This is a genomic window from Streptomyces sp. NPDC001678 (genome assembly GCF_042892945.1).
Lineage (GTDB): Bacteria > Actinomycetota > Actinomycetes > Streptomycetales > Streptomycetaceae > Streptomyces.
The window spans coordinates 166,998-223,650 of record NZ_JBIAUP010000006.1 but is presented as its reverse complement, the minus strand read 5'-3'; the positions used below and the strand labels follow the sequence as shown (position 1 = coordinate 223,650).

The 56,653-nt window shown below is 72.7% G+C and carries 49 protein-coding genes (2 of these 49 only partly in view); 13 read left to right on the top strand and 36 right to left on the bottom strand.

The window, feature by feature from the left end:
* The 3 genes in view from ACFYZR_RS15290 to ACFYZR_RS15280 are tightly spaced (at most 33 nt apart) and all read right to left on the bottom strand, a layout consistent with a single transcriptional unit that may run on beyond the window.
* Nucleotides 1–62, bottom strand: partial view of an aldehyde dehydrogenase family protein gene (locus ACFYZR_RS15290; protein WP_391910203.1) — the beginning only. The gene continues 1,402 nt to the left of window position 1, outside the view; the window shows 62 of its 1,464 coding nt (coding positions 1–62); it begins with the start codon at nt 60–62; the stop codon falls past the left edge of the window.
* Complete coding sequence (locus ACFYZR_RS15285; protein WP_391910201.1) at nt 59–1,246, bottom strand: acyl-CoA dehydrogenase family protein; 1,188 nt, start codon at nt 1,244–1,246, stop codon at nt 59–61. The genes ACFYZR_RS15290 and ACFYZR_RS15285 overlap by 4 nt, the downstream gene beginning before the upstream one ends.
* A 33-nt stretch (nt 1,247–1,279) precedes the next feature.
* On the bottom strand, nt 1,280–2,191 hold the full coding sequence (locus ACFYZR_RS15280) for an SDR family NAD(P)-dependent oxidoreductase (protein ID WP_391910199.1): 912 nt from the start codon (nt 2,189–2,191) through the stop codon (nt 1,280–1,282).
* Between the two features lie 122 nt (nt 2,192–2,313).
* Here ACFYZR_RS15280 and ACFYZR_RS15275 point away from each other — a divergent pair, with 122 nt between their 5' ends.
* Nucleotides 2,314–3,240 (top strand): cyclase family protein, encoded by a 927-nt coding sequence (locus ACFYZR_RS15275; protein ID WP_391910197.1) that lies wholly within the window; start codon nt 2,314–2,316, stop codon nt 3,238–3,240.
* Nucleotides 3,241–3,552: 312 nt separating this feature from the next.
* Here the strand turns inward: ACFYZR_RS15275 and ACFYZR_RS15270 are convergent, their stop codons facing one another.
* The 4 genes from ACFYZR_RS15270 to ACFYZR_RS15255 all read right to left on the bottom strand — a co-directional run bounded on the left by ACFYZR_RS15270 (nt 3,553) and on the right by ACFYZR_RS15255 (nt 8,018).
* On the bottom strand, nt 3,553–4,122 hold the full coding sequence (locus ACFYZR_RS15270; protein WP_391910195.1) for an ATP-binding protein: 570 nt from the start codon (nt 4,120–4,122) through the stop codon (nt 3,553–3,555).
* A 421-nt stretch (nt 4,123–4,543) separates the two neighbouring features.
* Entirely contained in the window at nt 4,544–5,563 is a 1,020-nt protein-coding gene (locus ACFYZR_RS15265) for an acyl-CoA dehydrogenase family protein (RefSeq protein ID WP_391910193.1), read from the bottom strand.
* A gap of 9 nt (nt 5,564–5,572) precedes the next feature.
* Nucleotides 5,573–6,742, bottom strand: coding sequence for an acyl-CoA dehydrogenase family protein (locus ACFYZR_RS15260; protein WP_391910191.1), 1,170 nt, complete (start codon nt 6,740–6,742; stop codon nt 5,573–5,575).
* Between the two features lie 4 nt (nt 6,743–6,746).
* Entirely contained in the window at nt 6,747–8,018 is a 1,272-nt protein-coding gene (locus ACFYZR_RS15255; RefSeq protein ID WP_391910189.1) for an amidohydrolase family protein, read from the bottom strand.
* Nucleotides 8,019–8,160: 142 nt separating this feature from the next.
* Between ACFYZR_RS15255 and ACFYZR_RS15250 the strand changes: the two genes are divergently transcribed.
* Nucleotides 8,161–9,756, top strand: coding sequence for a class I adenylate-forming enzyme family protein (locus ACFYZR_RS15250; protein WP_391910187.1), 1,596 nt, complete (start codon nt 8,161–8,163; stop codon nt 9,754–9,756).
* A 41-nt stretch (nt 9,757–9,797) separates the two neighbouring features.
* On the opposite strand, the gene ACFYZR_RS15245 is transcribed toward ACFYZR_RS15250, so the two are convergent.
* From ACFYZR_RS15245 to ACFYZR_RS15235, 3 genes are all read right to left on the bottom strand, one after another.
* Nucleotides 9,798–12,455 carry a protein kinase gene (locus tag ACFYZR_RS15245; RefSeq protein WP_391910185.1) on the bottom strand — a complete coding sequence of 886 codons (2,658 nt, stop codon included), beginning with the start codon at nt 12,453–12,455 and terminating at the stop codon, nt 9,798–9,800.
* A gap of 290 nt (nt 12,456–12,745) precedes the next feature.
* Nucleotides 12,746–14,338, bottom strand: coding sequence for a serine/threonine-protein kinase (locus ACFYZR_RS15240; RefSeq protein ID WP_391910183.1), 1,593 nt, complete (start codon nt 14,336–14,338; stop codon nt 12,746–12,748).
* A 389-nt stretch (nt 14,339–14,727) separates the two neighbouring features.
* Nucleotides 14,728–16,434 (bottom strand): glycerol-3-phosphate dehydrogenase/oxidase, encoded by a 1,707-nt coding sequence (locus tag ACFYZR_RS15235; protein WP_391910181.1) that lies wholly within the window; start codon nt 16,432–16,434, stop codon nt 14,728–14,730.
* A gap of 350 nt (nt 16,435–16,784) precedes the next feature.
* On the opposite strand from ACFYZR_RS15235, the gene ACFYZR_RS15230 reads away from it, so the two are divergent.
* Nucleotides 16,785–18,053, top strand: coding sequence for a nucleotide sugar dehydrogenase (locus ACFYZR_RS15230; protein WP_391910696.1), 1,269 nt, complete (start codon nt 16,785–16,787; stop codon nt 18,051–18,053).
* Between the two features lie 135 nt (nt 18,054–18,188).
* Here the strand turns inward: ACFYZR_RS15230 and ACFYZR_RS15225 are convergent, their stop codons facing one another.
* The 5 genes from ACFYZR_RS15225 to ACFYZR_RS15205 form a co-directional block, all read right to left on the bottom strand.
* Nucleotides 18,189–19,283, bottom strand: coding sequence for a rod shape-determining protein (locus ACFYZR_RS15225; RefSeq protein WP_391910179.1), 1,095 nt, complete (start codon nt 19,281–19,283; stop codon nt 18,189–18,191).
* 113 nt (nt 19,284–19,396) lie between these two features.
* The gene (locus ACFYZR_RS15220) at nt 19,397–20,524 is read right to left on the bottom strand and encodes a GuaB3 family IMP dehydrogenase-related protein (RefSeq protein WP_126914644.1); all 1,128 of its coding nucleotides are present in this window, start codon (nt 20,522–20,524) and stop codon (nt 19,397–19,399) included.
* 222 nt (nt 20,525–20,746) lie between these two features.
* Nucleotides 20,747–22,249, bottom strand: coding sequence for an IMP dehydrogenase (gene guaB, locus ACFYZR_RS15215; RefSeq protein WP_391910176.1), 1,503 nt, complete (start codon nt 22,247–22,249; stop codon nt 20,747–20,749).
* 178 nt (nt 22,250–22,427) lie between these two features.
* On the bottom strand, nt 22,428–23,003 hold the full coding sequence (locus ACFYZR_RS15210; protein WP_206279852.1) for a sigma-70 family RNA polymerase sigma factor: 576 nt from the start codon (nt 23,001–23,003) through the stop codon (nt 22,428–22,430).
* A gap of 390 nt (nt 23,004–23,393) precedes the next feature.
* Nucleotides 23,394–24,005: a response regulator transcription factor gene (locus tag ACFYZR_RS15205; RefSeq protein ID WP_003948568.1), complete on the bottom strand. Its 612-nt coding sequence runs from the start codon at nt 24,003–24,005 to the stop codon at nt 23,394–23,396.
* Nucleotides 24,006–24,411: 406 nt separating this feature from the next.
* On the opposite strand from ACFYZR_RS15205, the gene ACFYZR_RS15200 reads away from it, so the two are divergent.
* On the top strand, nt 24,412–24,738 hold the full coding sequence (locus ACFYZR_RS15200; protein ID WP_126914647.1) for a WhiB family transcriptional regulator: 327 nt from the start codon (nt 24,412–24,414) through the stop codon (nt 24,736–24,738).
* A gap of 204 nt (nt 24,739–24,942) precedes the next feature.
* Here the strand turns inward: ACFYZR_RS15200 and ACFYZR_RS15195 are convergent, their stop codons facing one another.
* Nucleotides 24,943–25,854 (bottom strand): LysR family transcriptional regulator, encoded by a 912-nt coding sequence (locus ACFYZR_RS15195; protein WP_391910173.1) that lies wholly within the window; start codon nt 25,852–25,854, stop codon nt 24,943–24,945.
* A gap of 105 nt (nt 25,855–25,959) precedes the next feature.
* On the opposite strand from ACFYZR_RS15195, the gene ACFYZR_RS15190 reads away from it, so the two are divergent.
* Nucleotides 25,960–26,724: an MOSC domain-containing protein gene (locus ACFYZR_RS15190; RefSeq protein WP_391910694.1), complete on the top strand. Its 765-nt coding sequence runs from the start codon at nt 25,960–25,962 to the stop codon at nt 26,722–26,724.
* Nucleotides 26,721–27,494: an SDR family NAD(P)-dependent oxidoreductase gene (locus tag ACFYZR_RS15185; RefSeq protein ID WP_391910171.1), complete on the top strand. Its 774-nt coding sequence runs from the start codon at nt 26,721–26,723 to the stop codon at nt 27,492–27,494. Before ACFYZR_RS15190 ends, ACFYZR_RS15185 begins: the two co-directional genes overlap by 4 nt.
* Nucleotides 27,495–27,603: 109 nt before the next feature.
* Here ACFYZR_RS15185 and groL read toward each other — a convergent pair whose 3' ends face one another.
* The 3 genes from groL to ACFYZR_RS15170 form a co-directional block, all read right to left on the bottom strand.
* Complete coding sequence (groL, locus tag ACFYZR_RS15180; protein ID WP_391910169.1) at nt 27,604–29,226, bottom strand: chaperonin GroEL; 1,623 nt, start codon at nt 29,224–29,226, stop codon at nt 27,604–27,606.
* Between the two features lie 128 nt (nt 29,227–29,354).
* A complete protein-coding gene (groES, locus tag ACFYZR_RS15175) occupies nt 29,355–29,663 on the bottom strand; it encodes a co-chaperone GroES (RefSeq protein ID WP_004955293.1) in 309 nt (102 codons plus the stop codon).
* Nucleotides 29,664–29,904: 241 nt separating this feature from the next.
* Nucleotides 29,905–30,768 carry a polysaccharide deacetylase family protein gene (locus tag ACFYZR_RS15170; RefSeq protein ID WP_391910167.1) on the bottom strand — a complete coding sequence of 288 codons (864 nt, stop codon included), beginning with the start codon at nt 30,766–30,768 and terminating at the stop codon, nt 29,905–29,907.
* 87 nt (nt 30,769–30,855) lie between these two features.
* On the opposite strand from ACFYZR_RS15170, the gene ACFYZR_RS15165 reads away from it, so the two are divergent.
* Complete coding sequence (locus tag ACFYZR_RS15165; protein WP_391910165.1) at nt 30,856–32,058, top strand: methyltransferase domain-containing protein; 1,203 nt, start codon at nt 30,856–30,858, stop codon at nt 32,056–32,058.
* A 17-nt stretch (nt 32,059–32,075) separates the two neighbouring features.
* Here the strand turns inward: ACFYZR_RS15165 and tsaD are convergent, their stop codons facing one another.
* Genes tsaD through tsaB form a run of 3 tightly spaced genes read right to left on the bottom strand, consistent with a single transcriptional unit; the run spans nt 32,076 to nt 34,430 of the window.
* On the bottom strand, nt 32,076–33,227 hold the full coding sequence (gene tsaD, locus ACFYZR_RS15160) for a tRNA (adenosine(37)-N6)-threonylcarbamoyltransferase complex transferase subunit TsaD (protein WP_391910163.1): 1,152 nt from the start codon (nt 33,225–33,227) through the stop codon (nt 32,076–32,078).
* Nucleotides 33,211–33,705: a ribosomal protein S18-alanine N-acetyltransferase gene (gene rimI / locus ACFYZR_RS15155; RefSeq protein WP_391910692.1), complete on the bottom strand. Its 495-nt coding sequence runs from the start codon at nt 33,703–33,705 to the stop codon at nt 33,211–33,213. The genes tsaD and rimI overlap by 17 nt, the downstream gene beginning before the upstream one ends.
* Nucleotides 33,706–33,761: 56 nt before the next feature.
* A complete protein-coding gene (gene tsaB / locus ACFYZR_RS15150) occupies nt 33,762–34,430 on the bottom strand; it encodes a tRNA (adenosine(37)-N6)-threonylcarbamoyltransferase complex dimerization subunit type 1 TsaB (RefSeq protein WP_391910161.1) in 669 nt (222 codons plus the stop codon).
* 230 nt (nt 34,431–34,660) lie between these two features.
* Here tsaB and ACFYZR_RS15145 point away from each other — a divergent pair, with 230 nt between their 5' ends.
* Nucleotides 34,661–35,251 (top strand): hypothetical protein, encoded by a 591-nt coding sequence (locus ACFYZR_RS15145; RefSeq protein ID WP_391910159.1) that lies wholly within the window; start codon nt 34,661–34,663, stop codon nt 35,249–35,251.
* 29 nt (nt 35,252–35,280) lie between these two features.
* Here the strand turns inward: ACFYZR_RS15145 and ACFYZR_RS15140 are convergent, their stop codons facing one another.
* The 4 genes from ACFYZR_RS15140 to alr form a co-directional block, all read right to left on the bottom strand.
* Complete coding sequence (locus ACFYZR_RS15140) at nt 35,281–35,475, bottom strand: hypothetical protein (RefSeq protein ID WP_391910157.1); 195 nt, start codon at nt 35,473–35,475, stop codon at nt 35,281–35,283.
* A 154-nt stretch (nt 35,476–35,629) separates the two neighbouring features.
* Nucleotides 35,630–36,163: a tRNA (adenosine(37)-N6)-threonylcarbamoyltransferase complex ATPase subunit type 1 TsaE gene (tsaE, locus tag ACFYZR_RS15135; protein WP_391910155.1), complete on the bottom strand. Its 534-nt coding sequence runs from the start codon at nt 36,161–36,163 to the stop codon at nt 35,630–35,632.
* 125 nt (nt 36,164–36,288) lie between these two features.
* Nucleotides 36,289–37,518, bottom strand: coding sequence for an alpha/beta fold hydrolase (locus ACFYZR_RS15130; protein ID WP_391910153.1), 1,230 nt, complete (start codon nt 37,516–37,518; stop codon nt 36,289–36,291).
* 1 nt (nt 37,519) lies between these two features.
* Nucleotides 37,520–38,692 (bottom strand): alanine racemase, encoded by a 1,173-nt coding sequence (gene alr / locus ACFYZR_RS15125; RefSeq protein ID WP_391910151.1) that lies wholly within the window; start codon nt 38,690–38,692, stop codon nt 37,520–37,522.
* A 265-nt stretch (nt 38,693–38,957) separates the two neighbouring features.
* On the opposite strand from alr, the gene ACFYZR_RS15120 reads away from it, so the two are divergent.
* Complete coding sequence (locus ACFYZR_RS15120; RefSeq protein ID WP_391910149.1) at nt 38,958–40,403, top strand: NAD(P)H-hydrate dehydratase; 1,446 nt, start codon at nt 38,958–38,960, stop codon at nt 40,401–40,403.
* Here ACFYZR_RS15120 and ACFYZR_RS15115 read toward each other — a convergent pair.
* Both ACFYZR_RS15115 and ACFYZR_RS15110 read right to left on the bottom strand, forming a co-directional pair.
* Nucleotides 40,342–42,963: an NACHT domain-containing protein gene (locus ACFYZR_RS15115; RefSeq protein WP_391910147.1), complete on the bottom strand. Its 2,622-nt coding sequence runs from the start codon at nt 42,961–42,963 to the stop codon at nt 40,342–40,344. The two genes, ACFYZR_RS15120 and ACFYZR_RS15115, sit on opposite strands and share 62 nt — an antisense overlap.
* 90 nt (nt 42,964–43,053) lie before the next feature.
* Nucleotides 43,054–43,995, bottom strand: coding sequence for a MerR family transcriptional regulator (locus ACFYZR_RS15110; protein WP_391910145.1), 942 nt, complete (start codon nt 43,993–43,995; stop codon nt 43,054–43,056).
* Nucleotides 43,996–44,140: 145 nt separating this feature from the next.
* Here ACFYZR_RS15110 and ACFYZR_RS15105 point away from each other — a divergent pair, with 145 nt between their 5' ends.
* A complete protein-coding gene (locus ACFYZR_RS15105) occupies nt 44,141–44,764 on the top strand; it encodes a histidine phosphatase family protein (RefSeq protein ID WP_391910690.1) in 624 nt (207 codons plus the stop codon).
* A gap of 196 nt (nt 44,765–44,960) precedes the next feature.
* Here ACFYZR_RS15105 and ACFYZR_RS15100 read toward each other — a convergent pair whose 3' ends face one another.
* From ACFYZR_RS15100 to ACFYZR_RS15090, 3 genes are read right to left on the bottom strand one after another with little or no spacing between them, the layout of a single operon-like run.
* Nucleotides 44,961–45,329, bottom strand: a complete 369-nt coding sequence (locus ACFYZR_RS15100; protein WP_391910143.1) for a holo-ACP synthase — start codon at nt 45,327–45,329, stop codon at nt 44,961–44,963.
* Nucleotides 45,326–47,173, bottom strand: a complete 1,848-nt coding sequence (gene glmS / locus ACFYZR_RS15095) for a glutamine--fructose-6-phosphate transaminase (isomerizing) (RefSeq protein WP_391910141.1) — start codon at nt 47,171–47,173, stop codon at nt 45,326–45,328. The genes ACFYZR_RS15100 and glmS overlap by 4 nt, the downstream gene beginning before the upstream one ends.
* Before the next feature lie 38 nt (nt 47,174–47,211).
* Nucleotides 47,212–47,511: a hypothetical protein gene (locus ACFYZR_RS15090; RefSeq protein WP_391910139.1), complete on the bottom strand. Its 300-nt coding sequence runs from the start codon at nt 47,509–47,511 to the stop codon at nt 47,212–47,214.
* 172 nt (nt 47,512–47,683) lie between these two features.
* Here ACFYZR_RS15090 and coaA point away from each other — a divergent pair, with 172 nt between their 5' ends.
* Nucleotides 47,684–48,664: a type I pantothenate kinase gene (coaA, locus tag ACFYZR_RS15085; RefSeq protein WP_391910137.1), complete on the top strand. Its 981-nt coding sequence runs from the start codon at nt 47,684–47,686 to the stop codon at nt 48,662–48,664.
* Between the two features lie 58 nt (nt 48,665–48,722).
* On the opposite strand, the gene glmM is transcribed toward coaA, so the two are convergent.
* The 4 genes from glmM to ACFYZR_RS15065 form a co-directional block, all read right to left on the bottom strand.
* On the bottom strand, nt 48,723–50,081 hold the full coding sequence (gene glmM / locus ACFYZR_RS15080) for a phosphoglucosamine mutase (protein ID WP_391910135.1): 1,359 nt from the start codon (nt 50,079–50,081) through the stop codon (nt 48,723–48,725).
* 253 nt (nt 50,082–50,334) lie between these two features.
* On the bottom strand, nt 50,335–50,838 hold the full coding sequence (gene rpsI, locus ACFYZR_RS15075) for a 30S ribosomal protein S9 (RefSeq protein WP_126914669.1): 504 nt from the start codon (nt 50,836–50,838) through the stop codon (nt 50,335–50,337).
* 39 nt (nt 50,839–50,877) lie between these two features.
* Nucleotides 50,878–51,324, bottom strand: coding sequence for a 50S ribosomal protein L13 (gene rplM / locus ACFYZR_RS15070; protein ID WP_229347535.1), 447 nt, complete (start codon nt 51,322–51,324; stop codon nt 50,878–50,880).
* A gap of 249 nt (nt 51,325–51,573) precedes the next feature.
* Entirely contained in the window at nt 51,574–53,193 is a 1,620-nt protein-coding gene (locus ACFYZR_RS15065; protein WP_391910132.1) for an ABC-F family ATP-binding cassette domain-containing protein, read from the bottom strand.
* A gap of 55 nt (nt 53,194–53,248) precedes the next feature.
* On the opposite strand from ACFYZR_RS15065, the gene ACFYZR_RS15060 reads away from it, so the two are divergent.
* Entirely contained in the window at nt 53,249–54,433 is a 1,185-nt protein-coding gene (locus ACFYZR_RS15060; RefSeq protein WP_391910130.1) for a hypothetical protein, read from the top strand.
* A 33-nt stretch (nt 54,434–54,466) separates the two neighbouring features.
* Here the strand turns inward: ACFYZR_RS15060 and ACFYZR_RS15055 are convergent, their stop codons facing one another.
* A complete protein-coding gene (locus ACFYZR_RS15055) occupies nt 54,467–55,306 on the bottom strand; it encodes a hypothetical protein (protein ID WP_391910128.1) in 840 nt (279 codons plus the stop codon).
* Nucleotides 55,307–55,487: 181 nt separating this feature from the next.
* On the opposite strand from ACFYZR_RS15055, the gene ACFYZR_RS15050 reads away from it, so the two are divergent.
* On the top strand, nt 55,488–56,653 hold the 5' portion of the coding sequence (locus ACFYZR_RS15050) for a glycosyltransferase family 4 protein (protein WP_391910126.1). 919 nt of this gene lie beyond the right edge of the window; 1,166 of the gene's 2,085 nt are visible here — the first part of the coding sequence; its start codon is at nt 55,488–55,490; the stop codon falls past the right edge of the window.

Here is a 56,653-nt window from a genome sequence, read left to right as displayed (position 1 = left end):
GGATAGTGCCCTTTTTCCGGCGCGCGCCAGGCGCCGGCGATCCAGTGCCCGTACGCCGTCATGTCCGTGCCTCCTTGGGCAGACCGAGTACGCGCTCCGCGATGATGTTGCGCTGGATCTCGTCCGAGCCGCCGTAGATGGTGTCGGCTCGGCTGAAGAGGAACAGGCGTTGCAGGGTGTCCAGCCGGTACGGGCTGCCGGCGCTCCAGGGGTCCGGCCCCAGGGTGGCGGGAGCGCCACGCACCCGCATCGCCAGTTCACCGAGCCGCTGGTGCCAGCCGCCCCACAGCAGCTTGGCGACGCTGGGCGCCCCGGGGGTGTCCGCGGCCCCCAGGGTCCGCAGGGCGTTCCAGCGCATGACCTGGAGTTCGGCCCATTGCCGTACGAGCCGGTCCCGTACCGCCGGCTCCTCTGCGGCGCCGGACTCCACGGCCAGGCGGACCACCCGCGTCAGTTCGGCCGCGAATCCGATCTGCTGGACGAGGGTGGAGACCCCGCGTTCCCTGGCGAGGAGTCCCAGGGCGACCCGCCAGCCGTCGCCCTCGCCGCCGACGAGGTGTTCGGCGCGGGCCTCGGCGCCGTCGAAGAACACTTCGTTGAAGTCGGCGGTCCCGGTCAGCTGGCGGATCGGCCGGACCTCGACGCGGCCGGGCTGGTCCATCGGCACGAGAAGGAAGGAGAGTCCATGATGGCGCCGTGAGCCCTCGGTGGTGCGGGCGAGGACGAAGCACCAGTCGGCCTCGTGGGCGAGGGAGGTCCAGATCTTCTGCCCGTCGATCCGGTAGACGCGGCCGCCGTCGGCGCGTGTGGCGGTGGTCCGGACACCGGCGAGGTCCGAGCCCGCGCCGGGTTCGCTGTAGCCCTGGCACCAGATCTCCTCGCCCCGGGCGATGGCGGGGAGGAAGCGGGCGCACTGGGCGTCGTCGCCGTGGGCGAGGAGGGTGGGTGCCAGGAGGTTCTCGCCGAGGTGGCCGAGGCGGGCGGGCGCCCCGGCGCGGGCGTACTCCTCGGCCCAGACGACTTGTCCGGTGAGGGAGGCCGTGCGGTTGCCGTGGGTGCCGCGGTGGGGGCTCCAGCCGAGGCCGATCCAGCCGTCGGTGCCGAGTTCTCGCTCCCACGCGCGGCCGGGCGCGGGGCGTCCGTCAGCGTCCCGGTGGCGGGCCGTGTGTCCCGGCAGATGCTCGGCCAACCAGGTCCGGGCCTCCTGGCGGAAGGCCTCGTCCTCCGGCCCGAATGCGAAGTCCATGGCGCTGCGCCTCTCCCTTCGCGGTCCGTCGTGTCACGCGTTGGGGCGCCGGCCGGAGGCGGCCGCGTCGGCCATCGCCCGGAGCCGGTCCAGCAGGGGCATCGGATCGGTGCCGACAGTCTCCGGGAGGATCTCGGCGATCCGTTCGGGGGTCCAGCGGCCCTCGGCGTAGGCGGCGCGCAGTTCGCGCGGCTGGGCCCAGACGGCGATCTTGGGTCCGGCGACGGTGTAGACCTGCCCGGTGACGCCCTGCTCGCGGGCGCGGTCGCCCAGCAGGTAGACGACCAGGGGGGCCACGTCCTCGGGCTCGCCGATCTCCTTGAGTTCCATGGGGACGCCGGCGGACATCCGGGTGCGGGCCACGGGGGCGACGCAGTTGGCGGTGACGCCGTACTTGTACAGCCCCAGGGCGGCGCTGCGGACGAGGGAGATGATCCCGCCCTTGGCCGAGGCGTAGTTGGCCTGGGACACGCTTCCCTGGTGGTTGCCGCTGGTGAATCCGATGAGGGTGCCGGCGCGCTGGTGGCGCATCACGGCGGAGGCGGCGCGGAAGACGGTGAAGGTGCCCTTCAGATGGGTGGCGATGACCGGGTCCCATTCCTCCTCGGTCATATTGAAGATCATGCGCTCGCGGAGTATGCCCGCTCCGCAGACGACGCCGTCGAGGCGACCGTACCGGGCGATCGCCGTGTCCACGATCCGCCGGCCGCCGGCCATTGCGGAGACGTCGTCCGCGACGGCCGTGGCCTCGCCTCCGAGGGCCTCGATCTCCTTGGCGACGGCGGTGGCGATCTCGCTGGAGGGCTCTTCGCCCGCCACGGACACCCCGTAGTCGTTGACGACGACCCGGGCACCCTCGGCGGCGCACGCCAGGGCGACCGCTCTGCCGATCCCCCGTCCGGCGCCGGTGACGGCGACCACTTTGCCTGCCAAGAAGTCCCCCACGGCCTGGCCCCCTCCCGGAGTTTCTGACGGTCCGTTAGATTTTTGGGCAGCACGGGCGTGAGCACAAGCCCCGCGGCCGAAGCCGCGGCGGAGCCGCACAGCCACCCTCCGGGAGGACTTCCATGCCATTGCCGTCCGAGTTCTACGAATTGACCAAGCGCGTTAACAACTGGGGTCGTTGGGGTGAGGGGGACGAGATAGGCACGCTCAACCTCATCACCGACGCGGTGGTGCGCGAGGCCGCCGCGACCGTGGCCACCGGAAGGCGGGTTCCGCTCGCGCTGCCCCTGCACCAGGACGGCGTGCAGACGGGGGTGATCCCCGGCAGGGTCAACCCGCTGCACACCATGGTGGCGATCAACGTGGAGCTGTTCGGACCGGGCACCGTCGCCACCAGCGACGACGTCGTGACCATGGGGCTGCAGGCCGGTACCCACTGGGACGGGCTCTCGCACGTCTCCCACGGCGGGAAGCTCTACAACGGCCGCCCGGCGGACTCGATCACCGCCCAGGGCCGCTCGGCCTTCAACGGCGTGGAGAAGGCCGGGCACATCGTCTCGCGCGGCGTACTGCTCGACGTCGCCCGCGCCAGGGGCGTGGACCGGCTCGAAGGCGACCACGCCGTCACGCCGGAGGATCTGGAGGCGGCGGAGGAACTGGCCCGGGTCACGGTCCGGCCGGGCGACATCGTGCTCGTCAGGACGGGGCAAATCAAACACTTCCTGGCCGGCGACAAACACGCGTACACCCACCCCTCCCCCGGCCTGTCGATCCGCACGCCCGAGTGGTTCCACGCCCGCGATGTGGCCGCCGTCGCCAATGACACCCTCACGTTCGAGATCTTCCCGCCGGAGATCGCGGACCTCTGGATGCCCGTACACGCGCTCGATCTGGTGGAGATGGGCATGCCGCAGGGCCAGAACTGGAATCTGGAGGAACTCTCCGTCGTGTGCGCGGAAGAGCGGCGCTACGCCTTTTTCCTGGCGGCCATGCCGGAGCCGTTCGTCGGCGGGACGGGAACGCCAGTGGCGCCTGTGGCGATCTTCTGACGTACATCCCAGGGTGCGGAGGGGGTCAACGCAATTCCGGCCGCCCCCTGTCCGGCCGGCTCCGGGCGGGGCCCGGCAGGCTCCCGGGGCAACGGGTGGGCGGCGGCGCACAGATGCGCACCCCGAGCACGGCACCGTGCGCCGCCAACCAGCTCCGGCGCCTCAGCCCTGTCGTCGCGCCGGATCGCGACCCGCACTCGCCAAGGCAGCCCAGGACAGCCGGACCTCTCGACGTCCCCTCGCAACGAATCGCTGCATCCAAGGGTGATCACGTGACCACTTCACGTCAACACCTGGTCTGGACTTTGTCGACTACGCCCGATTTGTCGCGGCGTGTTGTGGCTCGAAAGCACTACTCCAGCACTGCCCACCGCGGTCGACCTCGCACCAGACGCGCTTGCCGGCGCCCTCGCGCTGCCAGCCCCAGCGGTCGGCGAGTCCGTCCACCAACTCCAGACCCCTGCCGCCCGTGTCGCCACCCTCGGCCCACCGCCGCGTCGGCGGCCGGGCGCTGATGTCGGCCACCTCGACGCGGACCGTGCCGGACTGGACCGGGCCGGGCCAGACCGTGCCGGGCCGACCTCCCGTCGCCGGACCGACAGGGCCCACGGCACCAGGGCTCGCCGCGTCGGGGCTCACGGCGCCAGGACTCGCGGCACCGGGGCTCGCGGTGCCGGGGAGGAGCATCCGCAGGACGGCCGGACAGCCGGTGTGCACCACGGCGTTGGTGACCAGCTCCGAGATCAGCAGGATCAGCGTCTCGGCCAGCGGCTCGTCGAGCCCTATCCCGCACCCGGCGAGCCGCGACCGCGCCCACCTACGGGCCCGTCCCACTTCCGAGGGGTCGGCCCCCACCTCGATCTGCACCTGAAGCACCTGCACCGCTCACACCATCCGAACCGGCGGACACAACGCCTCACTGCCCGATGAGATCACTGAGCGTGACCCCCTTCGGCGACAGCATGGTTGACGTACAGTCACCCCGACAAGCGCTTCGGGCATATTCCGGCGCAAAGGAGCATGCGTACTGCATACTGTGCGACGCGCGCTTGAGGGGCTCGGACACCGGGGCGTTCCCGCCTTCGGGCCGACAAGGACGAAGGGCGTTTCCCCACCCGGCACCGCTTCTTCGGCGGGACCGGATTTATTGCGCCCCTGAACCACTCGCATCTCACGGAGAGTACCCGAAACCCGGCACGACTCCATACGGTGACGAGTTGCGCGAAGAACACAACTCGATATCGACGCAGCGTGATCATTCCAGCGGGAGGGGCGGCTTTTCGGCCGGGCCGATTACCCGGCGTCATTCGAATGGTTCGCGATTCCCGTCGGGCAATTCTCCGGACGGGGCGAGCAGGGCCCGGGTCAGCGCCTCCTCGGCCTCGTCGGCCGACTGCCACTGCGTACGCCGCAGCCAGGCCCGTTTCAGGTGGGGATGAACATCCGCCTCCCAGGTGAAACCCATGCCGCCATGCACTTGCAAACAATCGCGGGCATTGCGGATCGCGGCCTCGTCCGCCAGCAGTTTGGCTCCGGCGATATCACTTTCGGTAGCCGTGAGTGACGCCGCATATACGCTTACGCGTGCGAGTTCCGTACGGGCGAGCATTTGCGCGCACAGGTGCTGCACGGCTTGGAACGCGCCGATCGGGCGGCCGAACTGTCTGCGGGACTTCGCATGGGAGACGGCCATGTCCAGGGTGCGGCCGGCGCTGCCGACTTGCTGAGCGGCGGTCAGCAACGCCGCCTCCCGGCGGAGGCGGACGGCGCCTCCTTCGGCGCCCACGAGCGGCAGTGCCCCCATGCCCTTGGGCAGCCGCTCCACATGATGCAGCGGCGTCGTGGGGTCCACCGACCGCACCGGACGGCCCTGTAGCACCCGCGGGCCACGAGCGCCCGCCACCTCCAGCACCCGGGGGCGGTCGCCGTCCATGACGAGCACGGCGTCGGCGACGGAGAGGTGTTCGACCATGCCGGGTCCCTCCAGGGCCGTCACCACGGTCTCGCCATCGGCCGCGCCGGGGATCAGTCCGGCCGCCATGTGAGTGGCGACGAGCGGGCCGGGAAGCAGATGACGGCCCGCTTCCTCGAAGAGGAACACCGCCTCCGCCAGGCCGAGACCGGCTCCGCCGTCCTTTTCCGAGAGCCTCAGGGAGAAGAATCCGCACTTCCCCAACTCCCGCCACAGAGAGCGGTCGAGAGCGTTTTCCGGCACTTCGGTATCGACGGACTCCCGGAGTTTCTCCCGGGGGAATCGCGCCGCCAGGAGCGTCCGCATGCCCGCGATCAGCGCGCGCTGGTCGTGACTCGGCCGGAAGTCCATGCCCTTGGCTCACCGCCCCTTGGGAAGGCCGAGGACGCGCTCGGCGATGATGTTCTGCTGGATCTGGGAGGTGCCGGCGGCGATGGTGTAGGCGAGGGACGTGAGGCGCCCGGTGGTCCATTCGTGATCGGCGTCCAGTGAGAGCGGGCCCAGGACGTCGGCGGCCGCGTCGTAGAGCTCCTGCCGCGCCTGGGAATAGCGCAGTTTGAAGACCGAGGCCCCGGCACCGGGCACTCCGTCGCCGCCCGCGCGGAGTGCCGCTTCCGCCTCGCTCGTATTCCACTGGACGAGCCGCCACAGCGCGCCGAATTCGGCGTTGAGGCGGCCCAGCCGGCGCCGTAGGACGGGATCGTCCCAGCGCCCGTTCTCCCTTGCCGCGTGGGCCAGTTGTACGAGGGTGCGGCGGCAGGCGACGACTTCCCCCGCGAAGGCGGTGCCCCGCTCGTAGGAGAGCGTGACCATGGTGACGCGCCAGCCGTCGTTCTCGGCGCCGACGCGATGGGAGAGCGGCATGCGCGCCCCGTCGAGGAACACCTCGGCGAACTCCGCCGACCCGGCGAGGGTCCGCAGCGGGCGGACCGTCACCCCGGGGGCGTCCATGCGCAGGGCGAGCCAGGTCAGGCCCCGGCGCCCGGAGTCCGGGGGGCCGGTGCGGACGAGCAGTTCGCACCAGTCGGCGACCTCGGCGTGCGAGGTCCAGATCTTGCTGCCGGTGACGACATAGGCGTCGCCGTCACGGACCGCGCGGGTGCGCAGGGAGGCCAGGTCGGAGCCCGCGTCCAGTTCCGAGAAGCCCTGGCACCACACCTCCTCGCCGCGCAGGATGGGCGGGAGCCACCGGGCGCGCTGGGCGGCGGTCCCCTCGGTCGCGATGGTGGGGCCGGCGTGCAGGAGGCCGACGAAGTTGGCACCGACATAGGGAGCGCCCGCCCGTTCGGTCTCCTCCAGGAAGATCAGGTGCTTGCCGGGGAATGCGCCCCCGCCACCGGCGTCGGCGGGCCAGTGCAGACCGGCGTACCCGGCGTCGTACAGCACCCGTTGCCAGGCGCAGTCGTAGGCGCGGCGGGCGGGCCAGTCGTCCGGTGACGGCTTGGGGGGCAGCTCGGGCAGCGTCGCGTCCAGCCAGGCGCGGAGCCCCCGGCGGAACTCCTCCTCTTCCGCGGTGTGGGCGAGGTCCACCGGCTCAGCTCCCCGGCTTTTCGAGGTTCGCCGGCTTCTCGAAGTCCCCTGGCTTGTCGAAGTTCCCAGGCCTGTCGAAGCTCCCCGGCTTGTCGAGGTCCAGGCCGAGCATGCGGATGGCGTTGCCGCGCATCAGCTTGTGGACGGTCTCCTCGTCGAGGCCCTCCACATGGTCGAGCGCCACGTCCTTGGTGTGCGGCCACGTCGAGTCCACGTGGGGGTAGTCCGTCTCGAAGGTGGCGTTGTCGCGGCCGACCGCGTCGAGCGAGTCGATGCCGTGCTTGTCGCGGAAGAAGCAGCAGTAGACCTGCCGGTAGTAGTACGTCGACGGAGGCTCGGGGATCAGGTCGCGCACGCCGCCCCAGGCGCGGTGTTCGCGCCAGACGTCGTCGGCGCGTTCCAGGGCGTAGGGGACCCAGCCCATCTGCCCCTCGCTGTAGGCGAGTTTGAGGCGGGGGAAGCGGACGAGGACGCCGCTGAAGAGGAAGTCCGACATCGAGGCCATGGCGTTGTTGAAGGACAGCGTGGCCTGGACGGCCGGCGGCGCGTCCGGGGAGGCGGCGGGCATCTGGGACGACGAGCCGATGTGCATGCACACCACCGTCCCCGTCTCCTCGCAGGCGGCGAAGAAGGGGTCCCAGTAGCCGGAATGGATCGACGGCAGCCCGAGGTACGTCGGGAGCTCGCTGAAGGTCACGGCCCGTACGCCGCGCGCCGCGTTGCGCCGGATCTCGGCCACGGCCAGTTCCACGTCCCACAGCGGGATCAGGCACAGCGGGATCAGCCGGCCGCCGCTGTCGCCGCACCACTCCTCGACCATCCAGTCGTTGTAGGCCCGCACACAGGCCAGCGCGACCTCTTTGTCCCGGGCCTCCGCGAACGTCTGCCCGCAGAAGCGCGGGAAGGTCGGGAAGCACAGGGACGCCTCGACGTGGCCCAGATCCATGTCCGCCAGTCGCGCCTTCGGGTCCCAGCAGCCCCGGCGCATCTGCTCCCGTGTGATGCCCTCCAGGGTCATCTCGTCCCGCGAGAATCCGACAGCCGCGATGACGCGCTTGTACGGGAAGCGGAGGTCCTCGTAGACCCACCAGTCGGCCGGGGACCCGTCCGGGTCCATGGCGACGCGGTAGGCACCCCCGACGTACTCCAGCTCCCCGATCCCCGCGGTCAGGGGGCGCGGACCGCGGTCGCGGTACTTCGCCGGCAGCCAGGTCTCGAAGAGATGGGCCGGTTCGATCACGTGGTCGTCGACGCTGACGATGCGCGGCAGCTCCATGGGTGCCCCTTCACCGTATCCGAGCCATATCTGACACTCCGTCAGTTATCAGGAGGCTAGCCCTCGCCCTCTGGACCGACAAGGAGCGACGGCCTACGCTCCGGCGCAGATATGACGTACCGTCAGCTCGGAGGGTGCTCTCATGCGGAACGGTACCGACGCCCGGGAACTGGCGGACTCCCGCACACTCTGGGAGCTCCTGGAGCGCCGCGCGGAGCTCACCCCGGACGCCCTCGCGCTCGTCCAGGCGGACGAGCCCGCCCGGGAGGCCCGGGACGGAGCACCCGGCGGCGACCGGCGGGTGACCTTCGGCGGGCTGCGCTCCCGCGCCGAGCGCGTGGCCGCCTGGCTCCACACCTTCGGCGTGGGGCCGGGGAGCCGGGTCACCTGGCAGCTGCCCACCCGCGTCGAGACCGTCGTCCTGACCTTCGCGCTGGCCCGGCTGGGCGCCGTCCAGAGCCCCCTCGTCCCCGCCTGCCGCGACCACGAGGCCGGGCACGCGCTCAGGTCCACCGGAGCCGAGTACTTCGCCGTCCCCGGGCTGTGGCGGGGCTTCGACCACACACCGATGGCCCACCGCCTCGCCCTGACGCTGCCCACGCCACCCCTGGTGTTCCTGGCCCACGGCGCCCTTCCCGAGGCCGACCCGGCGATCCTCCCGCCCCCTCCGGCCGACGGCACGGCCGTCCGCTGGATCTTCTGGACGTCCGGCACCACGGCGGGACCCAAGGGCGTCCTGCACACGGACCGCGCCCTCATCGCCGCCGGCGGCTGCCTCGCCGACGCGCTCCGCCTCACCCCCGACGACGTGGGCTCCATGGCCTTCCCCTACGCGCACGTGGCCGGGCCCGACTACACCGTCGCGATGCTCCTGCGCGGCTTCCCGGCACTGCTCGTGGAGCACTTCTCCCTGCCCGGTTCGCTCCCCGCCTACCGGCGCCACGGTGTCACCGTGGCGGGCGGCTCGACCGCGTTCTACGCGATGTTCCTCGCCGAGCAGCGCAAGAACCCCGCCCGCAGACTGCTCCCCACGCTCCGGCTCATGGCCGGCGGCGGGGCGCCCCGGCCGCCCGCGCTCCACCACGACGTGGTCCGTGAACTGGGCTGCCGGCTCGCCCACGGGTACGGGATGACCGAGGCGCCGATGATCACCATGGGGTGCCCGGACGACCCCGAGGAGAAGCTGGCCACCACGGAGGGACGGCCGCCCGCCGGCATGGAGGTCCGGGTCGTCGGCCGGGACGGCAGCCCCGTACCCACCGGTACGGACGGGGAGATACGGCTGCGCGGCGAGGCGGTCTGCCAGGGCTATCTCGATCCGGTCCAGACGGCCGAGGCGTTCGACGAGGACGGCTTCCTGCGCACCGGCGACCTCGGCCGGCTCACCGAGGACGGCCATCTCGTGCTCACCGGCCGGGTGAAGGACATCATCATCCGCAAGGGCGAGAACATCTCGGCACAGGAGGTCGAGCGGTTCCTCCACGACCACCCCGGCGTCGAGGACGCAGCCGTCATCGGCCTGCCCGACGCACTGCGCGGGGAACGCGTCTGCGCCGTGGTCCAGCAGCCGGCGGGAGCCCGGCCGCTGACCCTCGAAGCCGTCACGGCCCATCTGCGCGCCGCCGGGCTGGCCGTGCACAAACTGCCGGAACAGCTGGAGCTCGTCGACGTGCTGCCCCGCGACGACACCCTGCGCAAGGTCGTCAAACAGACCCTGCGCGAGCGTTTCGCCGACTGAGCGACACCAACTGCACGCCCGTTCCCGTCACGCGGTCGCGGTCAGCCGCCCGTCCGGTAGGTGGCCATGGCCTGATCGAAGAAGGTGTCCACCGACCGCTGTTCGTCCATCGGGCCGCGCACCTGGAGCAGGTGGTAGCGGTCGCCCAGGATCATCGCGGCGTTGCGTACGTAGACCTGGCGGCCGCCGCCGTCGTTCCAGTGGAACGTGCCCTCCGCCGTCGCCGTACCGCCGACGTCGACGCGCCGCAGACCGGAGGAACCCGACCAGGACGAAGCGCGGTACGGGGCCAGCTCGGGCTCCTTGTCCTGCTGGTAGGCCATGGGGTCGCCGCCGAACTCGGCCACCGTGTCCCGGCCCGGCACCACGATCAGCTCGTAGTCCCCGCCGGCGTAGACGACCTGGCCGCGCTCGTTCTCGCCGCGCCGCCGCCAGTCCTCGGCGACGGCCACGGCGAAGCCCTTGGGGTCCTTGCGCAGGGCGAACCCCTTGGCGGCGTCGGCACCCGCACCGGGCCCCGTGCCGTCCTCGGCCCGGCCGTCGCGGGCGCCGTCGGTGGAGGCCCGGCCCGTCGTCCCGGAGGGGGCGGATCCGCCCGGGGCCGCGCTCAGGGCACCGGCCGCACCCGTACGGTCCACCGGGGCGCGCCCCGTGCCCTCCTCCGCGCGCGGCATGAACAGCACCGCGTACAGCACGGCCCCGATGAGGACGAGCAGGATCAGGCCCAGCAGCAGCCTTCCCAGCCGCTGCGGGGAGGCGGCCGTCGTGGGAGAAGCGGGAACGCGCTCCTCCCGCAGATGGCCCGTGGTGTGGAAACCGCTCCGCTCCTGGGGACGGGGCTCCGCGTGCCGTTCCCCGGCCGTCCGCTTGTGCCGCCCGTGGACGCTCGCAGGGGTCTGCCCGGCCGCCGCGCCCTGGGCGGAAGCGCGGCCGCGCCGTCTGCGGACCAGCTCGCCACGTCGGCGGACGACCGGAAGCCGGCGCGGATCGCCGGGGGCGGGGGCCCCGATCGACGGCACGGTGACGGTCCGGCTGCCGAGCTCGGGCTCCGGCGCCGAACGGATCAGCGAACGGAGCCAGCCGCGGAGCTCCTCGAACTCGGGCCGCTCGGCGGGGTCCTTGCGCATCAGCGACTCGACGACCGGGCGCAGCGCGCCGCATTCCTCGGCGTACGCGGGCGGTTCCGCGCAGACGACCTGGACGAGCTCGGCCGTGCTCTCCTCGGGGTAGGGCGCGTGGCCCTGGACGACGCGGAAGAGCAGGGCGCCCAGGGCCCACAGGTCGGCGGCGGGGCCGACGGGGGGCGCGAGCTGCCAGTTCTCCTGCACGGGCCAGGCCTGTTCGGGCGCCCAGCGCTCGGTGACGGCGCCCACCACGACCATCCGCGCCTGCCGGGCGCGCTCGGCGGCGAGCGCGTCGGCCGGTCCCTTGGGGTGGCCCCAGCCGTTCGAGGACCGGCCCCCCGGGGGCGACGACGGCGCGCCTGCGGGCCCGCCTTGGCCGGGTACGGCGGCCTCGTTCCGGGCCGGTACAGCGGCGTTGCCCTGGCCCGGCACGGCGGACTGCTTGCCCTGCCCTGGTGCGGCCGGTTGCCCTGGTGCGGCCGGTTGCCCGGCCCGCCCCGGACCGCCGGGCCCGCCCTGGGCCGGTCCACCGGGCGCGCCCCGCCCCGATCCCGCGGCGCCGGGCGCGCCTCCCGGGCCCGGCCCGCCGCGTACCAGGCCGTTCGCGTTCCAGGGGCGGGCGGTCCCGGGGGCGGGAGCGGTGCCGCTGGACGCGCTGCCGCCGCCCCAGGTGGAGGCGCCGGCGGCCGGGCGGGCGGTGCCCTCGACCGCCGCGCGCGCGGCGGCGCGGGCCGCCGCGTGGTAGGCGGCGATCGCCCCAGATCGGGCCGCGCGGGCGTTCCGGGCCTCGTCCCGTTCGTCGGCCCCCGCACCCTGGGCCGTCGTACCGCCCGCCGCCGCGCCGCCGCCCTGCCGGGGCACACCTCCGGTGCGCGCGGCAGTGCCGCCGCCCGCTCCGCTCCCCGGCTGTCCGTACGGCGAGGGGCGCGAGCGGTCCCCCCGGCCCGCCGTCTCCGGGACCGGGTCGTAGCCGCACAGCGCCTCCTCGGCCGCGCCGGCGGCCAGGCCGGTGAGGATGGCGCGGCCGTCGTCGCAGATGAGGACGGTCCGCGAGGTGATGTTGCGGTGGGTCCAGCCCTGGGCGTGGAGGGCGCGCAGGGCGGTGAGGACGTCGGCGGCGACCTCGGCCGCGCGGTGCGGGGAGAGCGTGCGCTCGGCGAGCAGGGCGGCCAGCGGGCGGGCGGAGACGAACTCGCTGACGATCCAGAGGCTGCCCGCCTCGGCGAAGACGTGGAAGACCTGGTCGAGCCGGGGGTGGTCCGGGATCTGCGCGGCGGCGGTGGCGGCCGCCAGCGCGCGGCGCACCGCCGGGTCGCCGGGCGCCGGGGCCGTACGTCGCGCACCCGCGCACCCGGTCCCCGCGCCGGCCGGTCCCCGGGCGGCGCCGGGGCCGTGGGGGCCGTCGCCCCCCAGGACCTCGGCGTCGACGACCTCCGGCAGCGGGATCTGCCGGACCAGGACCTCCTGGCCGCTGTAGGTGTCGAACGCTCGTGTCTCCACGAGCTCGAACGCCTCGGACGGGGGCAACGGCAGACGGTAACGGTCGGCGAGCACCCGGCCCGCGTAGTCGTCCACGACGCCTCCCCACTCGTACGATCCGCGCCTCGTGCGATCCGCCGCCGCGCGGTCCGCCCCGGCGCGCCGACCGGCCGTCAAAGCCAGTCGTTCAGCGGTGCCTTGCGGCGTATCGCGACTGCGTACGGTCCACGACGACTCACGATACGTGCCGAACCCGCCCCTTAGGGCGCGTACGGTTCAGTACGTCCCCACCAGTCCGGCCCGGTATGCGCAGGTGTCCCTCCCGTCCCGGAAGGCCACATGGAGGCCACGTGGAGGCCCCATGGCGTCGCGCGAGCCGACGCGCGTCAGTTCGCGCGCGAGAAGCCGTCCGGACCGTCCAGGACGTCCCGGCCGGCGTACACCGGTGCGGTCGAGACGATCGCGGCCTTCTTGTGCTTCGTGGACGAACCGCCCTTGCCGTTGTCGTCGTTGCCACCGTTCACGGCGATGGCGATCACCGTGCCGATGACGGCGAGGACGAGCACGACCGCCGCGACGAGCAGCACACGGCGCGGTACGACGTCCATGAGCGAGGCCCGGCCGTAGGTCGTGCCGCGCACGTCGCGGGCGCCCCTGGCACCGGCCGCGACACTGCCGACCCGAAGCCTGACCGGCTGCCCGGCGCCCTCGGGCTCCGCGGTGACCGACGTGCCCGTGTCCGCGTCCCGCAGCGGCCGGAAGGCGCCCCGCGCCCGCTGGCCCGCCGCGCCGGCGGACGGCGAGCCGGACCGCGCGGCACCGGAGCCGGACACGCCTCCACCCCGGGAGGACGAGGCCGACGACGGCACCGACGAGGAACGCGAACCCGACACGCCGGAGGCCGAACCCGACGAGCCCGACGAAGAAGGCGAGGAAGACGCGGAAGTCGAGGCGCCCGAAGAGCCCGGGGACGCCGGCGCGGACGACCGCGCGCCGTCGTAGCCGTACCCGCCGCGGTCCTTCTTCGGCCGGGCCGGGCCCGCCGCGCGGACCGGCTTCTCCGGTATGGACGGCACGGCGATGGCCTGGGTGGCCTCGAGGTCGGGCTGGGGCTCGGGCGGCTTGGGCAGCCGCTCGTCCGGGGCGTTGACGGCGGCCGTCAGCAACGCCCGCGCCCCCGCCTCGTCCAGACGCTTCTGCGGGTCCTTGGCCAGCAGCCCGTACATGACCTCCGCCAGCGGGCCTGCGTTGCGCGGCGGGCCGAGGGGCTCGGTCATGACGGCCGTGAGGGTGGCGATGGCCGACCCCTTGTCGTACGGCGGGGCGCCCTCGACGGCCGCGTACAGCAGACCGCCCAGCGACCACAGGTCGGCGGGCGGGCCGGGCTTCTGGCCGCGGGCGCGCTCGGGGGATATGTACGAGGGGGCGCCGACGAGCATGCCCGTCGAGGTGACCGAGGGGTCGCCCTCGACCTGCGCGATGCCGAAGTCGGTGAGGACGACCCGGCCGTCGTCCGCGATGAGGACGTTGGAGGGCTTCACGTCGCGGTGGAGGATGCCCTCGCGGTGCGCGGCGCGCAGCACGTCGAGGATGGCGAGCCCGACCTCGGCGGCCCGGCGCCACTTCAGCGGGCCGTCCTCGCGGATGACGTCGGCGAGCGAGCGGCCCTCGATGAGCTCCATGACGATCCACGGACGGTCGTCCTCGTGCACGACGTCGTAGACGGTGACCGCGCCGGCGCTGCGGATCCGGGCGATGGCCTTGGCCTCGCGCAGCGTGCGCGTGATCAGGCGGCGCTTCTCGTCCTCGTCGATGTTGGCCGGAAAGCGCAGCTCCTTGACCGCGACCACGCGGCCCAGGGTCTCGTCCGTCGCCCGCCAGACCGTGCCCATGCCACCGCGCCCGAGGACGTCCCCGAGGCGGTATCGCCCGGCAAGGAGGCGCCCTGCCGTGCCCTGCGTCTGCTCCGCCTCCGACATGCGTCCCCTCTGGCAATCAGCTCTGCGACCAACCGACCCTGGCAGAGGGACCATTGTCTCTCATCCGCGGACCAGCGGAAGGCCAGGGTCCGAGAGCCCTGGTGAGGAGCGTGTGCCGACGCGCACCGTCAACCCCCGTCGCACGGCGGACGGAGCCTTCCGTACCGCGCCGGGACGGTGTCGAGGACAACGGGATGCGGTGGCGTCGTCGCCCGCTCCCCTGAACAGGACCTGTCACTCCCACAGGACTCGGTTCGGCGACGGGCGGTTCCCGAAGCTGCCGGGCTGTCACACACCGCTCATGAGCGCATCCCGTACCGGTGACCGGCGGTGGCGCATATCGGAGGACATCGACGGACATCATGAGCGCGACAACCCCGGACGGGCCGTCAGACCGGCTGGATGTCCGGCGCGCCCAGCCGGGCCGCGTCCGCCGTCAGGTCGTCGGGCTGCCGCTGCGACTCGCGCTCGGCCTCCACGCGCTTCTCGTAGTGCTCGACCTCCTTGGCGACCTGGGCCGCGTCCCAGCCCAGTACGGGCGCGATCAGCTCGGCGGCCTCGCGGGCGCAGCGCGTGCCGCGGTCGAAGGTCTCGATCGAGATCCGCGTCCGCCGGGTGAGGACGTCGTCGAGGTGGCGCGCCCCCTCGTGGGAGGCGGCGTAGACGACCTCCGCCCGCAGATAGTCCTCGGCGCCGGTCAGCGGTTCGCCCATCGTCGGGTCGGCGATGACGTAGGACAGCACCTCGTCCACCAGCGAGCCATAGCGACCGAGCAGGTGTTCGACCCGGGCGACGTGGAGCCCCGTGCGCCGGGCGAGCTGGGCGCGCCCGTTCCACAGGGCCTTGTACCCCTCGGCGCCGACGAGCGGCACGTCCTCGGTGACGCAGTCGGCCACCCGCTGGGCGAGCCCGTGCACCGCCTCGTCGACGGCGTCCTTCGCCATCACCCGGTACGTGGTGTACTTGCCGCCCGCCACGACGACCAGCCCCGGCACCGGGTGGGCCACCGTGTGCTCGCGCGAGAGCTTGCTGGTCGCGTCCGACTCGCCGGCGAGCAGGGGGCGCAGCCCGGCGTAGACGCCCTGGACGTCGTCGCGGCCGAGCGGCACGGCGAGCACCGAGTTCACGTGCTCCAGCAGATAGTCGATGTCGGCGCTGGAGGCGGCCGGGTGGGCCTTGTCCAGGTCCCAGTCGGTGTCCGTCGTCCCGATGATCCAGTGCCGGCCCCACGGGATGACGAAGAGCACGCTCTTCTCGGTGCGCAGGATGAGCCCGGTGGTGGAGTGGATCCGGTCCTTGGGGACGACCAGGTGGATGCCCTTGGACGCCCTCACGTGGAACTGGCCGCGCTCGGCGATGAGCTGCTGGGTGTCGTCCGTCCACACCCCGGTGGCGTTGACGACCTGCCGGGCGCGGATCTCGAACTCGCCGCCCTGCTCCAGGTCCCGCACCCGGGCGCCGACCACGCGCTCGCCCTCGCGCAGGAAGCCCACGACCCGCGCCCGGTTGGCGACGTCGGCGCCGTAGGCGGCGGCGGTGCGCACGAGGGTGGTCACGTAGCGCGCGTCGTCCATCTGGGCGTCGTAGTACTGGAGGGCGCCGACCAGCGCGTCCTTGCGCAGGCAGGGCGCGACCCGCAGCGCCTTCCGGCGGGTGAGGTGGCGGTGGGCGGGCAGTCCCCTGCCGTGGCCCGAGGAGAGGGACATGGTGTCGTAGAGCGCCACGCCCGCTCCGGCGTAGACCCGCTCCCAGCCTCTGTGCTGGAGCGGATAGAGGAAGGGCACCGGCCTGACCAGGTGCGGAGCCAGCCGCTGGAGCAGCAGCCCGCGCTCCTTGAGGGCCTCGCGCACCAGGGCGAAGTCGAGCATCTCCAGATAGCGCAGCCCGCCGTGGATGAGCTTGCTGGACCTGCTGGACGTGCCGGCCGCCCAGTCCCGCGCCTCGACGAGGCCGGTCACCAGGCCGCGGGTCGCCGCGTCCAGGGCGGTGCCCGCGCCGACGACGCCCGCGCCGACCACGAGGATGTCCAGTTCCCGCTCCGCCATTCGGGCGAGAGCCTCGCCGCGCTCGGCCGGGCCGAGTGTCGCTGTCCTCACCACTGCCTCCCGCCTGGCCGCTCCCGCCGTCGCCGCCGCCAACGCTGCCGGTGACCGCGCGGACGGAGCCGAGACCGTATGTCGTGACGCGTCCTCCTTCGATGCTGCCCCAGATCGGGCGCTCCGGCCGGGCCACGGACGGACGCACCGCACCCCGGCCCCGGACACTCACCGCGACGCGGCCCCACCGGGAAAGACCGAGAAATGCCGGATAGCAGTCATATACCGGATAACAGTCATATATCCGCCTAAGCTGATGTACCGGACCGTTTTCGCCGGGCACCCACCGGCCACCGGCCATCGCCTCCGGACGCCGCCTCCGGGAAGGACCGCATCCCGCCATGCCCGCCATGCCCGCAGATCTCGCCGTCATCGGCCTCGGTCACCTCGGGCTCCCCCTCGCCCAGGCCGCCACCGCCGCCGCCATCCCCACCGTCGGCTACGACACCGACGCCCGCACCGTCGCCGAGCTCCGCGCCGGACGGCTGCCCCCGGAGGGCGCCGACGGCATCACCGCGGGCCTGATCCGCCGCATGGTCTCCGCCGGTTTCCGCGCCACCACCGAGGACGCCGAGCTCGGCAGGGTCCGTACGGCCGTGATCTGCGCCCCCACCCGGCTGGGCGAGGACCGGGCACTCGACCTGAGCGCCGTCGTCGCGGCGGCCCGCGCCCTGGCGGCCCGACTCCGGCCGCACACCACCGTGATCCTGGAATCCGCCGTCTACCCCGGCACCACCGAGGACCTGCTGCGCCCCCTCCTGGAGTCCGGCTCCGGGCTGCGCGCCGGCCAGGACTTCCACCTCGCCTACTCCCCCAGCCGCCTCGACCCCGGCAACCGCCGGTACGGCCTGGCCAACACCCCCAAGGTCATCGGCGGCCTCACCCCCGCCTGCACCGAGGCCGCCGCCGCCTTCTACGGACGGATCTGCGAGAAGGTCGTCCGCGCGCGCGGCCCCCGCGAGGCCGAGGCCGTCAAGGTCCTGGAGACCAACTACCGGCACGTCAACATCGCGCTCGCCAACGAGATGGCCGTCTTCTGCCACGACATCGGCGTCGACCTCTGGGACGTGCTGCGCTGCGCGGAGACCAAGCCCTTCGGCTTCCAGTCCTTCCGCCCCGGCCCCGGGGTCGGCGGCCACGGCGTCCCCATCGACCCCAACTACCTCTCCTACAAGGGCCGCAGCCTCGGCTACCCCCTGCGCATGGTGGAGCTGGCGCAGGAGGTCAACGGACGGATGCCGCGCTACGTCATCCAGCGCTGCGCCACCCTCCTCAACGAGCACGGCAAATCCGCGCGCGGCGCCCGGGTGCTGCTGCTGGGCGTCAGCTACAAGGCCGACGTCGCCGACCAGGAGGGCTCACCGGCGCGCGAGATCGCGTCCCGGCTGATGGAGATGGGCGCCCTGCTCAGCTATCACGACCCCTACGCCGCCCAGTGGCGGGTCATGGGCCAGCCCGTACCGCGCGCCGACTGCCTCTACGAGGCGGCGGCGGCAGCCGATCTGACGGTGCTTCTCCAGCACCACCGCACGTACGACCTCCAGGGGCTCGCGGTCAAGGCCCAGCTGCTGCTGGACACCCGGGGCGCGAGCCCCACCGGAGCGGCGCACCGGCTGTGACGTACGCGTTCCCGCGGCGGTCCTTCGACTGCGGGCCGTCGGTGGCCGGTCGCGCCCACGCGGCGACAGCCGCATATCGACGCTGTCCCGCGCCCCTTCGGGGCGCGGTACCGCACCGGACTCCCATGAGTCCGCTCAGAGCCGGCCCGACAGCAGGCGCGGCTGGGCGTCCAGCACCGTGCGCATCGAGGCGAAGTTCTCCACGCAGCGGCCGGTGCCGACGGCGACGCAGTCGAGCGGCTCGTCCGCGACGAGCACGGGGATGTCGAGCTCCCGGCTCAGCCGGACGTCCAGGCCGCGCAGCAGCGCGCCACCGCCGGTGAGCACGATGCCCCGGTCCATGATGTCGCCGGAGAGCTCCGGCGGGGTCTCGTCGAGCGTCTGGCGCACCGCCATCACGATGGCGTCCACCGGCTCGGTGAGCGCGTGGCGGATCTCGTCGGCCGTCAGCTCCAGCGTCTTGGGCAGACCGCTGACCTGGTCCCGGCCGCGCACCGTCAGCCGGTCGCCGGGGCGCAGGCCCTGGGTCTCCTCCGGGTCGCCGCCGCCCGCGTCCGCGTAGCCGGTCGGCGAGGCCGAGCCGATGGTCAGCTTGATCTCCTCGGCGGTGCGCTCACCGATGGCGAGGGCGTACTCCTTCTTGACGTAGGAGATGATCGCCGTATCCATGGCGTCGCCCGCCGTGCGCACCGAGCGCGCGGTGACGATCCCGCCCAGCGAGATCACCGCGACCTCGGTGGTGCCGCCGCCGATGTCGACGACCATGCAGCCGGTCGGCTCGCTGACCGGCAGCCCCGCGCCGATCGCGGCCGCCATGGGCTCCTCGACCAGGTGCACCTGCCGGGCACCGGCCTGCGACGCGGCCTCGATGACCGCCCGCCGCTCGACGCCCGTGATGCCCGAGGGCACACAGACCACGACGCGCGGGCGGGAGAAGCGGCGGTTGCCCATGACCTTCTTGATGAAGTGCCGCATCATCCGCTCGGCTATCTCGAAGTCCGCGATGACGCCGTCCCGCATCGGCCGGATGGCGACGATGTTCGAGGGGGTACGACCGATGGTCTCCTTGGCCTCGGAGCCGACCGACAGCACACTGCCGTCCTCGGCGTTGACCGCGACGACCGAGGGCTCGTTGAGCACCACTCCCTTCCCTCGCACATACACCAGCGTGTTCGCGGTGCCGAGGTCGATACCCATGTCCCTGCCGCTGAACGACTTGCTTTGCGCCATAAGTCGCCAGTATTCCCTAAGATCGAATGCTTATACGGCACTAACGGCGGCGGCAGGCCATGCGAAAGGCCCGGCCTGCCGAAACAGACCGGGCCTTCGGAAAAGACGAAGCGTCAGCGCTTGTCGTGCTGCGACGGCGCGACCGTCACCTCGACGCGCTGGAACTCCTTGAGCTCGCTGTAGCCCGTGGTGGCCATCGCCCGGCGCAGCGCGCCGAAGAAGTTCATCGAGCCGTCCGGGGTGTGCGAGGGGCCGAGGAGGATCTCCTCGGTGGAGCCCACGGTGCCCAGGTTCATCCGCTTGCCGCGCGGCACGTCCTCGTGGACGGCCTCCATGCCCCAGTGGAAGCCACGGCCGGGGGCGTCGGTGGCGCGCGCCAGCGGGGAGCCCATCATCACGGCGTCGGCACCGCAGGCGATGGCCTTCGGCAGATCGCCGGACCAGCCCACGCCGCCGTCGGCGATGACGTGGACGTAGCGGCCGCCGGACTCGTCCATGTAGTCCCGGCGGGCGGCGGCCACGTCGGCCACGGCGGTCGCCATCGGGACCTGGATGCCCAGGACGTTACGGGTGGTGTGCGCGGCGCCGCCGCCGAAGCCGACGAGGACACCGGCCGCGCCCGTGCGCATCAGGTGGAGGGCGGCGGTGTAGGTGGCGCAGCCGCCCACGATCACCGGGACGTCGAGCTCGTAGATGAACTGCTTGAGGTTCAGCGGCTCGGCGGCGCCGGAGACGTGCTCGGCGGAGACGGTCGTACCGCGGATCACGAAGATGTCCACGCCGGCGTCGACGACGGCCTTGGAGAACTGCGCGGTGCGCTGCGGGGAGAGCGCGGCGGCGGTCACGACACCGGAGTCGCGGACCTCCTTGATGCGCTGCCCGATCAGCTCCTCCTTGATCGGAGCGGCGTAGATCTCCTGGAGGCGCTTGGTCGCGGCGGTCTCGTCCAGCTCGGCGATCTCGGCCAGCAGCGACTCGGGGTCCTCGTAGCGGGTCCACAGGCCCTCGAGGTTGAGCACGCCCAGGCCGCCCAGCTCGCCGATGCGGATGGCGGTCTCGGGCGAGACGACCGAGTCCATGGGGGCGGCCAGGAACGGCAGCTCGAAGCGGTAGGCGTCGATCTGCCAGGCGATCGAGACCTCCTTCGGGTCGCGGGTACGGCGACTCGGGACGACGGCGATGTCGTCGAACGCGTACGCCCGGCGGCCGCGCTTGCCGCGCCCGATCTCGATCTCAGTCACGTGTGTGGCCTTTCACTTTCCTTGGCGCTCCGTCTGCCGCATACCAGTATCCCCGACGCGGCGGAGCCCGCGGCCTGACGACCGCGGGCTCCCGAAGCGATGTATGAAGCTCCGCTGTACGAAGCTCCGACTACTACCGGCGGGAGTAGTTCGGCGCTTCCACCGTCATCTGACGGCACTGTCCGGGGGGCGACCCCCGGACCCCCGGCCGGGGGTCCGGCGTCAGCGACGCGAGTAGTTCGGCGCTTCCACCGTCATCTGGATGTCGTGCGGGTGGCTCTCCTTGAGGCCCGCGGACGTGATCCGCACGAAGCGGCCCTTGTCCTTGAGCTCCTGGATGTCGGCCGAGCCGACGTAGCCCATCGAGGCCCGCAGGCCGCCGACGAGCTGGTGGGCGACCGAGGACAGCGGGCCGCGGTAGGGCACCTGGCCCTCGATGCCCTCGGGCACCAGCTTGTCCTCGGAGAGGACGTTGTCCTGGAAGTAGCGGTCCTTGGAGAAGGACCGCGCCTGGCCGCGGGACTGCATGGCGCCCAGCGAGCCCATGCCGCGGTAGGACTTGAACTGCTTGCCGTTGATGAAGACCATCTCGCCCGGCGACTCCTCGCAGCCCGCGAGCAGCGAGCCGAGCATCACCGTGTCGGCGCCGGCGGCGATGGCCTTGGCGATGTCGCCCGAGTACTGGAGGCCGCCGTCGCCGATCAGCGGGACGTCCGCCGCGTGGCACGCCTGGGCGGCCTCGTAGATCGCGGTGACCTGCGGGACGCCGATGCCGGCGACGACGCGGGTGGTGCAGATCGAGCCCGGGCCGACACCGACCTTGACGCCGTCCACGCCCGCGTCGATCAGGGCCTGGGCGCCGTCACGGGTGGCGACGTTGCCGCCGACGACATCGACGTTGATGTTGGACTTGATCTTGGCGATCATGTCGAGGATGCCCCGGCTGTGACCGTGGGCGCTGTCGACGACCAGGAAGTCCGCGCCGGCCTCGACGAGCGCCTGGGCGCGCTCGAAGGCCTCGGCGCCGACGCCCACCGCGGCGCCGACGACCAGTCGGCCCTCGGCGTCCTTGGCGGCGTTCGGGTACTTCTCGGCCTTGACGAAGTCCTTGACCGTGATGAGGCCCTTGAGCACACCGGCGTCGTCCACCAGCGGCAGCTTCTCGATCTTGTGGCGGCGCAGCAGCTCGATGGCGTCCTCGCCGGAGATGCCGACCTTGCCGGTGACCAGCGGCATCGGGGTCATGACCTCGCGCACCGCGCGGCCGCGGTCCATCTCGAAGGCCATGTCACGGTTGGTGACGATGCCCAGCAGCTTGCCCGCCGGGTCGGTGACCGGCACACCGCTGATGCGGAACCGGGCGCACAGCGCGTCGGCCTCGGCCAGCGTGGCGTCCGGGCGGACGGTGATCGGGTCGGAGACCATGCCGGACTCCGAGCGCTTGACGAGGTCGACCTGGTTGGCCTGGTCCTCGATCGAGAGATTGCGGTGGAGCACGCCCGCGCCGCCCTGGCGGGCCATGGCGATGGCCATGCGCGCCTCGGTCACCTTGTCCATGGCGGCGGACAGCAGCGGGATGTTCACCCGTACGTTGCGCGAGACCCGGGAGGCGGTGCTCACGCCGTTCGGCAGGACCTCGGAGGCGCCCGGCAGCAGCAGGACGTCGTCATATGTCAGACCGAGCATCGCGAATTTCCCGGGCATTCCGTCGACGTTGTCAGTCATGACACCTTCCCAAATGGTCTTGCCCCAGCGAGGACTACCATGCTAACGGCCGTGGCGGGTGTCCCATTCCACGAGCTCTGAGGCTCACGTCACTTGGATGTTCCTATAAAAGGACCGCCGGTCGGCGCGTCCGTGCGGTGTGCGCGTCCCGGTGGGCCGGGACGCGCACACCCCGCGCTCACTGTTCCGCGAGCGCCCTGAGCCTGCTGAGCGCGCGGTGCTGGGCGACCCGGACGGCGCCGGGTGACATTCCCAGCATCTGTCCGGTCTCCTCGGCCGTCAGCCCGACGGCGACGCGCAGCAGCACGAGCTCGCGCTGGTTCTCCGGAAGGTTGGCGAGCAGCTTCTTCGCCCACTCGGCATCGCTGCTGAGCAGCGCCCGCTCCTCGGGCCCGAGCGAGTCGTCGGGCTGTTCCGGCATCTCGTCGGAGGGCACGGCCGTGCTGCCCGGGTGGCGCATGGCGGCGCGCTGGAGATCGGCGACCTTGTGCGCGGCGATGGCCACGACGAAGGCCTCGAAGGGGCGCCCCGTGTCGCGGTAGCGCGGCAGGGCGCACAGAACGGCGAGACAGACCTCCTGGGCGAGGTCGTCCACGAAATGGCGGGCGTCGCCCGGCAGCCGCGACAGGCGCGTACGGCAGTAGCGCAGGGCGAGGGGGTGCACCAGGGCGAGCAGATCGTGGGTGGCCTGCCGGTCGCCCTCCACCGCGCGGGCGACGAGCGCGCCAATGGCGGTGGTGTCGTCGTCGCGCATCGGTCCATGGTGCCCCGGCGCCGGATTCTCCGTGGCACCGCCCTCGTGGTTGTGCATCGAACCGTTACGCGTCGGTGTCCTCGCACTCACGTCTAGCGCCTCCCCCTTTCGGGTATGCCCGCCCCAGCACTCACGACTCCACCGATAGCTTGCACCCGTGCCAGAGGGCACGTGGCAGGGCTTGTCCGTCATGAGGTCTCTTCTGGCCGAGCGAGAAACCTCGGCCTCCGCCGGGGAGGAGTCACACCTCAAGGATGCGGCATCCCTCGAGCTTTCGGCGTCGGGCCGGCGACGCGACGAGGTCGCGGTGCGCACCACGGGGGTCGCGGTGGGCACCACCCGCCCGGGTGGCGCGCACCGCGACCTCGAGACGCTGCGCGCCACACCGCCTCAGCGGACCAGGCCCCAGCGGAAGCCGAGGGCCACCGCGTGCGCCCGGTCCGAGGCGCCGAGCTTCTTGAACAGCCGCCGCGCGTGGGTCTTCACCGTGTCCTCGGAGAGGAAGAGCTCCCGGCCGATCTCCGCGTTGGAGCGGCCGTGGCTCATCCCCTCCAGCACCTGGATCTCCCGCGCGGTGAGCGTGGGCGCGGCGCCCATCTCCGCCGAGCGCAGCCGCCGGGGGGCGAGCCGCCAGGTCGGGTCGGCGAGCGCCTGGGTCACGGTGGCGCGCAGCTCGGCGCGCGAGGCGTCCTTGTGGAGATAGCCGCGCGCCCCGGCGGCGACCGCGAGCGCGACCCCGTCGAGGTCCTCGGCGACCGTGAGCATGATGATGCGGGCGCCGGGGTCGGCGGAGAGCAGCCGGCGCACGGTCTCCACACCACCGAGTCCGGGCATGCGTACGTCCATCAGAATGAGGTCCGAACGATCGGCGCCCCAGCGGCGGAGGACTTCCTCGCCGTTGGCCGCCGTCGTCACGCGCTCGACGCCGGGCACGGTCGCCACCGCGCGACGGAGCGCTTCTCGGGCAAGCGGGGAGTCGTCGCAGACGAGGACGGATGTCATGGCCGCCCTCCGCAGCTGATGCGCGTCACCTTGAGCCTCCAGAGGCTGGTACTGGTCGTCACCTTGTGCGGTCGACGGCACCCGGGCCCTGCCACCCGCCCGACTGCTTCACGCGTCAACCGCCTCCGCACTCTCAACGACGGTCACCCGAAAGAGTTACGGGCTTGGTCGGCCGTGTTCGGCACTCTACGTGAGGGCGCGGACACGGAGCAGGGCGCACGGGGGGCGCCCGGCTCACCAGCCAAGCTATGCACCATTTGCCCAGTCGGACCCGTATTTCTTCCCATTTGCTGGTAACTGTGGCTAGATTCGCAATGAGTCATATTTTCATCTGCTCACACGACAGTCACGACGGATGTACGGACACGGGCACTGCATCGGACAGATCGTTTCGAGGGGATAAGCAATGGCAGATTTCTCCCGCCTTCCCGGTCCCAACGCCGACCTGTGGGACTGGCAGCTCCTGGCGGCGTGCCGAGGGGTCGACAGCTCGTTGTTCTTCCACCCCGAGGGCGAGCGCGGCGCGGCGCGCAGCGCCCGTGAGACCTCCGCGAAGGAGGTGTGCATGCGCTGCCCTGTACGCGCCGAGTGCGCGGCGCACGCGCTGGCGGTGCGGGAGCCTTATGGCGTCTGGGGCGGCCTGACCGAGGACGAGCGCGAGGAGCTCATGGGGCGCGCGAGGCACCGGCCCATCTCGGCGAGCGGCGCGGGCGCCGGCGCGATGACCGCGTGAGCGCCTGCGGCTGCGCTTCCACTGACGACCGCGCCCCCGTACGCCCCTGCACGCCCGGCCGTCGCCGCATTGGTGGGCGCTCCCGCGCCGACCGACAGCGTGTTCCGGCCGGTCCCACGCCCGCGCCCACGGACGGGACCGCGCCCGTACACCCGTCGCCCCGCTTCGGGCCGTGCCCTCGCGGCAGGCGCCCGGTGCCGGCGCTCAGCGGGTCGCGGCCGCCGCGAGGCGGTTCAGCATGGCCCCGACCGCCGGCACCCTGGCCAGGTCCGGGAGGGTGAGGGCGACGATCTCCCGTTGCACGACCGGCTCCACCGGCACCGTCCGCGCCCCCTTGGGCCGTACCGACTCCAGCGCCAGCTCGGGCATGACCGCGACCCCGAGCCCCGCCCCGACCAGGCCGAAGACCGCCGGGTAGTCGTCCGTCGCGAAGTCGATGCGCGGGGTGAAGCCCGCGCTCTCGCACACCTCCACCAGATGCCGCCGGCAGCGCGGGCAGCCCGCGATCCACGGCTCGTCCTCCAGCTCGGCGATCCCGATCCGCTCCGCCCCGGCCAGCCGGTGCCCCTCGGGCACCACACCGATGAGGCGGTCGGTCAGCAGCGGCCGGACGACCAGGTCGTCCCACTCCGCGCCGGCCGCCGGGTCCGCGCCGCGCACCTCGGGGTAGCGGAAGGCGAGCGCGATCTCGCAGTCGCCCTCGCGCAGCATCTCCACCGAGCGCGGCGGCTCCGCCTCGACGAGGGAGATCTGGGTGCCCGGGTGGGCGGCGCGCATCTCCGCGAGCGCGCTCGGCACGAGCGTGGAGCTGCCACTGGGGAAGGACACCAGCCGCACCCGGCCGGCGCGCAGCCCGGCGATGGCGGCGATCTCCTCCTCGGCGGCGGTCAGCCCGGCCAGGATTCCCGTGGCGTGGCGCACCAGGGCCTCGCCCGCCTCGGTCAGCCGCATCTCCCGGCCCGTACGGACCAGCAGCGGCGTGCGCGCGGACTGCTCCAGGGCCTTCATCTGCTGACTGACGGCGGGCTGGGTGCAGCCGAGCTCCCGGGCCGCGGCCGAGAACGAACCGGTGGCGGCCACCGCGCGCAGCACCCTCAGATGACGTGCCTCGATCATAGAACCGAGCATAAGGCCACCTTGGGGTTGGCGTGAAATATTCACTCGCCGCTTTGAGCGTGTGCCTCTTAGGCTTGATCCATGGATCGCGCCACGGCTTCCCCCATGCGTCTGCTCTCCCTCAACGTCGGCCGGGCCCGGACCTCGGGCGATCGCCCGGGCCACGAGGGCGCCTTCGCCGACGGGCTGGCGAGCGGCATCGACAAGCGCCCCGTCCCCGGCCCGGTCGCCGTGGCCGCCCCCGGCCCGAAGGGCACCGCGGGCAGCGGCCTCGCGGGCGACGCGGTGGTCTCCCTGCGCCACCACGGCGGGAACGACCAGGCGGTCTACGCCTTCGCCCGGGAGGACCTCGACGACTGGGAGCGGGCGCTGGGCCGCCCGCTGCCCCACGGCGCCTTCGGGGAGAACCTCACCACCCTCGGGGTCGACGTCAACGGCGCGCGCATCGGAGAGCGTTGGCGCATAGGTACGGATCTGCTGCTGGAGGTCACCTCTCCGCGCATCCCCTGCCGGGTCTTCGCCGACTGGCTGGGCGAGTCGGGCTGGATCCGCCGCTTCACCCAGGAAGCCGCGCCCGGGGCGTATCTGCGTGTCATCCAACCCGGTGAGATCCGCGCGGGCGACCCCATCACCGTCGTCCACCGCCCCGCGCACGAGGTGACCGTCTCCTACGCCTTCCGCGCGCTGACGACCGATCAGCCGCTGCGGGCCGGTCTCCTCGCGGCGGGCGACGCGCTCCACCCCGAGCTGCTGGAGAAAGCCCTGGCGTACAGAGAGCGTCAGAATCGCGCCACCGGGCGTCCGAAGACGCGGCCGGAGGCAGGAGAGGGCAGCCGGGAGGGTGTGCCGAGCACTAACGTTCCCGTATGACGACTGCACTGATCACGGGAGCCACCGCGGGCATCGGCGCGGCCTTCGCCCGGCGGCTGGCGGCCGACGGACACAATCTGGTCATCGTGGCCCGCGACGAGAAGCGGCTGAGCGAACAGGCGACGGAGCTCCATGACCGCCACCGCGTGGAGGTGGAGGTGCTCCGCGCCGACCTGTCGCGGGAGGAGGACATCGCGGCGGTCGAGGCCCGGCTCTCTGATCGCAAGAACCCGGTCGACCTGCTGGTCAACAACGCGGGCTTCGGCAACAAGGGCCGTTACCTCGAGGTCGCGATGGCCGACGAGCTGACGATGCTCAAGGTGCACTGCGAGGCGGTGCTGCGGCTGACCTCGGCCGCGGCGGCCGGCATGCGGGAGCGCAGACGCGGCGGTGTGGTCAACGTGGCCTCGGTCGCCGCGTTCGTCCCCCGGGGGACATACGGGGCGAGCAAGGCGTGGGTGGTGCAGTTCACCCAGGGCGCCGCGCGGGATCTGGCGGGCAGCGGGGTGCGGATGATGGCGCTCTGCCCCGGCTTCGTCCGGACGGAGTTCCACCAGCGGGCCGGCATGGGCACGGACAACGTGCCCGGCTGGATGTGGCTGGACGCCGACAAGCTGGTCGACGCGGCGCTGAAGGACCTCGCCCGCGGCAAGGCGCTGTCCATCCCCGACCCGCGCTACAAGGCGCTGACCGGTCTGCTGAAGCTGGCCCCCCGCCGCGCGGTCTCGCGTGCCGGCGCGACGACGGGCCGCCGCTACGGGCCCAACTGACGGCGCCGTACCCGACGACGCCGTACCCGACGGAAACGGACCGGGGCCCGGCCTCCCCACGAGGGAAGCCGGGCCCCGGCCGTATCACCCGAACGGGCGAAGGGTTGTGTCAGTGGGCGTGGCCGTGACCGTGACCGGCCTCGGCGGGCTCCTCTTCCTTCTTCTCGACGACCAGGGTCTCGGTCGTGAGCAGCAGGGAGGCGATGGACGCGGCGTTCTCCAGGGCGGAGCGGGTGACCTTGACCGGGTCGATGACGCCGGCCTTCACCAGGTCGCCGTACTCGCCGGTCGCGGCGTTGAAGCCCTGGCCCGCCTCGAGCTCCGCCACCTTGGAGGTGATGACGTAGCCCTCGAGGCCGGCGTTCTCGGCGATCCAGCGCAGCGGCTCGACGGCGGCGCGGCGGACGACGGAGACACCGGTGGCCTCGTCGCCGTCCTTGCCCAGGTTGCCCTCGAGGACCTTGACGGCGTGGACCAGAGCGGAGCCACCACCGGAGACGATGCCCTCCTCGACCGCGGCGCGGGTCGCGGAGATGGCGTCCTCCAGACGGTGCTTGCGCTCCTTGAGCTCGACCTCGGTGGCCGCGCCCACACGGATGACGCAGACGCCACCGGCGAGCTTGGCGAGGCGCTCCTGGAGCTTCTCGCGGTCCCAGTCCGAGTCGGTGGACTCGATCTCGGCCTTGATCTGGGCGACGCGGCCCTGGACGTCACCGGCGTTGCCGCCACCGTCGACGATGGTGGTGTCGTCCTTGGTGATGGTCACGCGGCGGGCGGTGCCCAGCACGTCCAGACCGGCCTGGTCGAGCTTGAGGCCGACCTCCTCGGCGATGACGGTGGCACCGGTGAGGGTGGCCATGTCGCCCAGCATCGCCTTGCGGCGGTCGCCGAAGCCCGGGGCCTTGACGGCCACGGCGTTGAAGGTGCCACGGATCTTGTTGACGACCAGGGTCGACAGGGCCTCGCCCTCGACGTCCTCGGCGATGATCAGCAGCGGCTTGGAGCCACCCGCCTGGATGATCTTCTCCAGCAGCGGGAGGAGGTCCTGGATGGAGGAGATCTTGCCCTGGTGGATCAGGATGTACGGGTCGTCGAGGACGGCCTCCATACGCTCCTGGTCGGTGACCATGTACGGCGAGAGGTAACCCTTGTCGAAGGCCATGCCCTCGGTGAAGTCGAGCTCCAGGCCGAAGGTGTTGGACTCCTCGACGGTGATGACACCGTCCTTGCCGACCTTGTCCATGGCCTCGGCGATCAGCTCGCCGACCTGCTTGTCCTGCGCGGACAGCGCGGCGACGGCGGCGATGTCGGCCTTGTCCTCGATCGGACGGGCGGTGGCCAGGAGCTCCTCGGAGACGGCCTTGACGGCGGCGTCGATGCCCTTCTTCAGGGAGGCCGGGGAGGCGCCGGCGGCGACGTTGCGCAGACCCTCGCGGACCAGCGCCTGGGCCAGCACGGTGGCGGTGGTGGTGCCGTCACCCGCGATGTCGTTGGTCTTGGTCGCCACCTCCTTGACGAGCTGGGCGCCCAGGTTCTCGTACGCGTCGTCGAGCTCGACCTCGCGGGCGATGGTGACACCGTCGTTGGTGATGGTGGGGGCGCCGAACTTCTTGTCGATGACGACGTTGCGGCCCTTGGGGCCGATCGTCACCTTCACGGTGTCGGCAAGCTTGTTGACGCCGCGCTCAAGGGCGCGACGGGCGTCCTCGTCGAACTTCAGGGTCTTGGCCATGGGGTACGTATCCTTCGCCGGGTCTCAAAACGAACCGCGCCCCCGGCGCCCGGCTGTGCAGGCACGGGAACCAGGGGCGCTGTTCACAAGCTGTTCAAGCTTCGAAGGCTCACTGAGCCTCGGGTGAACTACTTCTCGATGATCGCGAGCACGTCGCGAGCCGAGAGGACGAGGTACTCGTCACCGTTGTACTTCACCTCGGTGCCGCCGTACTTGCTGTAGAGCACGACGTCGCCGACCTTCACGTCGAGCGGCAGGCGCTCGCCGTTCTCGAAGCGGCCCGGGCCCACGGCCAGGACAGCGCCCTCCTGGGGCTTCTCCTTGGCGGTGTCCGGAATGACCAGGCCGGAGGCCGTGGTCTGCTCGGCGTCGAGCGGCTGGACCACGATGCGGTCCTCGAGCGGCTTGATGGCAACCTTGGAGCTGGCGGTCGTCACGATCCGACCTCCCCCTTCGGAGATCTCACGGGGTTAACTGTCTGAGGTGGCGACCAGGAGGCCCGTCGTCGCGGGTGCCGGAACCTGCCCGTCGCTGTGTTTGGCACTCACCGGTGGAGAGTGCCAACGGAGCCGAGACTATGACGCGGTTAGCACTCGGTCAAGCGGAGTGCCAATTCGGCGTGCGGCGAGCTTTGATCTACCCCGTGGGCGGGGGCGTACTCCTGAGCCCTCCGAGTCCTCACAGATAGTCCTCCAGGCGGGCCACCGTGAAGCCCTGCGCCTGGATGCTGCGCAGCATGTTGGTCACCATCCTGGTCATCGTGGTGCCCTTGAGCTCCTGGGGCCCGCGGAAGTGGGCCAGGACGATGTCGCCGGGCCGGAGCCCGCCGCCCTCCGCGTAGCGCATGTCGTTGATCTGCATCGTCGCCTCCCACAGCACGACCGCGCGCACCCCGCAGCCGGCCGCGGCGGTGAGCGTGGCGTCGTTGTAGTTGCCGTAGGGCGGGCGGAAGAGGGCCGGGCGGCCGCCGAGCCGCTTCGCCAGGGCGTCCTGCTGCCCGCAGATCTCGCGCTTCTGCGCCTCGGCGGAGAGGGTGCGCAGATTGGGGTGGGAGAGGGTGTGGTTGTCGATGCCGTTGCCGAGGGCCCGGAGCTTCTCGAAGTAGCCGTAGCCCGCGCCCGCGCGGGCGATGTCGTCCGTCAGGAACATCGTGAACGGCACCTTGAGGTCCGCCGCCATCCTCAGGAACTCCGGGTCCTTCTCGGCCCCGTCGTCGAAGGTCACGAAGACGACCTTGTCCCGGGTGGGCACGCGCCGGATCACCTGCGGCGTCGCGCCCGGCTTGAACCCGTCGGTGAGCTTCTTCGCGGGCGGGGCCGGGGGCGCGGCCAGCGGCTTGTCCAGGCCCCAGCGGCGGTACGCGTCGGGGGCCGCCGGGGAGGCGGGGGCGGAGGAGGGCGCGGCGGGCGTCCCGGCCGCCCTGTGCGGCTTCTCCGGGCCGCCGGAGGAGGAGCCGGAGCATCCGGCGAGGACGCCGGTCAGCAGCAGTGCGGCGGAGGCGAGGGCGGCGGCGCGTATTCGGCCGGAAACAGACGGGCTCACATACACGATTCTTGTTCACTCGTTCGAGTACCGCACGGGCCCCCTCACCCTCCTCCGGCTGCCCGCGCCACGAGAGGTGGCGGGAGAATGAGACACGTGCCCGCACCGAACGCCCCCGCCACCGATGCCTTCGTCGCCCTCCTGACCGACGAGGGCCGCGCCCTCCTCGACGAGCTGCGCGACTTCGACCCCGCCCAGGAGCTCGCCACGGCGACCCGGCTGCGCCGCGACCACCCCGCCGAGCTGGTGTCGGCGGCCCTCGGACAGGCCCGGCTGCGGCAGCGCGCGGTCGCCAAGTTCGGCGCCGAGGACGCGTACCGCATGTTCTTCACCCCGAACGGCGTCGAGCAGGCCACGCGGTCGAGTGTGGCCGTCTACCGGGCACAGCGTTTCTCCGCACTCGGCGTGCGCCGCCTCGCTGATCTGTGCTGTGGCATCGGCGGCGACGCGATCGCGCTGGCCCGCGCCGGCATCGAGGTGCTGGCCGTCGACCGCGACCCGCTGACCTGCGAGGTCGCCCGCGCCAACGCGGCCGCGCTGGGCCTGTCCGAGCTGATCGAGGTGCGCTGCGCCGATGTCGCGGAGGTCGACACGTCCTCGTACGACGCCGTCTTCGTCGACCCCGCGCGGCGCGGCGGCCGGGGCCGGATCTTCGACCCGGAGGCGTACTCGCCCCCGCTGTCCTGGGCGATCGAGGCGGCCCGTACGGCCCCGCACGCGGCCCTGAAGATCGCCCCGGGGGTGCCCCACGAGGCGGTCCCCGAGGACGCGGAGGCCGAGTGGATCTCGGACGGCGGCGATGTGAAGGAGGCCGTGCTGTGGTTCGGCACGGACCCCGCCGCGCGGCGGGCGACCCTGCTGCCGGGCGGCGCGTCCCTGGTGGGCCGGGGTCTGCCGGACCCGGCCGTCCGGCCCGTGGGCCGCTACCTCTACGAACCCGACGGCGCGGTCATCCGCGCCCACCTGGTGGCGGAGGCCGCGGCGGAGCTGGAGGACGGCGGGCTGATCGACGAGACGATCGCGTATGTGACGAGCGACGGGCTGCGGGATTCCGCCTACGCGGCCGCGTACGAGATCACGGACGTGCTGCCGTTCAACCTGAAGAAGCTCAAGGCGATCGTGCGGGAGCGCGGCATCGGGGTCGCCGTCATCAAGAAGCGGGGCTCGGCGGTGGAGCCGGAGGAGCTGCGCAAGAAGCTCAAGCTCTCCGGCCCCCACTCGTGCGTCATCGTGCTGACGCGGGTGGCGGGCGCGCCGGCCATGCTGCTGGGGCGGCCGGCCCGGGCGTGACCCGGACCGGCGGACCCTCACTCGTAGAGGTTCTGCTTGCTCAGCTCGTGCACGTGGTCGTGGTCGTGCGCGTGGCCGTGGTCATGACCGTGACCGTGCTCATGGTCGTCCCCATGAGCACCCGGCACGTGCGTCTCCGTCACCGGCAGCGACGAGTCCGCCGACAGGTCCCACGACGAGGCCGCGCGGCCCCGGGCGACCATCTCGGCGCCCAGCGCCGCCACCATCGCGCCGTTGTCGGTGCACAGCTTCGGGCGCGGCACGCGCAGGGTGATGCCCGCGTCCTCGCAGCGGCGCGCGGCCATGGCGCGCAGGCGGGTGTTGGCGGCGACGCCGCCGCCGATCATCAGGTGGTCCACGCCGTGGTCCTTGCAGGCGCGGACGGCCTTGCGGGTCAGGACGTCGACGACCGCCTCCTGGAAGGAGGCCGCGACGTCCGCGACCGGCACGTGCTCGCCGGCCGCGCGCTTGGCCTCGATCCAGCGGGCGACCGCGGTCTTCAGGCCGGAGAAGGAGAAGTCGTATATGGGGTCGCGGGGGCCGGTCAGGCCGCGGGGGAAGCGGATGGCGTCGGGGTCGCCCTCGCGGGCGTAACGGTCGATGACCGGGCCGCCGGGGAAGCCGAGGTTCAGCACCCGGGCGATCTTGTCGAAGGCCTCGCCCGCCGCGTCGTCGATCGTCGAGCCGAGCGGGCGGACGTCCGAGGTGATGTCGGGCGCCAGCAGCAGGGACGAGTGGCCACCGCTGACCAGCAGGGCCATCGTGGGCTCGGGCAGGGCGCCGTGCTCCAGCTGGTCCACGCAGATGTGCGAGGCGAGGTGGTTGACGCCGTAGAGGGGCTTGCCCAGCGCGTAGGCGTACGCCTTCGCCGCGGAGACGCCGACGAGCAGGGCGCCCGCGAGGCCGGGGCCGGCGGTGACCGCGATGCCGTCGAGGTCCTTCGCGCTCACGCCCGCCTCCTTCAGCGCGCGCTGGATGGTCGGGACCATGGCCTCCAGGTGGGCCCTGCTGGCGACCTCGGGGACGACGCCGCCGAAGCGGGCGTGCTCGTCGACGCTGGACGCGACCGCGTCGGCGAGCAGCGTGTGGCCGCGGACGATACCGACGCCGGTCTCGTCGCACGAGGTCTCGATGCCGAGGACGAGGGGTTCGTCAGTCTTGCGAGCCATGGGACATTCCTTGCACTGCGGACAGGGGATCGGAGAGGCGCATCACGAGCGCGTCGATGTTGCCGGGCTGGTAGTAGCCGCGGCGCACGCCCACGGGCTCGAAGCCGAAGCGTTCGTAGAGGCGCTGGGCGCGGGTGTTGTCGACGCGCACCTCGAGCAGCACCTCACGGCACTCGAAGGCGTTCGCGGTGGTGAGGAGCTCGGTCAGCAGGCGGGCGCCGAGGCCCGTGCTCCAGTACTCCTTGGCCACGGCGATGGTCTGGACGTCGCCGGTGCCGTCGACGGCGGCGAGGCCCGCGTAGCCGACGACCCTGACCGCCCCGGCCTCGTCCAGGACCTCCGCGACGACGTAGCGGCGGTTGGCGTTCGCCCCGCGCGCGTGGGCGAGCTCCGACCAGAACAGGCCCTTGGACCAGGCGTCGTGCGGGAACAGCGCACGCTCCAGCTCCAGCACGGGAGCGATGTCCCACCAGCGCATCTCACGGACGCGGACGGTGGCTGCTGCTGCGGCGGCGGCCGCTTCTGCCGGCCCGGTCACTGCGGGGTGACCACCTTGTAGTTGGCCGGCACCTGGGCGTCGGGGCGGCGCAGGTACAGCGGCTGGTCCGGCAGGAACTCCCCGCCCGTGCGGAGCTTCTCGGCGGCCAGCGCCGCCAGCGCGGCCGCCGACTGGTGCTGCGGCAGCTCCTCGCGCACGTCCGAGAAGGCGTCCCGGTAGAGCACCGCGCCCGCGCCGACGGCGGTCAGGCCCGCCAGGCGCTCGGTGAGCTCGGCGGGGCGGTCCACGGCGGGCTCGGTGATCCGGGTCCGGGCGTCCGCGTAGCGCGCCCAGTAGACCTCCTTGCGGCGGGCGTCCGTCGCCACGACGAACTCGCCCGTGAGCCCCTGCTGCCCGGCCGCGTACGCGATGCCGTCCAGCGTGCACAGGCCGTGGACGGGAACGGACAAGGTGGCGCCGAAGGTGGCGGCCGTGACGATGCCGACGCGCAGACCGGTGTACGGGCCGGGGCCCACGCCCACGACGATCCCGGTGACGGCGTCGAGCTTGGTGCCCGCCTCACGGAGGACCCGGTCGACGGCGGGCAGCAGCAGCTCCCCGTGCCGGCGGGCGTCCACCTGGGTCGACTCGGCGACGACGGACTCGCCGTCGTGGAGGGCGACGGTGACAGCGGGGGTGGCGGTATCCAGAGCGAGCAGCAGCACGTGACAAGCCTACGGCGCACCGAGGGGCGGGCGGCGCGCGCATGGGCCCCTGGCCGGGGGCGCGGCGGGGGCGCGAGCGGGTGCTACGGTCAGCCGCATGGCCGTACGAAGCCGCGATACGGCGGGCCCGCACAGGCCGGCACGGCAGCGCCGGGACGGCGGCGGGGCAGCGGCGACAGCACACGGCAGCACAGCGGTACTAGCAGCACGCGGGACGAAAGGTGCGCAGCGTGGCACGTAGCAGCTCGGGGATCATCGTGGCCACGCTCACGGCGGCGGCCCTGGCCGGGGTCGGTTTCCTCGCCTTCCAGGCGGAGGCCGCGCCCGACCACCCCGCCGCGCACGCCTCGGGCCAGGCCGCAGGCAAGGCGAAGGACGGCGAGCAGGGCAAGGACAAGGCCGCCGGCGCCGGCGGGCAGGAGCAGGGCAAGGCGCCGAACGCGGTCCCGGAGAACTCCGGCACCGGTCTGCGCGTCGTCTACGGGCTCGCGCAGAAGCGGGTGTGGCTGGTCGGCTCGGACGGCAAGGCCACCCGTACGTTCGAGGTCGCGCCCAGCACCGTGAGCCCGCCTCCGGGCAGCTACGTGGTCACCTCGCGCACGCCCACGGTCACCGGCTCGGACGGCGTCCCCATCGAGCACGTGGTGCGCTTCCACCGGGACGCGGCCGGGGTCGTCTTCGGCTTCAGCGCGGCCGTGGACGGCTCCTCGCCCAACCCGGACTCGACGAAGAAGACGGGCGGCATCCGCGAGCAGCCGGCCGACGGGCGGGCGATGTGGGAGTTCGCGGTGAACAACACGCCGGTCGTCGTCGTCCCGTAGCTCTTCGAGCTCTTCGGCTCCTGGCTCTTTCAGGCGGCGTCGCGCGCGGCGCCGCCTTCGTCGTCCACGTCCACGTCCCCCGTGGCGGGCTCCGGCGCCCTCGGGGGCGTGGAGACGGCGTCGGCGGCGGCACAGGCCGCCAGGAGGTCGCGCACCGACAGGGGGCGCTGCTCGTTCGTCCCGGTGGCGGCGGTGGGAGTGGGCTCGGGCTCGTGGGCCGACATGCATGCCTCCTGGGGCGGCTCGGGCCGGTCGGAGGCGCCACGGCCCACCTTCTACTTAGGCAGACCTAACCGACCCTCCTGCCCTCCATGTGACCACGCCCGGCATCGCGCGCGCAACATCTTGCCGACGGCCTGTCGGAACGAGCTCCGTCCGCTACCCCAGAGGCGCGAGATCCACGCCCGCCCAGCGGGCACCGATGCCGCTGACGGTCACGCTGCGTACGTCATCGGCGTCCTCGTCGCCCCCGGCCGGGGCGTCCGCACCCACCGCGCGCTCGATCACGACCCGCAGGCGGTCCTCGGACAGCTCCTCGACCTTGCCGTCGCCCCACTCCACGACGATCACCGACTCGGGCAGCGAGACGTCGAGGTCCAGGTCCTCCATCTCGTCCAGCCCGCCGGACAGCCGGTAGGCGTCGACGTGGACGAGGGCCGGGCCGTCGCCCAGCGGCGGGTGGACCCGGGCGATGACGAAGGTCGGGGACGTGACGGCACCGCGCACGCCGAGCCCCTCGCCGAGCCCCCGCGTCAGCGTCGTCTTGCCGGCGCCCAGCTCCCCGGAGAGCAGCACGAGATCACCGGGCCGCAGCAGCGTGGCGAGTCTGCGGCCCAACTCCCGCATGTCTTCGGCGGACTTGACCGTGAGCGTCGCCGCGGTGGCGGCGGATGGAGTGTGCGGGGCGTTCATATCCGCCGATGGTAACGCCCGCGTTGTGGGCAATCGTTCCGCCTAGGGCGGAACGGGTGGGCACAACGCCGAACGACGGCGTCGGCCACCCCGTACCTCAGCCCCGGTGCGGGGTGCCCGGAAAGCTATTCGGGTGCCGCCCGGTGGGCGGTTGGTGCCCACCCGTTCCGCCCTGCGGAACGACTGCCCACCAACCGCGCGAGGTGCCCGGACACCAGGTCCGGAACCTCGAGCATCACCAGATGCCCCGCCCCCGGCACGATCACCAGCTCCGCCTCCGGCAGCGCCTCCCCGATGGCCCGGCTGTGGTCGCTCGGCGTGACCATGTCCTTCTCGCCCGCCAGGACCAGCACCGGCCGCCCCTCGAACGCCGCCAGCGCCGCCGCCTTCTCGTGCTCCGCGAAGGCCGGATAGAACTCGGCGACCACGTCCACCGGCGTCGCCTCGATCAGCCGCTCGGCGAACCGCGCCACCGCGGGGTCGACGTCCCGCGCCCCGAACGAATAGCGCTTGATGATCCCGCCGATGAGCTCGGCGGCCGCCCGCCGACCCTTCTCCACCAGATCGGTCTGGGTCAGCATCAGCCTGAACGCGCCCGGCAGGACCGTCCGCCGCAGCACGTTCATCCCCATCGGCGGCAGGCCGTACGTCACCTCGCCCATCCGGCCCGAGGACGTGCCGACGAACGCGGCGGCGACCACGCGCCCGGCGATCAGCTCCGGGTACTGGGCGGCGAGGGCCATCGTGGTCATGCCACCCATCGAGTGCCCCACCAGCACCAGCGGCCCCTCGGGGGCGGCGGCGTCGACGACGGCCTTCAGATCGCGGCCGAGGAGGTCGATGCTGACCGGCTCGCCCGCCTCGCGCTGGCCCTTGCCGCGCGCGGAGCGGCCGTGGCTGCGCTGGTCCCAGAAGACGGCGCGCACACCGGCGGCGCGCAGGGCGGCGCGCTGGAAGTGCCAGGAGTCCTGGCTGAGGCAGTAGCCGTGGCTGAAGACGACGGTGAGCGGCGGTTCCGGGCGGCGCCCGAAGAAGCCCTTGCCCTTACCGGAAGCGGGGGCCTCGGGCTCGTCCACCTCGTAGTGGAGCTCGGTGCCGTCCTCGGCGAGGGCCGTGCCCGGGGTGCCGCGCAGCGTCCCGTACGGGCCGGCCGAGTCGAGGGCGAGGCGTGCCTTGCGGCGCATGCCACGCCCGACGGTGAGCCGTTCCACGGCGACCCCGACCGCGGCCCCGGCGGCGACGACCCCGACGGCCGCGCCCGCGATGCCCGCTCCCCGCCGCCAGGCGGCGCCGCCCAGGACCTCCACGGCCCCCGCCGCCACCGTGCCCGTACTGTCGCCGCCGCCCTCGCTCATGTCAGGCCCCCGTGTCCTCGAACGTGTCCTCGACGTCGTTGTCTCCGACATAGACGCGCGGCACACGCGCGGAGATGCGCGTGACGACTTCATAGGCGATGGTTCCGGTCGCCCGCGCCCAGTCCTCGGCGGTCGGCTCGCCGTCGTCGCCGGGGCCGAAAAGCACCGCCTCGTCGCCGGGGGCCGCGCTGTCGCCGCCCAGGTCGACCACGAACTGGTCCATCGCGACCCGCCCGGCCACCGTGCGCCACTTGCCGCCCACCAGCACCGGGCCGGTGCCGGAGGCCGCGCGCGGGATGCCGTCCGCGTAGCCGACGGGGACGAGCGCGAGGGTCGTCTCACCGGGGGTGGTGTACAGATGGCCGTACGAGACCCCGTGCCCGCCCGGCACCCGCTTCACCGAGGCGAGGGACGCGGAGAGGGTCATCACCGGCCGGATCCCCAGCTCCTCGGGGGTGCCCAGCTCGGGGCTCGGGGATATCCCGTACATCGCCACGCCGGTGCGGACGAGGTCGAAGTGGGCCTCGGGGAGGGTGAGGGTGGCCGGGGAGTTGGCGATGTGCCGGACCTCGGGGGTCAGGCCCTGGGCCTCCGCGTAGGCGATGGCGTCCTTGAAGACGTTCAGCTGGGCCCGGATGGAGGGGTGGCCCGGCTCGTCGGCGCAGGCGAAGTGCGACCAGATGCCGGTGGCCTTGATCAGCCCGGCCGTCTCGGCGTCGCGCGCGGCGGCGACGAGCCGCTCCCAGTCGCCGGGCTGGCAGCCGTTGCGGCCGAGACCGGTGTCGATCTTCAGCTGGACACGGGCGACACGGCCGGTCGCGCGGGCGGCGGCGGTGACCTCCTCCAGCGCCCACAGGCCGCTGACGGAGACGTCGATGTCGGCCTCCAGGGCCTCCCGCCACGGATCGCCGGGCGTCCACAGCCAGCACATCAGCCGGCCGGTGTCACCGGCGGCGCGCAGGGCGAGCGCCTCGTGCGGCGTGGCCGTGCCGACCCACTCGGCTCCGGCCTGACGGGCGGCCCTGGCGCAGGGCACCGCGCCGTGGCCGTAGGCGTTCGCCTTGACGACGGCCATCAGCTGCGCCCGGGGGGCGCGGGCGCGCAGAGCGCGTACGTTGGCCCGCAGGGCGGCCAGGTCGACCACGGCTCGGGCGCGCATCGGTGTCTCAGTCATCGCAGCCAGTCTCTCAGGCCGGGGCCGGAGGAGCCCCCTGCCCCGCCCTTTCACCGTTTCCCGGGGCTCCGCCCCGGACCCGGGGGGGCTGGGGGCGGAGCCCCCAGTTCCGGGAAGTGGGGGCACCTCCCAGCGGTAGCTGGGGGAGGGATCGGGGAAAGGATTCCCGCCGTGGCGGCGACCGGCCACTGCCGACGTGACCGGCGGTGCCGAACCCGCCTCCGCCCGGTGTCGCACAGGGCAGTACTGCGGCAGGCTGGCCCCTATGAGGACCGCCTACAACGTAGAGACCGTACGGGCCGCCGAGCGCGCCCTCATGGCAACGCTCCCGGACGGCGCGCTGATGCAGCGCGCCGCCGCGGGCCTGGCGGCCGCCTGCGCCGACCTCCTGGGCCGCCGCGTCTACGGCGCCCGCGTCGCCCTGCTCGTCGGCAGCGGCGACAACGGCGGCGACGCCCTCTACGCCGGCGCCCGCCTGGCCCGCCGCGGCGCCGGGGTGACGGCCGTGCTGCTCACCCCCGACCGCGCCCACCCCGGCGGCCTGCGAGCGCTCCGCGGCGCAGGCGGCCGCGCGGTCGCGGCCGACGGAGAAGCCGGCGTACGGGCCGTCCGCCGCGCCGACCTCGTCGTCGACGGCATCGTCGGCATCGGCGGCAAGGGCGCCCTACGGGAGCCCGCCCAGGAGCTCGTCGCGGCGGCCGAGGGTGCCCTGATCGTCGCCGTCGACCTCCCGAGCGGCGTCGACGCCGACACCGGCGAGGTCCCGGGCGCGGCGGTACGCGCCGACGCGACCGTCACCTTCGGCACGTACAAGCCGGGCCTGCTCATCGACCCCGCCCGCGAGCACGCGGGCGCGCTGCGCCCGGTCGACATCGGCCTGGGACCATGGCTGCCGGCCGAGCCGGACGCCGAGGCCCTCCAGCACGCGGACGTGGCCGGTCTGCTCCCCCGCCCCGAGGCGGAGAGCGACAAATACCGCCGCGGCGTCGTGGGAATCGTGGCCGGATCGGCCCGCTACCCGGGAGCGGCCGTGCTCGCCGTGGCGGGCGCGCTCGGCGGCGGCGCGGGCGCCGTGCGCTACGCGGGCCCGGCCACCGACGCCGTGATCGCCCGCTTCCCGGAGACGCTGGTGACGACGGGCCCGCCGGCGAAGGCCGGGCGGGTGCAGGCCTGGGTGATCGGCCCGGGCCTCGGGGACGGCGCCGAGGCGCGCCAGGCCCTGGTGGACGTCCTGACGTCCGACGTGCCGGTCCTCGTGGACGCCGACGGCCTGCGGCTGCTCGACCCCCAGGCCGTACGCGCGCGCCAGGCCCCGACCCTGCTGACCCCGCACGCGGGAGAGGCGGCGGCGCTGCTCGGCCTGTCCCGGGAGGAGGTCGAGGCGTCCCGCCTGTCGTCGGTACGGGCGCTGGCGGACCGCTTCGGGGTGACGGCCCTGCTCAAGGGCTCGACCACGCTCGTCGCCGACGGCGCCCACGCCGTGCGGGTCAACCCGACGGGCACGCCGTGGCTGGCCACCGCCGGCAGCGGGGACGTCCTGTCCGGCCTGACCGGCTCCCTGCTCGCGGCCGGGCTGAGCGCCCGCGACGCCGCCTCGGTGGGGGCGTACCTCCATGGCCTGGCGGCGCGCGAACTGGGGAACGCGCCGATCACGTCGCTGGGGGTGGCGGAGGAGCTGCGGCGGGTGTGGCTGGACGTCGCGGCGGGGTGACACGCCAGCGTCCGAGAAGCCGCTCCGCCACGCTCCACCTGTCGCTCACCTCCCCGCCGACCCGTACCCGCGGCCTGCCGCCCAGCCGTAGGAGCGCGTCGACGTGGTCGTCCGACTTCACCACGAATTCGAGCTCCCCCTCCCCCGCGTCCTCGTACGCCAGTCGCCCGATCACCGCGTCCGCGTAGTGGTCCGTGTCGAACCGGTCCCAGGCCCACGCCAGCTGGGCCCGCACCCGCAGTGACGGGTGGGTGGCGTAGCGGGCCAGCAGGGGGATGGCCCGGTCGTCGCCGAGCATCGTGGCCGTCACGACCACCGCGTGCGCCACCTCGTCCGGCAGGCCCTCGGGCCCCGGCAGCAGATCCAGGACGGCGCTGCCCGCCCCGGCGAGCGCCCGCGCGGCCTGCACGTCGCGCGGCGGGACGAGTTCCGCCGCCGCGTGCTCGACCCGGGCCCGTACGTCCGGGGCGATCTCCGGCGCCTGCTCCAGGCAGGCCGCGGCCAGCAGATGGAGCCGGTGCCGGTGGAGCTCCTCCTTGTCGCCCCGCTCCAGCAGCATCGCCAGCAGCTCCGCCCGGGCGCGCGGCGGTGCGTGGCCGACCGCCATGCGCAGGACGTCCTCCCACTGGTCGTCGTGGGCGTGGTTGACGAGCAGGTCGAAGTCCCAGTCGTCGACGGCGGCCCGGGCGCCCAGGTAGTCCTGGAACGTGCGGTGGATGAAGTCCAGCGTCCCGCTGGTCGGTTGCCGCAGCACACCGCTGCGGACGACCAGGTGGCGCAGGATCTCCTCCGCGCTGCCGCGCGCCGCCACGGCCGGCATCGCGGGCAGGGCGCGTTCGAGGATCTCCACCGCCTTGTGCCACTCGATCTCCGAACGGCCGTTCCTGATCAGCCAATAGGCGATCTTCTGGAGGAGCGCGGTCTGCGCCTGCTCCAGTTCCGGGCCCTCCAGGCCGACCGTGATCTCGCGCTCGCGGTCCCGCCGGATCAGCAGCAGGTCCAGGGCGGCGCGGTAGAGCTCCATGCGGCCGTGCGGCAGATGGCCGCGCCGGGAGCGGTTGAGGGCGCAGATCATCGCGCACATCAGCGGGTTGGTGGCCAGCCGGCCGAGGTCCCGTTTGGCGACCACGGCGGCGCTCAGCGACTCGCCGAACGCCCGTAACCGCTCGTCCTCGCGCTGGCCTGCCGCGTTGTGCCACCGCTCGATGAAGGCCAGGACGTCGGCGCGGCTCATCGGGAGCAGTTCCAGCTCCGCGAAGCCGGCGTCCGCGAGCCAGCCCTCGCGGACCGCCGAGGGGCGGGTCGTGATCACGTAGTGGGCCTCGGGGTAGGCGGCCAGTAGGTCCTTCACCCAGGCCAGGGTGCGGCGCCGGTCCGCCTCGGGGACCTCGTCCACGCCGTCGATCAGCAGCAGCGCCGTGCCCTCGGCCAGCCGCCGGGTCACCCAGCCGCGCGCCGCGGGCAGCCCCGCGAGCGGCGCGGCCACGGCGGCCAGGAAGTCCTCCGGGCGGGGCAGTTCACCCTTTCGTATGAGGGTGCGCAGGGGCAGGGTCAGCGGTACGCAGCCGCTCAAGTGGCCCAGGCCGGGCGGCAGGTCGCCGCGTGCGGTGATCGTGGCCAGCCACTGCAGCAGCGTCGTCTTCCCGGACCCGGCGGCGCCGCGCAGCAGCACCCGTTTGTGCCCGGCCAGTGCCTCCTCGGCCCGCCGCGGGGAGGGCAGGGGGCCGCCCTCGGCGTCACGGGAGGCGCCGGTCAGCTCCAGGCTGAGATACGCCGCGTCGAGCGGCCAGGTCTCCGCCTCCCCGTCGCCCAGCGTCAGCCCGATGATGGTCAGCTCGCCGGACTTGCCGACGATGTAGTCCCGCAGCCGGCGCTCGAACGCCTCGGTCTCCAGCTGCCGGGGCGAGGCGAGCGAGCGCGAGGTGGGCTTGTGCCCGGCGATCAGGCACTCCTGGAGGAAGCGGAAGTCCTGCCAGAGCGTCTCGGACGGCGTCACCGTCAGCCGTCCGTGCCGCCAGCCGGCGGGGTCGGCGCAGACGACCCCGGCGAGCGCCCCGTCCACGAAGACGGCGGCCCCCGACATCCCCGCCCAGGGCGAGCCGCCGTCGCCGGGCGGCGCGGGCGCTCCGTGGTCGCTGTCGAGGGCGTACCGCCCGCTGAGGAGGTTGCTGCCGGGCTTCAGCGTGCCCACGATCTGCTCGGTGTCGAGGCCGTCCGCCCCGTCCCGCTGAACCTGCGGATAGCCGATGGCCTGCGCTCCCGGCCAGACGCGCAGATCGTACGAGCGCCCCCAGACCAGCGGCTCGAAGTCCGGGAGCGCCTGTTCCGTCACGACGTCGCGCTCGGCCGCCAGCAGCGCCACGTCGCAGCGCCGCCGGTCGTCCCGTGCCCACACCACCCGGCAGCGCACCCTGCCGACGCCGCCGGGTACGACGACCGTGGGGGCGTCGCAGTCCGCGACCACATGCGCGGCGGTCAGGATCAGGTCCGGCGTCAGGAGGTAACCGCTGCCCTGACTCCGCCCGAACACCGCCGCGACGCGTTCCCTCGCCGGGTGCACGCCCGAACCGCCCCCTCCGCCTCCACCCCTGGTCTGACGAGCACCTGACGATACGCCAGTGCTCGGAGCGGAGGCGGGGGAACTGCTGGTTTACGCGTCGTACGCCCGCAGACCGGCGATCAGCCACTTCACGGCGGGGCCCATCCGCGGCTCGGGCCAGCCGTTGATCGCGGAGACGAGCTGCCAGTACCGCTCGTAGCCCGACTCGTCACCGATCTCCAGCCGCTCCAGCAGCCAGGCCCGGAACGCGGGCCCGTCCGCCCGGCCTGCGAGCTCCGCGTAGGCCCGCGTCAGCTCGTCGACGACCGGCCGCGCGGCGGGCGAGTCCGGCTCGGTCCCGGCCTCCCGGGCCGCTGCCGTACGCGTCCGGATCAGCTCGGCGAGCTGCCATCCCGCGTGCGGGTCCAGCTCCCCGGCCTCGTCACGGGCCCGCACCTGGTCGGCCGCCGCCCTGCGCAGGGCGGCGCGGAAACCGTCGTCCTGGACGAGCCCGGCCAGCTCGATCCAGGCGTCGACCTGCTCGGGCGCGGGGTCGTCCGGCAGGACGGGCATCGCGTCGCGCAGCATGGCCAGGAAGTCCGGGCCGACGTCGACGCCCTCGAAGGCGTGGTCGATGAAGTCGTCGATCAGACGGCGGCGTTCCCGCTCGGAAAGGTTGACGAGCTTGTGCATGAGTTCCATCTCCTCGGGTGTCGACCCGCGTACGGCCACGGCTCGCAGCACGGCCCGGTGCATCCGCAGGGTGCGGATCTGCCGGTCCAGGGCCTCGGCGTGCACGGCCGCGATCCGGGCCACGGAGACCTCCCGCCCCAGCACGCGCCGGACGGCGGAGAGCCCGACGCCGAGTTCGCGCAGCGTGCGGACGAGGCCCAGCCGGGCCAGGGCGTCCGGTCCGTAGAGCCGGTAGCCCGCGGGTGTGCGGTCGGTCGGCGGCACGACCCCCGTGTCGGACCAGAACCGGATGGTCTTGACCGTCAGACCGGTCAGCCGGGCCAGTTCCCCGATGGAGTAGAGGGTGGTGTCGTCGTCCATGCCCGCCACCGTGGTGTCTCCCGTCGCTGGAGAGTCAACTCGGACCGCCGGAACCCGGATCAGAGGTCCCGGCGTCCCCGCCGACAACAGTCGATCACGCAACAGTCGATCACGGACTTCGCCGCAAGGAGGCCCCATGACCGTCATGACCGCCATGGCCGCGCGCTACCTCTACCTGGTCCGGCACGGCGAGGCCGTGCCGGACCAGAGCGCCCTGACCGAGGCGGGCCGCCGCCAGGCGGAACACCTCGGCGAGCGCCTCGCCTCCGCCCCGCTCTCCGTGATCCACCACAGCTCCCTGCCCCGCGCCCGGCAGACGACCGAACTGATCGCCGCACGGCTCGCCGGCGTCCCGCTGCGGAGCACGGAGACGGCGGGCGACTACATCCCGTACGTACCGCGCCGGGACGAGCTGCCACCGCAGTTCGCGGACATCCTGCTGGGCCGTCTCGCCGGCTTCCCGGAGGAGGAGCTGCGGCGGGGCCCGGCCCTGGCCCGCGAGGCGCTGGCGGAGTTCACGGGCCCGGTGGAGGGCACCGAGCCGCGCCACGAACTCGTGGTCACCCACAACTTCCTCGTGGCCTGGCTGGTGCGCGCCGCGCACGACGCCCCGGCCTGGCGCTGGATGGGCATGAACCAGGGCAACGCGTCCCTGACGGTCATCCGCTACGCCCCGGACCGCCCGGCGACGGTACTGATCCACAACGACATGGGCCACCTGCCGGAGGACCTGCGGTGGACGGGCTTCCCGCCGGAGCTGCGGGTGTGAGGCCCGACACCCTTGACCTCAAGCCGACTTGAGGTACCAAGATCGCGGCACGAGCACGGCAGAAGCCGGTCCGGGCGCGCCACGGGGGTGCGGGCCCGGACCGGACAGCGCCTTCCTCAAGCCCGCACCGCCGCCGGGCGCGGATTTCCGCTGCCGGTGGCGGGCACACGTACGGGCCCTTCCGGCCCGCCCCGCGTCACTTCTCCGCGATCACCACCGCCGAAGCCACCCCCGCGTCATGGCTCAGCGAGATGTGCCAGCTGCGCACCCCCAGCGCCTCCGCCCGGGCCGCGACCGTGCCCGTGACGACGAGGGAGGGCTGGCCGCTGGCCGCCGTGACGACCTCGGCGTCGGTCCAGAGCAGCCCTGGGGGCGCCCCCAAAGCTTTGGCCAAAGCTTCCTTCGCGGCGAAGCGGGCCGCCAGTGAGGCGATGCCGCGCCGTTCGCCGCTCGGCAGGTACAGCTCGCGCTCCAGGAAGAGGCGGCCCGCCATCCCCGGCGTCCGCTGGAGCGCGGCGTCGAAGCGGTCGATCTCCGCGACGTCGATCCCGACTCCCACGATCATTCGACGGTCACCGACTTCGCGAGGTTGCGCGGCTGGTCGACCTCGTTGCCGCGGGCCGTGGCGAGCTCGCAGGCGAAGACCTGGAGCGGGACGGTCGCGACGAGCGGCTGGAGCAGCACCGGCGTGGCAGGGACCTCGATCAGGTGGTCCGCGTAGGGGCGTACGGCCTCATCACCGCGCTCGGCGATGACGATCGTGCGGGCACCCCGGGCCCGGATCTCCTGGATATTGGAGACGATCTTGTCGTGGAGGACGGACCGGCCGCGCGGCGAGGGGACGACCACGACGACCGGGACGTCCTTCTCGATCAGCGCGATCGGCCCGTGCTTGAGCTCGCCTGCCGCGAAGCCCTCGGCGTGCATATAGGCGAGCTCCTTGAGCTTCAGCGCCCCCTCCAGGGCCACGGGATAGCCCACGTGGCGGCCGAGGAAGAGGACCGTGTTCTTGTCGGCGAGGGAGCGGGCCAGTTCGCGGACCGGCTCCATGGTCTCCAGGACCTCCTCCACCTCGCCCGCGATCTCCGACAGGTCGCGGATCACGGAGAGGATCTCGTCGCCCCACTTCGTGCCCCGCACCTGGCCGAGGTACAGCGCCACCAGGTAGCAGGCGACGAGCTGGGTCAGGAAGGCCTTCGTCGAGGCGACGGCGACCTCCGGCCCGGCGTGGGTGTAGAGGACGGCGTCCGACTCCCTGGGGATCGTCGAGCCGTTGGTGTTGCAGATGGCGAGCACCTTCGCGCCCTGCTCGCGCGCGTGCCGCAGGGCCATCAGGGTGTCCATGGTCTCGCCGGACTGGCTGATGGCGATCACCAGCGTGCGCTGGTCGAGGATCGGGTCGCGGTAGCGGAACTCGCTGGCCAGCTCCGTCTCGCAGGGGATGCGGGTCCAGTGCTCGATGGCGTACTTGGCGATGAGGCCCGCGTGGTACGCCGTGCCGCACGCCACGACGACGACCTTGTCGACCTCCCGCAGCACGGAGGCGGGGATGCGGACCTCGTCCAGCGACAGCGAGCCCGCCGCGTCGATGCGGCCCAGCAGCGTGTCGGCGACGGCCTTCGGCTGCTCGGCGATCTCCTTGAGCATGAAGTAGTCGTAGCCGCCCTTCTCGGCGGCCGAGGCGTCCCAGTCGACGTGGTACGTCCGCACGTTCGCCGGGGCGCCGTCGAAGCCGGTGACGACGACGCCGTCGCGGCGCAGCTCGACGACCTGGTCCTGGCCGAGCTCGACGGCCTCCCGGGTGTGGGCGATGAAGGCGGAGACGTCGGAGGCGAGGAAGTTCTCGCCGTCGCCGACGCCCACCACCAGCGGGGAGTTGCGCCGGGCGCCCACCACCACGTCCGGGTCGTCGGCGTGGACGGCGACGAGCGTGAATGCGCCCTCCAGCCGCCGGCAGACCTGGCGCATGGACTCGGCCAGGTCGCCGCAGGAGGAGAAGGACTCCGCCAGCAGATGGGAGACGACCTCGGTGTCCGTCTCGGAGCCGAGGTCGTGGCCGCGCTCGGCCAGCTCGGCCCGGAGCTCGGCGAAGTTCTCGATGATGCCGTTGTGGACGACGGCGACACGGCCCGCGTTGTCCAGGTGCGGGTGGGCGTTGGCGTCGGTGGGGCCGCCGTGGGTGGCCCAGCGCGTGTGGCCGATCCCGGTCGAGCCGGAGGGGAGGGGGCGGTCGGCCAGCTCCTTCTCCAGGTTCGCGAGCTTGCCCGCCTTCTTCGCCGCGGCCAGCCCGCCGTCGGCCAGGACCGCCACCCCGGCCGAGTCATAGCCGCGGTACTCCAGCCGCCGCAGCCCCGCCAATACGACTTCGAGGGCGCACTGCCCTCCCACATAGCCAACGATTCCGCACATGGACGGAAGCGTACGGCCCCGGTGTCAGCGCCCGTGGGTCAACGCCCGCGCTCGATCCGGTCGATGGCGTCCTGGACCAGCTCCAGATACTCGACCTCCTCGCAGCGCGGTTTGCTGCCGAGAACGTACCGGTCGAGGCAGTCGCCGAGGTCCTGGCCGAGGTCCTCGTCCGGCAGCTGGGCGGTCAGATCGCCGCGCACCCGGTCGGCGAAGGCGTCGCGCGGGGCCACGGCCCCGGCGGCGGGCGCGCCGACGGGCGCGTGGACACTGCGGCGGGGGCGTACGACACGTCGTACGCCCCTCCTGGCACGGCGGAGCACGAGCTGGAGAACGAACAACGGAACCCCCCGCGTGGGGAGAGGGACAGGGGGCTGGACGCTATTCCTGACTCGCGAGTAAGTACAGACCCCAGCGCAAACTTCACCCACCAGCACCACATCACTCCCACCGGTCACGGTGTGAACACCACCCGGAGGTGATCGTCCCGTCACCGACGCGCACAATGGGCCCGTGCCGACCACGACCGACCAGCCGCAGCACCGACGCCGCGCGGACTCCTCCCCCTTCGTCGACCTCACCCGCACGGAGTGGAGCGCGCTGCGCGAGAACACCCCGCTGCCGCTGACCGCCGAGGAGGTCGAGCGGCTGCGCGGCCTGGGCGACGTCATCGACCTGGACGAGGTCCGGGACATCTACCTCCCGCTCTCCCGCCTGCTCAACCTCTACGTGGGCGCCACGGGCAGCCTGCGCGGCGCGCTCAACACCTTCCTGGGCGAGAAGGGGGCGCAGCGCGGCACGCCGTTCGTCATAGGCGTGGCGGGCAGCGTGGCGGTGGGGAAGTCGACCACGGCCCGGCTGCTGCGGGAGCTGCTGGCCCGCTGGCCCGAGCACCCGCGGGTGGAGCTGGTCACGACGGACGGCTTCCTGCTGCCCAACGCCGAGCTCCAGCGGCGGGGGCTGATGTCGCGGAAAGGTTTCCCCGAGTCCTACGACCGCCGGGCGCTGACCCGCTTCGTCGCGGATGTGAAGGCCGGGAAGGACGAGGTGGCGGCGCCCGTCTACTCCCATCTGATCTACGACATCGTGCCGGGCGAGCGGCTGACCGTGCACCGGCCGGACATCCTGATCATCGAGGGCCTCAACGTCCTCCAGCCGGCGCGCCCCGGCGAGGACGGCCGCACCCGGGTGAGCCTGGCCGACTTCTTCGACTTCAGCGTGTACGTGGACGCGCGCGCGGAGGACATCGAGCGCTGGTACTACGACCGCTTCAGGAAGCTGCGCGCCACGGCCTTCCACGACCCCGACTCGTACTTCCGCCGGTACACCCAGGTGTCGGAGGAGGAGGCGCTGGACTACGCGCGGCGCAACTGGCGGACGATCAACAAGCCGAACCTGCTCGAGAACGTGGCGCCGACGCGCGGCAGGTCCAACCTGATCCTGCGGAAGGGTCCGGACCACAAGGTGCAGCGGCTGTCGCTGCGCAAGCTCTAGCGAAAACGCCGGGCGGGCCGCGTGTGCGGCCCGCCCGGCGTCCTGAACGACCGGAGGATCAGCCCAGCGTCGTCTTCACGACGTCCGCGAGGTGCTCCGCGACCTTCCGCGCCTGATCGTGGTCCGCGGCCTCGACCATGACGCGCACCAGCGGCTCCGTGCCGGACGAGCGCAGCAGCACCCGGCCCGTCGTGCCCAGCTCGCGCTCGGCGGCGTTGACGGCGGCGGCCAGCTCCTGCGAGGTGCCCACGCGGGCCTTGTCGACGTTCCGGACGTTGATGAGGACCTGCGGCAGGCGCTCCATGACACCGGCGAGGTCGGCCAGCGAGCGGCCGGTGGCGGCGACGCGGGCGGCCAGCATCAGACCGGTGAGGGTGCCGTCGCCCGTCGTGGCGTGGTCCAGGACGATGACGTGGCCGGACTGCTCGCCGCCCAGGGCGAAGCCATTGGCCTTCATCTCCTCCAGGACGTAGCGGTCGCCGACGGCGGTCTGGACGAGCTGGACGCCCTCGCGCTCCATGGCGAGCTTGAAGCCCAGGTTGGACATGACGGTGGCGACGACGGTGTTCTTGCGCAGCGAGTCCGCCTCGCGCATCGCCAGGGCGAGGACGGCGAGGATCTGGTCGCCGTCGACCTCGTTGCCCTTGTGGTCCACGGCCAGGCAGCGGTCGGCGTCACCGTCGTGGGCGACGCCCAGGTCGGCGCCGTGCTCGACGACGGCGGCGCGCAGCTTGTCCAGGTGGGTGGAGCCGCACTCGTGGTTGATGTTGAGGCCGTCGGGCTCGGTGCCGATGGTGACGACCTCGGCGCCGGCGCGCGAGAAGGCCTCGGGGGAGACCCGGGAGGCCGCGCCGTGGGCGCCGTCGATGACAACCTTGATGCCGTCGAGGCGGTTGGGCAGGACGCCGATGAGGTGGGCGACGTAGTTGTCGAAGCCCTGGTCGTAGTCCTTGACGCGGCCGACGCCGGCACCGGTGGGCCGGTCCCAGGGCTCGCCGGAGGCGTGGGCGCGGTAGGTCTGCTCGATGCGGTCCTCGAGCTCGTCGGCGAGCTTGTGGCCACCGCGGGCGAAGAACTTGATGCCGTTGTCGGGCATCGCGTTGTGGCTGGCGGAGAGCATCACGCCGAGGTCGGCGCCGAGCGCGCCGGTCAGGTAGGCGACGGCCGGCGTGGGCAGCACGCCCACCCGCAGCACGTCGACGCCCGCGCTGGCGAGACCGGCCACCACGGCGGCCTCCAGGAACTCCCCGGACGCCCGCGGATCACGGCCGACCACCGCCATCGGGCGGTGTCCTTCGAACGTGCCCGCCTCGGCGAGCACGTGCGCCGCCGCCACCGACAGTCCGAGCGCGAGCTCGGCGGTCAGATCGGCGTTGGCCACGCCGCGCACACCGTCCGTACCGAAGAGTCGTCCCACTGGTGTCCTCCGAAAAACGCGGGAGTGCGGGGCCCGGTACGAGCCCCCTTGCTTGAGGTGTCGAGTCCTGGACCGGGGCGGCGCCTCCAGTCATCAGATATACGCCGCATCCGGCGCATTTACGCCTACGGCGCCTGTACGCCGCCTGCACGGCATCAACGCCGTATTTCGCCCCGGGCCGACAATGGCCGAACGCCCCGGCGGCACGGATCCGTGTCGCCGGGGCGTTCGAGCAGTGCAGCAAAGCCGCTGTTTAGCGCTTGCTGTACTGCGGAGCCTTGCGGGCCTTCTTCAGACCGGCCTTCTTGCGCTCGACCGCACGGTCGTCGCGCTTCAGGAAGCCGGCCTTCTTCAGCGGGCCGCGGTTGTTGTCCACGTCCGCCTCGTTCAGCGCGCGGGCCACGCCGAGGCGCAGGGCGCCGGCCTGACCGGAGACGCCGCCACCCGCGATGCGGGCGATGACGTCGTAGCGGCCGTCGAGCTCGAGCACCTTGAAGGGCTCGTTGACTTCCTGCTGGTGCACCTTGTTGGGGAAGTAGTCCTCAAGGGTGCGACCGTTGATCTTCCACTTGCCGGTGCCCGGAACGATCCGGACGCGGGCAATGGCGTTCTTGCGACGGCCCAGGCCGGCAGCCGGCTGCGGGTCGCCGAAGCGGGACGCGAGGGACTCGGAGGTGTACTCCGACTCAACGACCTCGGTCTCGGTGGTGTACTCCTCGACGCCCTCGACCGGCATCTCGGCGGTGGTCTCAGCCACGATTCTCCTCAGACTTTCTGGTTCGGCGGTGGCCGGGACTTAGCCCTGCTTGACCTGGGTGATCTCGAACGGAACCGGCTGCTGCGCGGCGTGCGGGTGCTCGGAGCCCGAGTACACCTTCAGCTTCGAGAGCATCTGACGGCCGAGGGAGTTCTTGGGCAGCATGCCCTTGATCGCCTTCTCGACGGCCTTCTCGGGGTTCTTGTCGAGCAGCTCGTCGTAACGGACGGAGCGCAGACCACCCGGGAAGCCAGAGTGGCGGTACGCCATCTTCTGGGTCTTCTTGTTACCGGACAGGTGCACCTTGTCGGCGTTGATGATGACGACGAAGTCACCCATGTCCATGTGCGGGGCGTACACAGTCTTGTGCTTGCCGCGCAGCAGGGAGGCAGCCTGAGAGGCCAGACGGCCCAGGACGACGTCCTGCGCGTCGATGATGTGCCACTGGCGCTGGACATCGCCGGGCTTGGGGCTGAACGTACGCACGGTCGTAGCCTTCGCTTCTTCAGTGAGTGGGTCCTGACACAATCCGCCAGAGGAGATCACACGGCGTGTGCCGCACAACGGGGACGCAACCCGTGCGCAGGCAGCCGATGATCAGCCCGGCAGATCAGCGTAAGGGCCCCTCGCGTGAGAACGACCAAGCCAATACGCATAACGAACTCGTAGAGTACCGGGACCCCACCGTCGGGGTCAAAACACACAGTCCGACCGGTGCTCCGCCCGGCCGTCCGGCTAGCGGGCCCGGGCCACCCGGGCCTCGTCCCACACCGGCTCCGGCACCTCCCGCACCCGCCCGTCCGAGCCGAACACCAGGAAACGGTCGAACGCGCGAGCGAACCAGCGGTCGTGGGTGACGGCCAGGACCGTCCCCTCATAGGCCTCCAGCCCCGCCTGGAGGGCCTCCGCGCTCTCCAGGTCGAGGTTGTCCGTCGGCTCGTCCAGCAGCAGCGCCGTGGTGCCGGAGAGCTCCAGGAGCAGGATCTGGAAACGGGCCTGCTGGCCGCCGGAGAGCTTCTCGAAGGACTGGTCGCCCTGCTTCTCCAGCTCGTACCGGCGCAGCACCGACATGGCGCCGCCCCGGTCCTTGGAGTGCTCGGTCCACAGGATGTCGACGAGCGTGCGGCCCATGAGCTCGGGGTGGGCGTGGGTCTGGGCGAAGTGCCCGGGGACGACGCGGGCGCCCAGCTTCCAGGCCCCCGTGTGCGCCACGTCCTCCCCCGCCAGTAGACGGAGGAAGTGGGACTTGCCCGAGCCGTTGCTGCCCAGCACCGCGACCCGCTCCCCGTAGAAGACCTCCAGGTCGAAGGGGTTCATCAGGCCGGTCAGCTCCAGCCCGGCGCAGGTCACGGCCCGGACGCCGGTGCGCCCGCCGCGCAGCCGCATCCGGATGTCCTGCTCGCGCGGGGGCTCCGGCGGCGGGCCCGCCTCCTCGAACTTCCGCAGCCTGGTCTGGGCGGCGGCGTAGCGGGAGGCCAGCTCATGGCTGACCGACGCCGCCTGCCGCAGCGAGATCACCAGCTTCTTCAGCTGGGCGTGCTTCTCGTCCCAGCGGCGGCGCAGCTCCTCGAAGCGGGCGAAGCGCTCCTTGCGGGCCTCGTGGTACGTGGCGAAGCCGCCGCCGTGCACCCAGACGTCGCTGCCGGCCGGGCCGGGCTCCACGCTGATGATCTTCTCGGCGGACCGGGCCAGCAGCTCGCGGTCGTGGGAGACGAAGAGGACGGTCTTCTTGGTCTCGCGCAGCCGCTCCTCCAGCCAGCGCTTGCCGGGGACGTCCAGATAGTTGTCCGGCTCGTCCAGCAGCAGGACCTCGTCCGTGCCGCGCAGCAGGGCCTCCAGGACGAGCCGCTTCTGCTCGCCGCCGGAGAGGGTGCGCACCTGGCGCCACTGGGCCTTCTCGTAGGAGACGCCGAGGGCGGCCATGGTGCACATGTCCCACGTGGTCTCGGCCTCGTAGCCCCGGGCCTCGGCCCAGTCGCTGAGCGCCTGCGCGTAGGCCATCTGCGCGGCCTCGTCGTCGCGCTCCATGATCGCGAGCTCGGCCTCGTCGACCGCCCGCGCGGCCTGCCGGATGCCCGGCTGGGCGACGGACACCAGCAGGTCACGGACCGTACGGTCGTCCCGGACGGAGCCCACGAACTGCGGCATCACGCCCAGGCCGCCGGAGATGGTGACCGAGCCGCCGTGCGGCTTGAGCTCGCCGGAGATCAGCCGCAGCAGGGTGGTCTTGCCGGCGCCGTTGGCCCCCACGAGGGCCACCGCGGCCCCTTCCCCCACCCGGAAGGACACATCGTCGAGCAACGGCCTCCCGTCGGGGAGGTCGTACTCCAGGTGTGCCGCTTCCACATGTCCCATGAGGACGATTCTCGCGGCTCCCGAGGTGGCGACCAACCGGTTTACGATTCACGCCATGAGCTTTGGGCAGGGTGGGCCGTACGGGGCCCAGGGGGATTCCGGGCCGCGCACCACGCCATGGGGGGCGCCGCCCCAGCAGCCCGGGCAACCCGGACAGCCCGGACAGCCCGGACAGCCCGGACAGTCGGCTCAAGCCCTGCCGCCGCAGCAGCCCGCTCAGCCCCATCCCGGGCAGCCCCAGCAGCCCGCGAACCCCGCGCCGGCGGCACCCCAGGCGGCGCCCCTCCCGCCCCAGCAGCCGTACCCGCCCACCCAGCTGCCGCCCCAGGCGCCGCAGGCCCAGCCGCAGCCACTGCTGCCGCTGCCGCCCCAGCCCCAGCCCTGGGCGCAGCCGCAGGGCGGCACGCCCGACTGGGCCGCGCTGGCCGACAACGCCGACCGGAACCGCCGCCGCAAGTGGCTGCTGATCGGCGGCGGTGCCCTGGCAACGGCCGCGGTCGCCGCGATCGTCGCCACGGCCGTGGTGCTGTCCGACAAGGGCGACAAGAACCTGCCCGCCGCCGAGAAGCTGCCCAGCGCCTCGGCCGGCAGCCCCGAGCCGACGTTCTCCAAGGCCGCGACCCCGCCGCCCAACCCGCGCGAGTTCATATCCAGCAAGGAGAAGGACACCGCGCCGCTCACCGTCAAGACGCTCTTCCCGCACTCCAGGCCGTCGCTGGACAAGCGCGCGTACAAGCGGGCGGCCCAGGACACCGCCACCGACTGCTCCACCGCCACCCAGGGCGGGCTGGGCCACGTCCTCGCCGCCAACGGCTGCCGCCAGATGCTGCGCTCCACCTACGTACGGGACGGGGTCGCCGTCACCGTCGGCGTCGCCGTCTTCGACACCAAGGCCGCCGCCGACAAGGCCAAGGAGCAGTCCACCGGCAACATCGCCCCCCTCACCGGGGACGACGCGGCGTCCTTCTGCCAGGGCACGGCCTGCCGGCTGAGCGCCAACGCCGAGGGCCGCTACGCGTACTTCACCATCGCCGGCTTCACCAACGGCTCCGCCGTCACCTCCGACGACACCAAGGCCCTCCAGGCCGGCCGGGACGTGGCGGGCTACACCTTCCGCCGCATCATGGCCCGCGCCAACGACCAGGCGGCCGCGGCGGCCCAGTCCAAGCCGTCCGAGAAGCTGTCGGCCAATCCCTCGGCCAACACCTCGGCCAAGCCGTCGGACTCGCCCAAGGCCTGATCGAGCCCCTGAGCCGCCGCGCCTGCACTCCTGTCACTCCTGGACGTCGCCGTCCTCCTCCGCGCCCTCGCCGCCCTCCGCCGGGTCGCCGTCCGCGGGCGGTGCGGTGGGCGGGCGCTCCGCCCGCAGCAGCCGCTCGACCTTCGCGACCTGCGCCGCCACCAGCGCCGGCGGGATCTCCACCGCCCCGGGATCGGACAGGTGCGTGGCGAAGAACATCGACAGGGTGGAACCGCTGCGCACCACCGTCACCAGACTCGGCGCCCCCTCGGCCGCGTTGACCATGCGGTACGCCAGCGCTTCCTCTCCCAGCCGGGGCGCGGGCAGCGCCGTCACCGCCTCGAACCACTGGGGCTGCCCCTCCCCCGTGCGCATCGCGAAGCCCCCGGCGCAGTCGGACACGGCCCGGCGCAGCTCCCGCAGCGTGACGCGCGCCCCGTCGTCCGCGTACGTCGAGACCCGGACCGTCCCCAGCAGCCCCTGGAAGCCGTGCTCCCGCGAGGACTTGGAGAACGTCCGTACGAGCGAGGCCACGGGTACGGGCTCCTGGCGCGGCCCCAGGGCCAGCACCAGCGGCCGGCAGTCGAGCCGGCCCGTACTGGGCAGCCTGTGCCCGGCGGTGCCCTCGGAGGCCCGTTCGAGGACGAAGCCGGGCACCTCCCGCGCCTCCAGCGCGACATGTTTGAGCTGATCGGCACTGAACACCCGTACGACCGGAGGCGCTTCGGCGCCCCGGACCTCGCCCTTGCCCTCGCCCGGCCTACCCCCACCGCCGCCGGAGCAGCCGGCCAGCAACAGCAGGGCCGCCAACACCCCTACGGGGGAGGCCGTCAGCTTCCGTTTGCCCTTCACCCTCTTCACGTCCACCCTCATGACGTCCGCCCTGCCCTCCAGTTCGCGGCGCCCGCCGAGCGGCGCCCCTCATGGCTCCTTGCGACGTGACCCAGGCCACAATGTAGGCTGCGCAGGCAACGGAAGCCTCTCCCTACGGTCTCACCGGCGGTTCGAGCCGCGCAGAGCCCCCGGCCGGTCGAGCCGAACACCCAAGGGCGCCATGAAGATCTCTTTCCTTTTGCAGAACGCCTATGGCATCGGCGGAACCATCCGCTCCACTTTCAATGTGGCGGGCGCCCTCGCCGCCCGCCACGACGTGCGGATCGTGTCCGTCATCCGCAGCGGCGAGAAGCCCCGGCTGACCCTCCACCCCGGGGTACGGCTGATCAATCTCATCGACCAGCGCGCCGACAAGGGCGCCGACGTCGACAACACCCTCCTCACCCAGGACAGTCACTACATCCCGTCCGTCGAGGCCAAGGGCGCGCACTTCAGCGCGCTCACCGACCAGCGGGTCGCCGAACACCTCGCCACGACCGACGCGGACGTCGTCATCGCCACCCGCCCCGGACTCGTCATGTACCTGGCCGAGTTCGGCCAGGACCGCTATCTGCGGATCGGCCAGGAGCACCGGATCTACGGCACCCACGAGGCCGCCATCCGCGCCTACCAGGACGCGTCCATCCCCCACCTCGACGCCCACACCACGGTCTCCGAGGCCGACGCCGTCACCCACCGGGAGCAACTCCCGGGCATCAAGACGAAGATCGTATGCATTCCCAACGGCTGCCCGCCGTCCGAGGTCGAAACCGCCGACCCCGACAGCAAGTTGGTGGTCGCCGCAGGACGGCTCATCCCCGTCAAGCGCTACGACCTACTGATCACCGCCTGGGCCGCCGTCGCCGCCGCGCACCCCGACTGGAAGCTGCGCCTCTACGGCCGCGGCCCCGAACAGGCCAAACTACGCGCCCAGATCGACAGGCTCGGTCTCAACGAGTCACTGACGCTCATGGGCGCCCACTCCCCCATCGAAACCGAATGGGCCAAGGGCTCCATCGCCGCCGTGACCTCCCGCGAGGAGTCCTTCGGCATGACGATCGTCGAGGCCATGGGCTGCGGCGTCCCCGTCGTCGCCACCGACTGCCCCCACGGCCCCGGCGAGATCATCAGTGACGGCGAGGACGGCCTGCTCGTCCCCGTCGGCGACAGCGACGCCATCGCCAAGGGCCTGCTCAAACTGATCGAGGACGGCGAACTCCGCCGCACCATGGGCGCCGCCGCCCGGATCTCCGCCCGGCGCTACGCACCCGAACGCATCGCCGACGCCTACCTCGAACTCATCGCCAGCCTCGGCGGCCCCCGCCACGCCGTCGACGACGCACAGGC

Bases quoted from the DNA above. Each gene is read 5' to 3' on its own strand.
- ACFYZR_RS15265 (WP_391910193.1), bottom strand. From the start codon at position 5,563: ATGGACTTCCGGCCGAGTCACGACCAGCGCGCGCTGATCGCGGGCATG.
- rimI (WP_391910692.1), bottom strand. From the start codon at position 33,705: ATGCGCTGGTGGGACATCGCTCCCGTGCTGGAGCTGGAGCGTGCGCTG.
- ACFYZR_RS15130 (WP_391910153.1), bottom strand. From the start codon at position 37,518: ATGAGCGAGGGCGGCGGCGACAGTACGGGCACGGTGGCGGCGGGGGCC.
- groL (WP_391910169.1), bottom strand. From the start codon at position 29,226: ATGGCCAAGACCCTGAAGTTCGACGAGGACGCCCGTCGCGCCCTTGAG.
- ACFYZR_RS15120 (WP_391910149.1), top strand. From the start codon at position 38,958: ATGAGGACCGCCTACAACGTAGAGACCGTACGGGCCGCCGAGCGCGCC.
- ACFYZR_RS15060 (WP_391910130.1), top strand. From the start codon at position 53,249: ATGAGCTTTGGGCAGGGTGGGCCGTACGGGGCCCAGGGGGATTCCGGG.
- ACFYZR_RS15205 (WP_003948568.1), bottom strand. From the start codon at position 24,005: ATGACATCCGTCCTCGTCTGCGACGACTCCCCGCTTGCCCGAGAAGCG.
- ACFYZR_RS15065 (WP_391910132.1), bottom strand. From the start codon at position 53,193: ATGGGACATGTGGAAGCGGCACACCTGGAGTACGACCTCCCCGACGGG.
- ACFYZR_RS15200 (WP_126914647.1), top strand. From the start codon at position 24,412: ATGGCAGATTTCTCCCGCCTTCCCGGTCCCAACGCCGACCTGTGGGAC.
- ACFYZR_RS15165 (WP_391910165.1), top strand. From the start codon at position 30,856: ATGAGACACGTGCCCGCACCGAACGCCCCCGCCACCGATGCCTTCGTC.
- ACFYZR_RS15255 (WP_391910189.1), bottom strand. From the start codon at position 8,018: ATGGAGCTGCCGCGCATCGTCAGCGTCGACGACCACGTGATCGAACCG.
- ACFYZR_RS15225 (WP_391910179.1), bottom strand. From the start codon at position 19,283: ATGGCGCAAAGCAAGTCGTTCAGCGGCAGGGACATGGGTATCGACCTC.
- ACFYZR_RS15105 (WP_391910690.1), top strand. From the start codon at position 44,141: ATGACCGCCATGGCCGCGCGCTACCTCTACCTGGTCCGGCACGGCGAG.
- ACFYZR_RS15240 (WP_391910183.1), bottom strand. From the start codon at position 14,338: ATGTCGGAGGCGGAGCAGACGCAGGGCACGGCAGGGCGCCTCCTTGCC.
- guaB (WP_391910176.1), bottom strand. From the start codon at position 22,249: ATGACTGACAACGTCGACGGAATGCCCGGGAAATTCGCGATGCTCGGT.
- ACFYZR_RS15100 (WP_391910143.1), bottom strand. From the start codon at position 45,329: ATGATCGTGGGAGTCGGGATCGACGTCGCGGAGATCGACCGCTTCGAC.
- alr (WP_391910151.1), bottom strand. From the start codon at position 38,692: ATGACTGAGACACCGATGCGCGCCCGAGCCGTGGTCGACCTGGCCGCC.
- ACFYZR_RS15285 (WP_391910201.1), bottom strand. From the start codon at position 1,246: ATGGACTTCGCATTCGGGCCGGAGGACGAGGCCTTCCGCCAGGAGGCC.
- ACFYZR_RS15140 (WP_391910157.1), bottom strand. From the start codon at position 35,475: ATGTCGGCCCACGAGCCCGAGCCCACTCCCACCGCCGCCACCGGGACG.
- ACFYZR_RS15275 (WP_391910197.1), top strand. From the start codon at position 2,314: ATGCCATTGCCGTCCGAGTTCTACGAATTGACCAAGCGCGTTAACAAC.
- ACFYZR_RS15185 (WP_391910171.1), top strand. From the start codon at position 26,721: ATGACGACTGCACTGATCACGGGAGCCACCGCGGGCATCGGCGCGGCC.
- ACFYZR_RS15250 (WP_391910187.1), top strand. From the start codon at position 8,161: ATGCGGAACGGTACCGACGCCCGGGAACTGGCGGACTCCCGCACACTC.
- ACFYZR_RS15055 (WP_391910128.1), bottom strand. From the start codon at position 55,306: ATGAGGGTGGACGTGAAGAGGGTGAAGGGCAAACGGAAGCTGACGGCC.
- ACFYZR_RS15210 (WP_206279852.1), bottom strand. From the start codon at position 23,003: ATGCGCGACGACGACACCACCGCCATTGGCGCGCTCGTCGCCCGCGCG.
- ACFYZR_RS15190 (WP_391910694.1), top strand. From the start codon at position 25,960: ATGCGTCTGCTCTCCCTCAACGTCGGCCGGGCCCGGACCTCGGGCGAT.
- ACFYZR_RS15195 (WP_391910173.1), bottom strand. From the start codon at position 25,854: ATGATCGAGGCACGTCATCTGAGGGTGCTGCGCGCGGTGGCCGCCACC.
- glmS (WP_391910141.1), bottom strand. From the start codon at position 47,173: ATGTGCGGAATCGTTGGCTATGTGGGAGGGCAGTGCGCCCTCGAAGTC.
- tsaE (WP_391910155.1), bottom strand. From the start codon at position 36,163: ATGAACGCCCCGCACACTCCATCCGCCGCCACCGCGGCGACGCTCACG.
- ACFYZR_RS15110 (WP_391910145.1), bottom strand. From the start codon at position 43,995: ATGGACGACGACACCACCCTCTACTCCATCGGGGAACTGGCCCGGCTG.
- tsaD (WP_391910163.1), bottom strand. From the start codon at position 33,227: ATGGCTCGCAAGACTGACGAACCCCTCGTCCTCGGCATCGAGACCTCG.
- ACFYZR_RS15230 (WP_391910696.1), top strand. From the start codon at position 16,785: ATGCCCGCAGATCTCGCCGTCATCGGCCTCGGTCACCTCGGGCTCCCC.